The organism is Nocardiopsis quinghaiensis (genome assembly GCF_008638365.1).
GTDB classification, from domain to species: Bacteria; Actinomycetota; Actinomycetes; order Streptosporangiales; family Streptosporangiaceae; genus Nocardiopsis; species Nocardiopsis quinghaiensis.
This window is the reverse complement of record NZ_VWVU01000002.1, coordinates 288,065-344,741: the sequence shown is the minus strand read 5'-3', so window position 1 is coordinate 344,741 and position 56,677 is coordinate 288,065. Positions and strand designations below refer to the sequence as shown.

Here is a 56,677-nt window from a genome sequence, read left to right as displayed (position 1 = left end):
GTTCACACCCAGGTCGCGGAAGGTGATCTTCGGTTTGGTTGTCTCGTCTGTGTTGCTCAGGGCTCAAGCCTCCATCTTGGCGGGCCGCAACGTTGGCGTGGCCGCGGCGGGATGCGGTCGCGATCGGCCCCTCACTGCCGTGCGGGCGCGGCTCACCGCTCGCCTCTCTCACGAGGCGTCGCGGTGGCGCAGCCTGCCGGATCCATGCGGCGCGGGGTTCCCCGCCGCGGAACAGGGGCCGTCCCCGTATTGGACGGGGAGCACATCCGTGGTTCGTCGTTGTCCTCGCGCGGCCGGCCACCGTGGTGGGGGTCCGCGCCTGTGCGGGCGCCGCCTCCGCGACGCCGCTGCGTGGGAGATCCCCGCGTGTGTGGGGAGAGTTCATGTCGGACGCACACGCCGGTCATCACGCAGAGTCTAGCTGGTGACGCGCCTGGTGGACATAGCAGTTCACCGGGCTGTGGACGGCGTGGATCGTACCCGCTCCCAGCGAGTGCAACCGTGCCTGCGGTTCGTTTAGTCCCCGGTTCGGTGCCGGGGTGACCGGGCGATACGCTGACCGGCATGATCCAAGGCCCCTCTGACAGCCCCGGCGTGATCGATCTGCTCGGGCTGCTCGCCTACGCCGAGCTCGGTTCCTTCTTCCGTCTCGCCGCCGACGCGGGGCTGGCCCCCTCCCTGCGCTCCAAGGGCCAGTTGGCCGCCCTCGCCGCCGCCGAGCAGGCGCACTACCAGACGCTGCGGGACCGGCTGGAGGAGCTGGGGGTCGACCCCGAGGAGGCCATGACGCCGTTCGTGGGTCCGCTGGACGCCTGGCACGCCCGGACCGAGCCGCAGAGCTGGTTGGAGAGCCTGGTCAAGACCTACGTCGGTGAGGGTATCGCGGGGGACTTCTACCGCAAGGCCGCCGCGCTGGCCGACGAGGAGACACGGACCCTGGTGGAGGGCGTGCTGGCCGAGACCGGTCGGGCCGAGTTCGTCTCGGAGACGGTGCGCGCCGCCGTGGAGGAGGACCCCAAGCTGGCCGGGCGCCTGTCCCTGTGGGCCCGTCGCCTGGTCGGAGAGGCGCTCAGCCAGGCGCAGTCGGTGGCGGTGGCCCGCCCCGACCTCGCCGCGCTGCTGGCCAAGGACCCCAGGGTCTCCGAGGACGGCACGGGTCTGGGCGACCTCGCCGCGGTCAGCAGGATGTTCGCCTCGCTCACCGACCGCCACTCGGCCCGCCTGGAGGCCATGGGACTGAGCGCCTGACCCCCGGGGAACCGGTTCCAGGCATTGCGCAATCTTGGCCTCAGCTTGGGCTGCCTTGGTCAAGTGCGGGTAATATCCAACACTTTCGTGACGATTCATTGGCTGATGCCCGTAAAATCGATGAGGCTCCCGTCTCCTGACCACCCGAGTAGGTACTTCCATGCCCAGTGGGACCTCCGTGCGCCATCCGCTGGCCGGACTGACCCGTGACTTCCATCGGATCGGCCCCCTCGACGGACCGGTCGAGCCCTGGATGTGCGCTGAGCTGGACCAGCACGCCGCACAGGTGTGCGAGGGCATCACCGCCTCCGGCGGCGAACTCAACGCCCGGACCCTCGGTACCTACCTCCACGGGTTCCTCGACGGCTGCCTCGAACGGGGTTGGGACTCCGAGGCGGTCGAGTACGACTGGGAGACCCTCCGCGTCCTCGCGATCTGCCGCCTGGCCAGGGATCGCGGTTTCGTCCGCTAGGTTGGTGGCATCCGCAGGCCGGCGCGGTCCACGACCCGAGCTCCCCGTGGCCGCCAGCCCTGCCAGTTCTCCGGTGGAAACCACATGCTGGGCGTACGCTGAAACGTACCGGCGACTCCACAGCGGCCGAGATCGGTCCGGCGCACCGTGGTCGAACCAGGGCCCTGCGGAATGCAACGTGGGACTGTCGGCGTTATGGAAGTCCGGAAAACGGACCGGCATGCGCCGTAACTGGCGGAGCGGCTCGTGGAGCCGCAAGAAAGGAAGGCGAATGAGGAGCGGGCGGCATGGGGCGGCGCGCCCACCGGTCGGCGTCCTGATTCAACAGGAACGCGTCGACTTCGCGCTTTTCGCACTGATCTTCGTCGTCGCACTGGCGTCGATGGTCTTCACCGGACCGGGGAACGTCGCCTTCTGGCTGGCCTTCCTTCCGATCATCGCCTCCGTGGTCCTGGCCTTCCGGCGGGTCGAACAACTCGCCCGCCTGGAGCTGCGAGACTCCGAGTTCCTCTAGGAACTCCGGCGGAACGCCCCGGGACGGGCACGGACGCACGGCGCACACGACGAAGGGCGGGACCGTCCGGTCCCGCCCTCACCGGTGTCCGCGGCCGTGGCGCGCGGCCCGGCTACGGGGTGGTCTGCTCACCGCCCCCGCCGCGGCGCGCGGTCTGGGACGTGGCCCCCTCACGCCGCTCCGCGCGCTCACCGGTACGGCTCATGGCCGCCTCACGCCCGGCGCGGTAACTGCTCTCCTCGCTGATCCGGCCGGTCTCACGCTCGGCGACGTCCAGCCAGCGCGCCCAGCGCGCCCGCATCGGCTCGATCATGCCGCCGCCGACGCCGACGACGAGGATGCCGCCGACCGTGGCCAGCACCGCGATCAGGACCGGCATGGTCACGCTCACGGCGACGCCCATCTGGTTCAGGGCGGCGATGACCCCGAGCGCCATGATGAACACGGCCGCCACGTTGGCCAGGACCGGGCCGTAGGACAGTCCGCCCAGGGCGCCGGAGATGACGTTGCGGACCGCCTTGGCGATCATCGCGGCCACCACGACGATCACCAGCGCCACGATGCCGCGCGGGATCCAGGCGATGACATCCTGGAGCAGCGCGCTGATCGGGTTCTGTCCGAAGACGTTGAACGCGAGCGTGAGCACGAACAACAGTCCGACGTAGTAGATGATCTTTCCGCACAGCTCGCTGGCGCTCCAGTTGCTGCGCTCGAAGTACTCGCCCACACCCCCGCGGTGCAGCGCGCGGTCCAGTCCGACGCTGTGCAGGCCCTTGGCGACCGCCTTGCCCACGATCCAGGCGACAAGCCAGCCCAGGACCAGGATCACCAGGAAGCCGATCAGCAGCGGAACGAAGCTGGCCACCGCCTCCCAGGCCGTCGTCAGTCCCTGACCCACGTTCATAACGTCTTCACCCCCAAATCGCTTGCTCCGCCGGGGGTCCGAAAAAGGACCGGGCGGATACCGCGAAGAGAAGCGCGTTACTTCTCATTCCGCCGATACCCGGAGGGCGGCAATTGAATCGCCTGTCCCACACGGGTTGGGGCGATTGCTGTTTCTTTGGGAATTCCTTACGAAATGATGGGTGGATGTTTCCCTCGTTCCGTGACGAAAGGACCCCCGGGCGCCGAACGCGCTCCGGGGGTCCTTTCACGGGAAGGGGTTCAGTCCTGTTCCTCGGCCGCGCGGTGCAGGTCCCAGCCGCTGATCCCGCGCCAGGCCAGGCGGGCCACCAGCTGCTCCGCGGCGCCCTTGGGAACGGAGCCGTGGTTGTTGAGCCAGTACCGGGCGCTGGTCTCGGCCATGCCGACCAGCCCGATGCTCAGCAGGTGCGCCTCCTCGTCGGAGATGCTGGTGTCCTGCCGGATCACCGCGCCGATCAGCTCGGCGCAGCGCTGGAAGGTCTCCTCGCTCTTCTCCCGCACGGCGGGCAGGTTGCGCAGGTCGGACTCGAACACCAGACGGAAGGCCTCGCCGTCGCCCGCGACGAAGTCGAAGTAGGCGCGAAAGCTCGCGATGACGCGCTGGCGGTTGTCGTCGGTGCTCTCCAGGGCCTCCCGCTGCTTCTCGACCAGCACCTCGGAGTGCTCCTCGAGCAGGGCCAGGTACAGCTCCAGTTTGCCTGGGAAGTGCTGGTAGAGCACGGGCTTGCTGACCCCGGCGCGGTCGGCGATCTCGTCCATCGCCGCCGCGTGGTACCCACGCGCGACGAAGACCTCCTGTGCCGCGGCCAGGAGCTGGCGGCGGCGCCTGACCCGGGGCAAGCGGGTGCCCCGGGCGCGGGCGTCTGAAGGAGCTGTCACACCCACACCCTCCGAACTCGGCATGGCAGATGCACGCCATCACCGGACATCTGCGTGGCTAGTGCCGTCGAACGCCTCCGGTCGGCGCGTTCCACGGCTTTCTCCCCCATCTTACTCCGGCGTAGGTTCCTCCCGGGCAGGGCGAGGTACGACCCGGGGTCGCGCGGCCCGACCGGAACACCCACGGAACAGGCGGTCGGGGGCGTGACCGACGGCCACGGGATATGTCCGGAGAAAAGCGGAGAACGGACCGGACACGGTCACCGCCGCTCGTCGTCATCGTCGCCGACGTCGAGCGCCTGCTCCACCACGTCCGCCTCGGCGGCCTGCTCGAAGCTCTCCGGCGACGGGGCGTCCCATCCGCTCCCGGCGTCCTCGTCCCCCGCCGGCGTGCGCTGCTCGGCCGCGTCGGCCTCGGACACCTCGACCACCTCGGTCTCCGGCGCCTCGGAGGCGGGGGGCTCGTTGGCGTCCGGGCGTCGTCTCGCGGAACGGTTCTCCTGTGCCACAGGGGCCTCCCAACGTCGTCGCCGACCGTACAAGCGACCACTACCCACCGCCCGGCACGGTACGCCGGCCCCACCGGGATGAACTCACGGCCGGTGTTGGTTGCCGTGGGGAGGACGTGCGTGAGCGCGTGTGTGCCCCCACACCTCCCGGGGGTGGGAATGGAAAACCCCACCCGTTAGGTTGGGTATGAGTGCAAGCACGCTTCGCGCCCTCCGTCCCCTCGCCCGGTGATCCCTTGGTACGGGCGGTGTGAAGCAACCGAACAGACATGAGGAGTCACCGTGTCGCTGCCGCCGCTGGTGGAACCAGCTGACGAGCTGACCGTGGACGAGGTGCGCCGATACTCGCGCCACCTGATCATCCCCGACGTGGGTATGAGCGGGCAGAAGCGCCTGAAGAACGCCAAGGTCCTGGTCGTCGGCGCGGGCGGCCTGGGCTCTCCGGCGCTGCTCTACCTGGCCGCCGCGGGGGTGGGCACGCTCGGCATCATCGACTTCGACGTCGTGGACGAGTCCAACCTCCAGCGCCAGATCATCCACGGACAGAGCGACGTCGGCCGTCCCAAGGCCGAGTCCGCCCGGGACAGCGTCAAGGAGGTGAACCCCAACACCCGCGTGGTCCTGCACCAGGAGCGACTGGAGTCGGACAACGCGTTGGAGGTCTTCGCCGACTACGACCTGGTCCTGGACGGGACCGACAACTTCGCGACCCGCTACCTGGTCAACGACGCCTGCGTCATCCTGGACAAGCCGTACGTGTGGGGCTCCATCTACCGCTTCGACGGCCAGGTCAGCGTCTTCTGGAACGAGCACGGGCCCCAGTACCGCGACCTGTACCCCGAGCCCCCGCCGCCCGGCATGGTGCCCTCCTGCGCCGAGGGCGGCGTCCTGGGCGTGCTGTGCGCCTCCATCGGCTCGGTCATGGTCAACGAGGCCATCAAGCTGATCACCGGCATCGGTGATCCCCTGGTGGGCCGCCTGCTCGTCTTCGACGCCCTGGAGATGAGCTGGCGCGAGGTCAAGGTCCGCAAGGACCCCGACACCGAGCCGGTCACCGAGCTCATCGACTACGAGGCGTTCTGCGGAGCCGTGTCGGAGGAGGCCACCGATGCCGCCGCCGGTGCCACGATCACCGCGGGCGAGCTCAAGGAACTGCTGGACAACAAGCCCGAGGACGTCTTCCTCGTGGACGTCCGGGAGAAGAACGAGTACGAGATCGTCAACATCCCGGGGGCCACGCTCATCCCCAAGGGCGAGTTCCTCAACGGCAAGGCGTTCGAGCAGCTGCCCCAGGACAAGCGCATCGTCCTGCACTGCAAGTCGGGCGTGCGCTCGGCCGAGGCGCTGGCGGCGGTGCACGCGGCCGGGTTCTCCGACGCCGTCCACGTGGGCGGCGGCGTCCTGGCCTGGGTCAACCAGGTCGACCCGAGCCTGCCCGCCTACTAGGCGGAGGGACGTCGTCTCCGTTCGTGGGGCGGCGCCGGGAGATCCCTCCCGGCGCCGCCCCACGCCGCTGCGCCCTCCCGTGCCTGCCCGGAGCCGTGACTGGGTAGGGGTCCGCCCAGAGGCCGCCGACCGACCGTCGGCGGCAGCCCTGACGCTGGGAGGTGCTCCATGCGATGGAAGGGACGCTGGGCGGACTGGGCGGCGATCCTCGCCGGCCTGGCCCTGGCATTGAGCTGGATCTGGCACGGAATGTACGGCTTCGGCGGGGGCGCGATGCTCGTCCTCGGCCTGGGGGTCATCGTGGCCGCGGTCGTCTCCATCACCCGTCCGGGAGCGCTGTCGGGCGAGGCGGGAATCCTCGGGATCGGTGTCCTGACGTTCGTCCTGCCGTGGGTGCTGGGTTTCACGGACCTCACCGCCGCCGCCTGGACGGCGTGGATCCTCGGCGTGGGCATCGCCGCGCTGGGGGCGTTCGGCCTGACGAGGGCGCGTCAGGCGCGCAAGCGCGACCCGGAGCTCGCCTGGAGCCCACAGGCCTACCAGGTCCACAACTGACCCGACGACCGAGTCCCTCCGGGGCCGCCTCCGCTCACGCGGGGCGGCCCCGTTCCCGTCGGCGGCCCTCCGTCGGCGGCCGACGCTACGCTGCGGGGGTGTTCACGGACGAGGAGGGCGGACCCGACGACTACGCCGAGGGTGTCCTGGCGCTGGTCGAGCGGATTCCGCCCGGACGGGTGATGGCCTACGGCGACATCGCCGAGTACGTCGGCAGGGGAGGGCCCCGCCAGGTCGGCTCGGTCATGTCCTCCTGGGGCGGAGGAGTGCCCTGGTGGCGCGTGGTGCGCGCGGACGGGCGCCCGGCCTCCGGACACGAGGTCCGCGCGCTGTCCCACTACGCGGCGGAGGGCACCCCGATGCGCCCGGGGAGCGACCGTGTGGACATGCGGCGGGCCCGGTGGGACGGGGGAGACGCGAGCTGAGGAAGCCCCTGTGGCACGGATGGCGTGCGGGATGGTCGCCATCCTCTGGTGAACTGGTGGGGTGAACACATCTCCGTACCGTCTCGTGCGGCGCGCCCACCAGGTGCAGCCGCCGCCGGTGCTGGACGACAACCAGCGGCGCGTGGTCGAACACGGGGGCGGCCCCCTCCTGGTGCTGGCCGGGCCCGGCACCGGCAAGACCACCACCATCGTCGAGGCCGTCGTCGACCGCATCGACCACCGCGGCGTGGACCCCTCACGCGTTCTGGTGCTCACCTTCAGCCGCAAGGCCGCCCAGGAACTGCGCGAGCGCATCACCGCACGGCTGCGCCGCACCACCCGCGAACCACTGGCCCTGACCTTCCACAGCTACGCCTACGCCCTGATCCGACGAGAGTTCCAGCGCCTGGGCGACCTGCCGCCGCGCCTGCTCTCGGGACCCGAGCAGCTGATGGAGGTCCGCGAACTCCTCACCGGCGAGGCCCTGGACGGCGCCGGGGACTGGCCCGAGCGCCTGCGTCCCGCCCTGGAGACCCGCGGGTTCGCCGAGGAACTCCGTGACTTCCTCATGCGCGCCCAGGAACGCGGCATGGGCCCGGCCGACCTGGAGCGGCTGGGCCGCGAGCGCGAACGAGACGACTGGGTCGCGGCCGCCGGGTTCCTGGACCGCTACACCGGCCGGTTCGACATCGCGCCCGTGCCCACGCTCAACTACGCCGAACTGGTGCGGGTCGCCGCGAACCTGCTCTCCGACCCCGAGGTCCAGGCACGCGAGCGCGCCGCCCACGAGACCGTGTTCGTCGACGAGTACCAGGACACCGACCCCGCGCAGGAGGAGCTCCTGCGCGCACTGGCCGGGGACGGCCGGGACCTGGTCGCGGTCGGCGACCCGGACCAGTCCATCTACGCCTTCCGGGGTGCCGAGGTCCACAACATCCTGGACTTCCCGCACCGCTTCCCGACCGCGCGGCGCACCGAGGCCCCCGTGGTCGCGCTGCGTACCTGCCGCCGCAGCGGCCCGGCCCTGCTGTCGGCCTCGCGCGCCCTGACCCGGCGCCTGCCCGCGGTCGCCTCCGCCCACGGCCACGTCAACGAGCACCGCGCACTGCTCCCGGCCGAGGGCCTCCCCGAGGGCGAGGTCCGCGTGCTGCTGGCCGACAGCGCCACCCAGGAGGCCGCGGTCATCGCCGACATCCTGCGGCGTGCCCACCTGGTCGACGGCGTCCCGTGGTCGGACATGGCCGTGCTGGTGCGCTCCTCCAGCCGCCAGCTTCCGGTGCTGCGCCGCGCCCTGACCGCCGCCTCGGTCCCCGTCGCGGTCGGTGCCGACGACCTCCCCGTGGCCGCCGAGCCCATCGTCCGGCCCATGCTCGCGCTGATCCGCTACGGCCTGTCCCCGCTGGAGCTGGACGAGGACGCCGCGCGGGAACTGCTCACCAGCCCCTTCGGCGAGGCCGACACGGTACGGCTGCGCAGGCTCGTGCGGGCGCTGCGCCGCCTGGACCTGGACCGCGCCCACGGCACCGCCTCCGGGGAGGAGACCGCCTACCGGCCCGGCTCCCGGCTGCTCGTGGACGCCCTGCTCGATCCGGCCGAGCTCACCCTCGTCGAGCCCGAGGTCGCGGCGCCCGCCACCCGTGTCGCCGAGGCACTGCGCACCGTCCGGGACATGTCCGCCAGGGGGGCCGACGCCGAACAGGTCCTGTGGGAGCTGTGGCGCGGCAGCGGCCTCGCCGACCGGCTCCTGCGCCACAGCCTGGCCGGAGGCCGCCGGGGCGCCGCGGCGGACCGCGACCTGGACGCCGTGGTCGCCCTGTTCGAGAGCGCCGCCCGCTACTGCGACCGGCTGCCCCCCGGCAGCCCCGCCGGGTTCCTGGAGGACCTCGCCGCCCAGGAGATCCCCGGCGACAGCCTCGCCGAGCGTGCGCCCGAGGGCGAGGCGGTGCGCGTCCTCACCGCCCACCGCGCCAAGGGCCTGGAGTGGGGCCTGGTCGTGGTCGCCGGAGCCCAGGAGGGCGACTGGCCCGACCTGCGGCTGCGCGGCTCCCTGCTCGGCGTGGAGGAGCTCGTCGACTCCGACGTGCACTCCGCCGACTCCTCCGGCACCGCCCTGGCCTCCAAGCTCCTGGACGAGGAGCGCCGCCTGTTCTACGTGGCCCTGACCCGCGCCCGCCGCACCCTGGTGGTGACCGCAGTGGGCGGCGAGGACACCGACGAGCGCCCCTCGCGCTTCCTCACCGAGATGGGCGTCGGCGACCCCGAGCCCGTCAGCACGGGCCTGCGCTGGCTGTCCCTGCCCTCGCTCGTCGCCGACCTGCGCTCGGTGGTCACCGACCCCGGAGCCCCCGAGCCGCTGCGTGACGCCGCCGCCCTCCACCTGGCCCGCCTGGCCGAGGAGGGTGTGCGCGGAGCCGACCCCTCGGAGTGGTACGCGCTCACCCCCTTCACCGACGACCGCCCCCTGGCGGACGCGGAGGACACCATCCGTGTCTCGCCCTCGCAGGTGGAGAGCTTCACCAACTGCCAGCTGCGCTGGCTCCTCGAACGCGCCGCCGGGGCCTCCTCGGGGGACTCCGCCTCGGCGCTGGGCACCGTCGTGCACGCCGTCGCCGTCCTGGTCGCCCAGGGCAGCACCCCCGCGGAGATCAGCGGGCGCATGGACGAGATCTGGGCCGACCTGGACTTCGGCGGCCCCTGGCAGTCCAGGGCCCAGCGCGACCGCGCCGACACGATGGTCCGCAAGCTCGTCGACTGGGAGGCGGCCAACGACCGCGAACTGGTCGTCACCGAGGAGGGGTTCCGGGTGGACGTGGGCGGCATCGAGATCACCGGCCGCGTGGACCGCCTCGAACGCGACGCCGAGGGCCGTGCCGTGGTCGTGGACATCAAGACCGGCAGGAACAAGGCCGACGACCTGGCCCGCCACCCACAGCTCGGCGTCTACCAGATGGCGGTCCTCAAGGGCGCCTTCGCCAGGATCGGCCTCACCGAGCCGGGCGGCGCCTCGCTCGTGCAGGTCGGAGAGAAGATCAAGGAGGCGCGGGAGCAACCCCAACCGCCCCTGGGCGAGGACCCCGATCCCGGGTGGGCCGGAACCCTGGTGCGCGAGGTCGCCACCGGTATGGGCGGGTCCCGCTTCACCGCCACACGAAACAAGGGCTGCAGATCGTGCGCCGTCCGCGCCTGCTGCCCGGTCCAGGACGAGGGCAGACATGTCTGAAACCCACCCCCACCAACCCCACTCCCCATCCGAACCGGACCCCCGGCCCCGCCTCCAGCCCCATCCCCGCTTCTCCCCCTCGGAACTCGCCCGCCTCCTCGGCCAGCCCGAACCCACCGCCGAGCAGTCCCAGGTCGTCTCCGCCCCCCTGGAACCCGGCGTGGTCATCGCGGGCGCGGGATCGGGCAAGAGCGAGACCATGGCCTCCCGGGTGGTGTGGCTGGTGGCCAACGGCCACGTGCGCCCCGAGCAGGTCCTCGGCCTGACCTTCACCCGCAAGGCCACCGCCGAGCTGGCCGAGCGCGTGCGCAAGCGCCTGGAGCAGCTGCGCGCCACCGAGCAGCTGCCCGAGGAGCTGTTCGACGGCGAGCCCACCGTGTCCACCTACAACGCCTACGCCGGGCGCATCGTCTCCGACCACGCCCTGCGCGAGGCCGTCGAGCCCACCTCCCGCCTGCTCAGCGAGGGCCAGGCCTGGCAGCTGGCCTCCCGGATCGTCGGTGAGTACGACGGCCCCATGGACCTGGTCACGGTCGGGGCCGACACCGTCACCCGCCGGGTCCTGGGCCTGTCCGGGCAGATCGCCGACCACCTCACCACCACCGAGCAGGTGCGCGGTATCGGCCGGTGGCTGAGGGCGGCCGTCGACGCCCTGCCGCGCAAGCCCGCGGTGCCCACCCGCAACCTGCTCAACGCCCAGCTGCGCCGCGAACAGCTCCTGCCGCTCGTGGAGCGCTACGAGCACGCCAAGCACGTCCGGGAGTCCATGGACTTCGGCGACCAGGTGTCCCTGGCCGCCCGCATCGCCGAGAACCACCCGGAGGTCGGCCTCATCGAGCGGGGCCGGTTCCGCGTGGTCCTGCTGGACGAGTACCAGGACACCAGCCACGCCCAGCTCGTGCTGCTGCGCGCCCTGTTCGGCGAGGGCCACCCGGTCACCGCCGTCGGCGACCCCTGCCAGTCCATCTACGGCTGGCGGGGGGCCGTGGCCGCCAACCTCACCAACTTCCCCAACGACTTCCCGGCCGCACCGGGCCGTGCCGCGCCCGTGCGCCGCCTGGCCACCAGCTTCCGCAACGGCGAACACGTCCTGGAGGTCGCCAAGCACATCTCCGAACCCCTGCGCGCCGAGAGCGCCGAGGTGCCCGTCCTGCACCCCGGCCCGGCCCGGCGCGGCCGGGGTACCGTCCGCACGGGCCTGTTCGTCGGCCAGAGGGACGAGGCCGCGTGGATCGCCGAACAGGTCGAGGGGTACCTTCGCGCCGCCCCCGGCGAGCCGGGCGGCGCCGAGACCGCTCCGGACGGGCTTCCCTGGCCTCCGGGAGAGCACGGCGCCGCCGCGGACGGCGGGATCAGCCCCGGCGACATCGCCGTGCTGTGCCGCAAGCGCTCCCAGTTCCCGGCGCTGCGCGAGGCCCTGGAGGAGCGCGAGATCCCCGTGGAGGTCGTCGGCCTGGGCGGGCTCATGATGGTGCCCGAGGTCCGCGACATCATCGCCACCCTGCGCGTGGTCCACGACGCCTCCGCGGGCAACGAGCTCGCCCGCGTCCTCACCGGTCCGCGCTGGCGGATCGGGCCGCGCGACCTCGCCGCGCTCGGCGCCCGCGCCGCGGAGCTGGCCCGCCACACCCGGCGCGACCTCACCTCGCCCGACCCCGGCGAGGCACCCGAGGACGACGTCCTGCGCCGCACCGTCCTCGACCTGACCGCCGAGAGCGGCAGTCTGGTGGACGCCCTGGACGACCCGGGCCCGGCCGAGAACTACTCCGAGGCCGCCCGCGAGCGGCTCGGCCGCCTCGCCGAGGAGCTGCGGATCCTGCGCAAACTCATCGGCCAGCCGCTGCCCGACCTGGTCACCGAGACCGAGCGGATGCTCGGCCTGGACATCGAGGTGGGCGCCCGCATCGGTCGCGACCCGCTGTCCGCGCGCGCGGACCTGGACGCGTTCGTCGACCACGCGGTCCGTTTCGCGGGCAACAGCGAGGACCCCACACTGGGCAGCTTCCTCAGCTACCTCAGGGCCGCGGCCGAGCGGGAGAGCGGCCTGGCCCCCGGCGAGCGCGTCAGCGGCAGCGACACCGTCAAGCTCATGACCATGCACGCCTCCAAGGGACTGCAGTGGCCCGTGGTGGTCGTGCCCGGTATCAGCGGCGGCAAGTACGCGCCGCTGTTCCCCACGAGCCTGTCCGAGGGCGACATGTGGATCAAGGGCGAGCACCTGCTGCCCTACCGGCTGCGCGGGGACCGGCGGAACCTGCCCGAGCTCCTGGCGGTCGACAAGAAGGGCATCGACGAGTTCAAGGCGGCCGAACAGGAGCGCCACCTGCTGGAGGAGCGGCGCCTGGCCTACGTCGCCGTCACCCGTGCCTCCTTCGCCCTGCTGTGCACCGGCCACTGGTGGGGGCGCGACGCCGCGAGCGAGCGCGGGCCCTCGCGGTTCCTGGAGGAGATCCAGCAGGCCTGCGGCGACGGCGGCCCCAGGAGGGTCGAGCACTGGGAGCCCCGGCCCGACCCCGACGACAACCCCTACGAGGAGGAAGAGGACGACACGGCCGTGTGGCCGCCCGAGGAGGACACCGGTTCCGGCGTGCCGGACGAGGAGGGCGCCGCCCCGGGTGGTACGCGCGACCGCCGTGCCGAGATCCTCGCCGGCGCCGACCTCGTCGAGCGCGCCCGCGCCCGCCTGCTCGCGGGGGAGACCGACCCCGCGGAGGAGAGGGACGCGCCGCCGCCCAAGCTGAGCCGCCGCCTGCGGGGGTGGGAACGCGACACCGAGCTGCTGCTCGCCCACCGCCACGCCGAGGAGGACAGGAGCGGAGAGGGAGTCGTCCAGGTCGAGCTGCCCGGCCACCTGTCGGTGTCGTCCATGGTGTGGCTGGCACGCGACCCCTCCGCACTGGCACGGCAGATCCGGCGTCCGCTGCCCCGTCCGCCCGCGCCGCACACCCGGCGCGGCACCGCCTTCCACGCCTGGCTGGAGCAGCGGTTCGGCCAGCGCGCCGCCCTGCTGGACGAGCTGCCCGGCGCCGCGGACGAGACCGCGGGGGAGGACGAGGACCTCGCCGAGCTCCAGACCCGCTTCGAGGAGAGCGAGTGGGGCTCGCGAGTCCCGGTGGAGGTGGAGGTGCCCTTCGAGACGGTCATCGGCGACCGGCTGATCCGGGGCCGTATGGACGCGGTCTTCCACGACTCCGGAACGGGCCGCTACGACGTGGTGGACTGGAAGACCGGCCGCCCTCCCTCCGGCGACGCCGAGCGCCGCGCCGCGGGCGTGCAGCTGGCCGCCTACCGCCTGGCCTGGGCGGACCTGGCGGGGGCGGAGCTGGAGGAGGTGCGCGCCGCCTTCCACTACGTGCGCGCGGGACTGACCGTGCGCCCCGCGGACCTGCTCGACGCCGAGGGCCTGGCCGCGCTCATCGAGGCCGTCCCCGAACCCGGGTGAGGGCGGGGCGCCGGGACCGGTCCCGGCGCCCCTTCCGTCCCACGCGCCCTGGGCCGGACCGGGCCGACGCCCGGCGGGCCGGGGTCAGACCACGCCGAAGACGAAGCCGCCCGGGGACCGCGTGTCGTCCCCGAACAGGTACTCCCGTGCCGAGAGCACGAACTCCTGGCGGCTGATGAACCCGTCCTCGTCGGTGTCCACCCCCGCGAACCGCTCCTCGGCGTCGGCGGCCCCCGCGCCGAGGGCGCCCGTGTACCGCAGGAACTCCTCCCGGCTGATCCGGTCGTCTCCGTCGGTGTCGAGCAGGTCGAACACCGCCTCGGCCACGCCCTCGGCGGCGTTGAACCGGCTCCGGTCCTCCGCCGCCGCGTGCATGGCCCCGACGAACGCCTCCCGCCCCAGGCGTTCCTCCTCCACGCCCGAGTGGCGCAGCAGCTCCTGCCAGAGCATCTGGTACGACACCCGGACCGCCTGCGCCCGGCGCTCCTGCGGGGCCAGCCCGTATCCGTGGACGTAGCGCTCCACGAGCCGCTGGTAGTCCGTCCAGGTCACGAAGCCGTCGTCGTCGGAGTCGAGCGCGTCGAAGAGCCGCCCGAACCTCTCGGTGATCGGGGCGGCGGGAACGGTGTCCACGGGCATTCCTCTCGTCTGCGGGCGGGCTGGTCCCGCCCCGTGCCCTTCGAGTGTCCCGCAGCCGAAAAGGTTCCCCACCGGCCTTCTCCGTCTGGAACGGAGGCGGCGTCCTCGGCGGTTCGTCCAGGTTCTAGGCTCGATTCCGACAAGGACGTCGAGAAAGGACGGGTCATATGGACGCACGCGCCTATATCGAGGCACACAGGGACGAGTTCGTCTCCTCCCTCAAGGAGTGGCTGGAGATCCCCTCGATCTCCGCCGACCCCGAGCACCACGGTGACGTGCACCGGTCCGCGCGGTGGCTCGCGAACCACCTCACCGCCACCGGGTTCCCCACCGTCGAGGTGTGGGAGACCCCCGGACTCCCCGCCGTGTTCGCCGAGTGGCCCGCCGCCGACCCCGCCGCCCCCACCGTGCTCGTCTACGGTCACCACGACGTCCAGCCCGTCGACCCGGTCGCCGAGTGGGAGACCGACCCGTTCACGCCCACCGAGCGCGGCACCTCCCTGCACGCGCGCGGCGCCTCCGACGACAAGGGGCAGGTGCTCTTCCACGCCCTCGGCGTGAGCGCCGCCATGGCCGCCTCCGGAGCCGACGCGCCGCCGGTCACGGTCAAGCTGCTCGTGGAGGGCGAGGAGGAGTCGGGCTCGGTGCACTTCGCCGAGCTGATGCGGACCAACAGGGACCGCCTGGCCTGTGACGTCGCCGTCATCTCCGACACCACCATGTGGGCGGCCGACACCCCGTCCATGTGCGTGGGCATGCGCGGCGTCACCGACGTCGAGATCAGCCTGTACGGCCCCGAGCGCGACCTGCACAGCGGATCCTTCGGCGGAGCGGTCCCCAACCCGCTCAAGGCCATGGGCGACCTGCTGTCCGGCCTGCACGACGAGGACCACCGCGTCGCCGTCCCGGGGTTCCATGACGGGGTGGTCGAGGCCGGCCAGGCCGAACGCGACCTCATCGCCCAGCTGCCCTTCGACGAGCGCGAGTGGCTGGCCACCGCCGCCTCCACCGCCACATGGGGTGAGAGGGGGTACACCACGCTGGAGCGGATCTGGCTGCGCCCGACCGCCGAGATCAACGGCATGTGGGGCGGCCACACCGGCTCGGGCGGCAAGACCGTCGTCCCCCGCTCCGCGCACGCCAAGGTCAGCTTCCGACTGGTCCCCGGCCAGGAGCCGCTGCACGTGCAGGAGTGCGTCCGCGCCTACGTGGAGGCCAACACCCCCGCGGGGCTGCGCGCCGAGACGGAGTTCAGCGGTCCCGGCGTGCGCGCCTGCGCCTCCGACCTGTCCTCCACCGCGCTGAAGGCGGCCCGCGCGGCCATGGAGCGCGCCTTCGGCACGCAGGTCCTGTTCACCCGCGAGGGCGGCAGCGGACCCGAGGCCGACATCGCCGACATCCTCGAAACCCCGCTGGTGTTCGTCGCCGTCGGACTGGACGAGGACCGCATCCACGCACCCAACGAGAAGGTGGAGCTCCCCCTGCTGCTCAAGGGCGCCGAGAGCGCCGCCTACCTGTGGGAGGAACTCGGTACCGTCGGTCTGGGATGACGCCGGATGCGCACGGCCGCCACCGGTGCTATCCCTGTAGTGCGGACCGTGCCCCGCGGCTCCGCGAACCCCGGAAGGACCCATGGACGCTGACGCGACTCCCTCCCTGTCCCGCTTCTCCGTCGACCCGGCCGCGCACCGGCGCCTGGACGACGCATGGCTGGCCGAGGCGTGGGCGGACCCCGGCACGCGGGTCCTGGTCCTGGAGGGCGGCGATCCCGAGAGCCACGGCTGGCGGGCGCTCATGGCCAAGCAGTCCCGGGCACTGGTCACCACCGGTCCCACCCGCGGACTCGTGTTCACCACCCCCCGCGACGCACCCGGGGGCGAGCGCTACCTGCTCGGCACCGACGGCGAGCGCGTCTACTTCGCGGTGCGCTCCGCACGGGAGCTGACCGCCACGCCGCAGGCCGAGCCCGCGTCCCTGCGCGAGGTGGGCGCCCTGCTCGGTGACCGCGACACCGGTCTGCTGACCCGGGCCGTGGCCCTCGCCAACTGGAACGCCACCCACGGCTTCTGTCCCCGCTGCGGTTCTCCCACCGCGCAGGCCGCCGCCGGGCACGTGCGCGTGTGCGAGAGGGAGGGCAGTGAGCAGTACCCCCGGACGGACCCGGCGGTGATCATGCTGGTGCACCGCGAGCGCGACGGGCGCGAGGAGATGCTGCTCGGCAACAACCCCAGGTGGGACGCCCGCCGCTTCTCCGTGCTGGCCGGGTTCGTCGACGCGGGGGAGTCGCTGGAGCAGGCCGTGGTCCGCGAGGTCGCCGAGGAGGTGGGGATCGTGGTCGAGCGGCCGTGCTACCTGGCGTCCCAGCCCTGGCCGTTCCCGCGCAGCCTCATGGTGGGCTACACCGCGCGCGCCGTGGGTGAGACCGAGTGCACCGACGACGAGATCGCCGTCGCCCGCTGGTTCACCCGCTCCGAGCTGGCCGAGGCCGTGCACTCCGAGGAGGTCGTGCTGCCCGGCCGGGTGTCGATCGCCCGCACCCTCATCGAGCACTGGTACGGCGCCGAACTCCCCGGCGGCTGGTGACGGGACCGACGACCGGACCCCCGGCCCGGCGGCCCGGCCGCGTCCGTCCTCAGCGGGGGCCGGGCGAGGCGTCCAGCTCGTCGGGCAGGGCGGTGAGAGGGCTCGTGCTGCTCTCCACCACGTCCCGCGCCAGTTCGGCCACCTTCCGGCCGCGCGAGCGCGCCGAGGAGCGCAGCCGCTCGAAGGCCTCGCGCGGCTCCATCGTGTGCCGCTCCGCCAGGACCCCGATCGCCTGCTCCACCACCACACGCGAGTACAGGGCGTGCTCCAGTTGCGCGATGGTGTGCCGCAGCCGCTCGGCCTCGGACGCCCCCTCGGGGGCGCGGCCGGGCGCCTGCGCGCGTGGGACCCGGATCCCCGACTCCCGGGACAACAGGTCCGCCAGGACCATCGCGCTCACCAGGTCGGGCACCTCCTCGCCGCCGTCCACCCGCCACCCCGTCGGGGTGCGGCGGATCACGCCGCCGTCCACCGTGTCGGTGACCGCTGTGTCATGAGGCCGCATGTCCTCCCCCAACTCAACACTCCCCGTCGTCATCATTCGAGCCCTCCAAGGCCCGAGCGCCGTCGGAGGTGCGCCGCCGGAGGCGGGCCCCATGACGGGGCGGCGGCCGCACCCCTCCCGGGGCGCGACCGGCGGCCCGCGTCCGTCCTACGACAACTCGGCCAGCTTCTGCTTCACCTGAGCGAGAGACGGGTTGGTCATCGCCGCTCCGTCGCTGAAGACCAGCGTCGGGACCGTCTGGTTCCCTCCGTTGGCCCTCATCACGAGATCCGCGGCCTCCGGGTGCTCCTCGATGTTCACCTCGTGACCGGTGATCCCCTCACGGGAGAGCTGGCTCTTGAGCCGTTTGCAGTACCCGCACCACGGGGTGGTGTACATCGTGAACTGTCCGGTCGCAGCGCTCGTCATCTCGCTCACGCCTTTCTTCCGTCTACGGTCGGTGGGTGCATCCGGTCATCTCAACACCGAGGGGACCGGAGCGCTTCCCGCGACCGTGCGACACACCGTGGGACGCCTCACAGGCCCAACTGGTTCTGGAATGTCTGGTGCGCCGCGTGACCAGCGGTTCGGCGGAGCGCCGCGGCCGATCCGCTCCCCGGCACGGCTGATACTTGAGAGACTGGGCCGCCGACCCATTTGCCCCGACCCGATGCAGGAGCACCATGGACCCCGACCGCGTCCTGGAGGAACTGGACCCGGAGCAGACCCAGGCGGCGCGCGCCCTGCGCGGCCCCGTGTGCATCCTGGCCGGTGCCGGAACAGGGAAGACCCGCGCCATCACCCACCGCATCGCGTACGCGGTCGCCAGCGGGGTGGTGTCCGAACAGCAGGTCCTCGCGGTCACCTTCACCGCACGCGCCGCCGGCGAGATGCGCGGCCGCCTGCGCGGCCTGGGCGCCCCACGCGTGCAGGCCCGCACCTTCCACGCCGCCGCCCTGCGGCAGCTGTCCTTCTTCTGGCCGCAGGTCGTCGGCGGTGAGAAGCCCACCCTCGTCGAGAGCAAGATCCAGGCCGTCTCCCGCGCCGCCCACTCGGTCGGCCTGCAGCCCGACCGCGCCGGCCTGCGCGACCTGGCCAGCGAGATCGAGTGGGCCAAGGTCACCCAGGTGCGCCCCACCGACTACGACAAGGCCGTGGTCAAGGCGGGCCGCCAGCCCCCGATGTCCGCGGGTGAGGTGGCCCGCGTCTTCGAGGCATACGAGGACCTGCGCCGCGAGCACAACCTGCTCGACTTCGAGTCGATGCTCGAACTCACCGCGGGCATGATCAACGAGTACCCGGCCATCGCCCAGCGCGTGCGCGACCAGTACCGGTACTTCGTCGTCGACGAGTTCCAGGACGTCAACCCGCTTCAGCGGCTCCTGCTGGACGCCTGGCTGGGCGACCGCGACGACCTGTGCGTGGTGGGAGACCCCAGCCAGACCATCTACTCCTTCGCGGGCGCCACCCCCGGCTACCTGACCGGGTTCGCCGCGCGCTACCCGCACGCCACCATGGTCGAGCTGGTACGCGACTACCGCTCCACCCCCCAGGTGGTACGGGTGGCCAACCACGTCATCGCCCAGGCGCGCGGCACCACCTCCGCCCGGTACCTGACCCTCCAGGCGCAGCGACCCGAGGGCCCCGACCCGATGTACCAGGAGTACGAGGACGAGCCCGCCGAGGCCACCGGGGTCGCCCGCAAGGTCAGCGTCCTGATGGAGGGCGGCACCCCGGCCAGCGAGATCGCGGTGCTGGTGCGCACCAACGGCCAGTCGGCCGCCTACGAACAGGCCCTGACCGACGAGGGCGTGCCGTTCACCATGCGCGGCACCACACGCTTCTTCGAGCGCCCCGAGATCAAGCAGGCCGTGCACACCCTGCGCGGCGCCCGGCACGGCGCCGCGGGGGAGGAGGCCGACCCCCTGGTGCGCACGGTCCGCCAGCTGCTCGGCCAGCTCGGCCTGACCGAGAGCGCGCCCGAGGGCCGCCAGGCCCGCGAGCGCTGGGAGTCGCTGTCCGCGCTCGCCCAGCTGGCCGAGGACATGGCCGCCAAGCCGCGTCCCGACGGCCACCCGGTGACCATGGCCGACTTCGTGGAAGAGCTCGACATGCGGATGGCCACCGAGCACGCGCCGGGATTCGAGGGCGTCACGATCGCCTCCCTGCACTCGGCCAAGGGCCTGGAGTGGGACGCCGTCTTCCTGGTCGGCCTCACCGAGGGCATGATGCCGATCATCTACGCCGAGACCGACGAGCAGGTGGAGGAGGAGCGCCGCCTGTTCTACGTGGGCGTCACCCGGGCCCGCGAGCGCCTGATGATGTCGTGGTCCCTGGCCCGCTCGCCCGGCGGGAGGAAGACCCGCAGGCCCTCTCGGTTCCTGGACGGGCTGCGGCCCGCCTCCCCCTCCACCTCCTCCCGGCGCGCCGAGCGCCGCAAGGGCGGCGTGGCCCGCTGCCGGGTGTGCGGGACCACCCTCACCGACGCGGCCGAGCGCAAGCTGGGCCGCTGTCTGGACTGCCCGTCCAACTACGACGAGGCGCTGCTGGAGCGGCTGCGCGACTGGCGCCGTGAGAGCGCGCAGGAGCAGAAGGTGCCCGCCTACGTGATCTTCACCGACGCGACCCTCCAGGCCATCGCCGAGCAGGAGCCCACGAGCCTCACCCAGCTCTCGGCCGTGTCCGGTGTCGGCGCGGTGAAGCTCGATCGCTACGGTGATGCGGTACTCGCGCTGGTGTCCGGAGCCGAACCGGCGGAAGTCACGGACGAATCGGCGGAGGAGAACGGGGAGGAAGCAACGGATGAGTGACGGCGTCGACGCGCAGTTGCGGGGACAGTCCCTCGCCGACCTGCTGACGGTGTTGGACCTGGAGCGGATCGAGGACAACATCTTCCGGGGCAGCAGCCCCGCGGAGGGCCCGCAGCGGGTCTTCGGCGGCCAGGTCGCCGGGCAGGCGCTGGTGGCGGCGGGTCGTACCGTCCCGGTCGAGCGCTACGTGCACTCCCTGCACGCGTACTTCATCCGCCCGGGCGACCCGTCGGTGCCGATCGTCTACGAGGTGGACCGGGTCCGCGACGGGCGCTCGTTCACCACCCGGCGTGTGGTGGCCATCCAGCACGGCAAGCCGATCTTCACCCTGTCGGCCTCCTTCCACAAGGAGGAGCCGGGGCTGGACCACCAGATCCCGATGCCCGACGTCCCGCCGCCGGAGGACCTTCCGAGCACGCGCGAACGCCTGCGTGACTCGTTCGGGAGGGTGCCCGGGTTCGTGCGCTGGCACCCCATCGAGCTGCGCCCGGTGGGCCCGATGTCCTACGAGGCCGAGCGCGACCCGCGGCTGCGCACCGAGAACAACCCGGTGTGGCTGAAGGTGGACGGCGAACTGCCCGACGACCGGCTCACCCACGTGTGCCTGATGACCTACGCCTCGGACATGACCCTGCTGGACACCGTGCTGTTGCGGCACGGCCGCTCCTTCGCGGGTATCTCCATGGCCAGCCTCGACCACGCGATGTGGTTCCACCGGTCCTTCCGCGCCGACGAGTGGCTGCTGTACGCGCAGGAGGCCCCGAGCGCCCAGGGCGCGCGCGGGCTGGCGCGGGGCCTGGTGTACACGCGCGACGGAGAGCTCGTGTGCTCGGTGATGCAGGAGGGGCTGATCCGCGTGGTGGACGCCGAGGGTTGGTCCGACGCCCTGCCCGGCCCGCTCTAGGTGTGCTGACCTGAGAGGTTAGGTACACGCGAGGCCCCGGTCACCGACGGTGACCGGGGCCTCGCGTGCGCGGCGGGGCCGGTCACCCGGTCCGGCCGAGGGCGTACGGGGCCGTGGACGCCGGATGGCAACGCTCCCAAGGGCCGTCCCATTCCCGTGAATCCGTGGCCGGATGCGGACGTTTCCGCAGGTCAAAAATAGGTTGCTCTCTTTATGGGGCAGCCATAGTCTGTACACCGTCGCAATGACCGCTCTCGGCGAGGGTGGAAGATTCCCGTCGCCCGACTGTGAAGGAGGTGCCCGATCACATGACCAGCATCACGGAAACCATCGGCTTCATCGCCGGCTCCGCCATGCCGTCGCGTCGACTGTCGCTGACGACTGTTCCGGGTGCCGCCCTGAGCGGTCGCGTGCGCGTCCTCGCCGCTTTCGGCGAGCGCGCCACCACTGGTACCGGCGTCGGTGACGGCGGCACCACCGGTGGGTCCGGGGACCTCGGTCTCCGTCTCCCGCTGTCGGGGTCCCGACTCGGATGGACCGGTCACGGCAGTGGTGTGTCCGCCGAGTCCGGGCTGGCCCTTGAGCGGGGCGAGCCCATGGCGGCGCACGCAGAAGCCACCCAGCGCCTCCACGGCGTACCGGGGGAGTGTCCACGGAGGATTCCGGCCTAGAGCAGGACAGGCCGAGAGTTTCGACCGTGGCCGCGGACCCCGACACAGGGGCCGCGGCTTTCTTTGTATCTCCGTCCGCTTCCTCGTCCCCCAGGGACGAGGGAAGGACGGCGGCATCGCAAGTCCAGGTCCCTCACCGGATCGGATCCGGTGACCCATCACCGACCGCGTTGTACGAAACGATCAAAGATCTTGGAGGGCACCGATGCTTGCGTCGGTCCTGGAAACGCCCTGGCTGTCCGACACCGAGGTTCCCTGCCGCCTGGAGCCCGACCTGTTCTTCGCGGAGGCCCCCGCCGACGTCGAGGCGGCCAAGGCCGTCTGCGGCGCGTGCCCCGTCCGGGAGCAGTGCCTGACCGACGCGCTGGAGCGTCGGGAGCCGTGGGGCGTCTGGGGCGGGCAGCTGCTCGTCTCCGGGCAGGTCGTGGCGCGCAAGCGCCCCAGGGGCCGCCCCCGGAAGAACCCCGCTCCGGTCGCGGCCTGACAGAGCCCGAACAGAAGACCTCCGAAACCGCACAGATCCCAGAGGAACGAAAACCGATGACGATGATGGAACTCATGCGCGTGGTCGAGCAGATGGACGTCGAGACGCGTTACGTGCAGAACAGAAGGCTCACCGCCCGCCAGCTGCGCGCCCGCCAGCGCGAGGAGCGCCGGATGGAACTCGCGCTCATGGAAACCGCGTGGTCACGCCTGTGTTGATGTCGCGCCGCGCGGTGGAGTGACGGGACGCCCGGCGTGCCGAACCGATCCGGGGCCGGACGGAACACCCTCCAGGGGGCAACCGTTCGGCCTCATTTGTGCATCAAAACGGTAACAATAAAGCTCCGGAAACCTTCGTGGTGTCCCGTCCCACAGCCGAAAAACGGCGCTGGTCAGAGCGGAATGTGCTACAGGGTCGGATTTCCCGGTGACGTTCCGGGCAACAGGAATCCAGCAAAACCCGTGACATAACGGGACAAGGTGCACCTGTGCGGGAGCGCCTCGCTCGGATACCGTAAACTTTGTGCCCTCGAACACCAAAGTCGAGGTACGACGCAGTCCTCGTCGCCGACGCACGGTGTCGGCCTACAGGGACGGGGACACCACGGTCGTCCTCGTGCCCGCCACGTTCTCCCAGGCTGAGGAAAAGCGCTGGGTGGGCCGCATGCTGCAACGGCTGGAAGCCCGGGAGGGGCGCCGCCACCCGGGTGACCGCGAGCTCCACGAGCGCGCGCTGGAACTGGCCCGGCGCTACCTGGGCGGCACCGAGCTCCCCGACAGCGTGCGCTGGGTGGACAACCAGAACTCCCGCTGGGGATCGTGCACCCCCGAGACCCGCACGATCCGCATCTCCCGCCGCGTCGCCGGGATGCCCTCATGGGTGGTCGACTACGTCCTCATCCACGAACTCGCGCACCTGTTCATCCCGCACCACGGCCGGGAGTTCTGGGACCTGGTGCGCCGCTACCCCAAGGCCGAGCGCGCCCGCGGGTACCTGGAGGGCTTCAGCGCCGCCTCGCGCGGCGAGGCCTGTGACCCCTCCGCGGAAGAGGACGACGAGGAGCTCGACACGGCCGAGGTCGCCTTCGAGGAGTGAGGGCGCCTCCGCTCCGCCGGCGCCGCGGACATCCTCGCTCCAGGAGTGGCGGACGGATCAGGCCCCGGTGGCTCGGACGGTCCCACGGTGCGCGGCGACCGCCTCGGCGGCGGCGCGGACCAGGGCACGGCACGCGTCGTCGGAGGGCTCGGGCAGGTCGTCGACCGGGAACCAGCCCAGGTCGGCGGACTCGTCGGGGTCGCGTACCAGCACGGCGTCCTGGGGGGCGATCGCCGCGTACTGCACGTCCAGGTGAAGGCTCCCGCCGCCGCAGGGCACGGGGTGCCGGTCCAGCCGGACCGGACGGGGGAGCAGTGTGATCCCCCGGATCCCCGACTCCTCGGTGGCCTCGCGCAGGGCGGCCGCGCCCAGGGTGGCGTCCCCCGGCTCGCAGTGACCGCCGGTCTGCAGCCACATCCGGTGGATCCGGTGCAGGGTGAGCACCGCCCGCGAGCCGTCGGCGGACACGACCGCCGTACTCGCCGTCACGTGGCCGGGCAGGCAGTGACGCCACATCCCGTCCTCGTACGCCTCCAGGTGCTCAAGGTAGGAACGGCGCAGCTCCTCCTGCCGGGCGTCGGGCGCCGTCCACGCACCCAGCACCGCCCGGGCGTCCGCGTGCAGCGACACCTACGCGTCCTCTCCCCGGCCGCTGCCGGGCTCGCCGTCGTTCCCGGGGCCCTGGTCCCCGGAAGCCTCGTCCTTCCCGGGGACGTCCCCGGTCAGAGAGGAGATGTCGAAGTCGGCGTCGCCGAACTCCCCGGATCCGTGGACGAACGCGTCCGGGTCGTCCAGGTCGTCGCCGGTGGGCATCAGGTCGGGATGCTGCCACACCGCGTCCCTGCCCTCCACACCGCGCGCCTCCTCCAGCGCGGACCACAGAACGGAGGCCTCGCGCAGACGGCGCGGGCGCAGCTCCAGGCCGACCAGCGCGGCGAACGTGTGTTCGGCGGGCCCGCCGGTCGCCCGGCGCCGCCGGGTCGCCTCGGCCAGGGCGTCCGCCTGCGGCAGCCGTCCGGCCACCGCCGACGAGACCACGGTGGCCACCCAGCCCTCGATCAGCGCCAGGGCCGTCTCCAGCCGGTTCAGCGCCGCCTTCTGCTGCGGGGTGTCCTCGGGCTGGAGCAGCCCCTCGCCCCCGGCCCCGCCCAGGACCTCCTGGAGTGCCTCGGGGTTGGTGAGGTCGATCTCACCGAGCCGGTCCTCCAGCCCGCTGACGTCGAACGACATCCCGTCCGCGTACTCGTTGACCAGGCGGGACACGTGCGAGCGCAGCCACGGCACGTGCGAGTACAGCCGGTGCACGGCGGCCTCGCGCGCGGCCAGGTACAGCCGCACCTCGTCCTCGGGAACCCCCAGGCCCTCGGTGAACCGCCCCACGCCGGAGGGCAGCAGCGCGGCGTTGCCCTCACCGGCCAGCGGCATCCCGATGTCCGCGGTGCCGACCACCTCTCGGGACAGCTCGCCGACGGCCTGGCCCGCCTGGCGGCCGACCATCATGCTGCCCATCTGCTGGATCATGCCCAGCAGCGGGCCCGCCACGGACCGCATCTCCTCGGGAAGGTTCTGCCCCATGGACTGGACGGTCCTGCTGGTCAGCGGATCGCACAGCTGCACCCACGAGTCCATCGTCCGCTCGATCCACTCCGACCGGCTCCAGGCCTGGGCGGTGTGGACACCCGAAGGCAGGTCGGTAGCCTGGTCGAGCCACAGGTCGGCGAGGCGCAGCGCCTCCTCGACCTTGGCGTAGTCGGACACCGGCACACTCGGATCGCCCTCCTGGGCGACCGTCTGGCGCGCGACGTCCTTGGCCATCCCCCAGTTCACCCCGGACGACGGCGTGGCCTCGCCGCCGGTTCCGGGACCGGGCTGGGCCGACATCATGTCGGCGAACTGGCGCAGCATGTTGGCCATCTGCTGCGGGTCGCCGAACGGGAAGCCGTCCGGCATTCCGGAGCCTCCTCCGCCCGGGCCGCCGCTGCCGGCACCCGAGCCGGAGTCGCCAGAGTGGCGTCCGGACTCGTCATCGGGATCGTTCGGCATGCTGAAACCGAAAGGCTGGTCGCTCACAATCAGACCTCAGGCAGGATTAGGTTTGGTCTCCACTGTCACGTTAGCTGGGAGTCGCCCGGAGTGAATACCGAAAGCAGCCAGGTTCGCCCAGAGCACAGCCCATCCGGCGGCAAGGGCAAGGTGATCGCTGTCACCGGTGCCGCGTCCGGCGTGGGCCGGCTCCTCGTGCAACGCCTGGCCACGCCGGAAGGTTCCGCGGCCCCCCGGGAAGTCGTCGCCATCGACGACGAGCTCGCCGACCTGCGCGGGGTCACATGGCGTATCGCCGACGTGTGCGACCCCGGGCTGGTCTCCCGGCTCGGAGGGGTCGACGTGCTCGTGCACACCGCCGACGACCGCTCCCTGGAGACCCGTCCCGCGCGGCGCCGCGCGTACAACATCCGCGCGGCCCAGACGGTCCTCACCGCCGCGGCCGCCTCCGGGGTCCCACGCGTCATCCTCGTCACCAGCACCATGGTCTACGGCGCGGCTCCGGACAACCCCGTGCCGCTCGCGGAGAACGCCCCGCGTGTGTCCGACAACAGCGAGGGACTCATGGGCGACTTCGCCGAGACCGAGGCCCTCGCCGAGCGCGCCCGCCGCGCCCACCCCAGCCTCACCGTGACCGTCGTGCGCCCGGCGCCGCTTGTGGGGCCCGAACGCGACACCCTGCTCAGCCGTCACTTCTCCGCGCCCCGCCTGCTCACCGTCAAGGGGCACGAGCAGCGCTGGCAGTTCTGCCACGAGGACGACCTGGCCAGCGCCCTGGCCTTCTGCGCCATGCACGGGGTGGACGGCCCCGACGGCGTGGTCGCCGTGGCCAGCGAGGGCTCCCTCCCCCAGAGCGAGGTGGAGAGCGTCGCCGGGATGAAGCACTTCGAGGTCCCCGCCAACCTGGCCTTCGGTGCCGTCCGCCGCCTGCACCAGGCCCGGATCACCCCGGCCGCGGAGGGGGAGCTGAAGTTCCTCGTCTACCCGTGCGTGGTGGACTGCGCGGTGCTGCGCGGCGCCGGGTGGAAGCCCGGCTACGACAACGGGGCCGCCCTGGCGGCACTGCTGGAGTCCAGGAGCGGCAGGCCCGCTCTGGTGGGACGCAGCCTGGGCCGCAAGGAGGTCACCATCACCGCGGCCGGTGCCGCCGGCGCCGCCGCCGCGGCCATCGGCACCGCCGCCGCCATCCGCCACCTGCGCAAGCGCAAGGGCGCCTGACCCGCGGCGCGCGGCCACCGACACGGGGCGACGCCCGATTGGTACGGTCGTGTCGTGGAAGAGATCACTCTCGCGTCCGTACGCGACACCCCCCTCTCGGTGGACGAGGTCCTCGCCGCGGTCTCCGACCCGCGTGCGGGCGGCACCGCCGTGTTCGTCGGCACCGTTCGCGACCACGACCACGGCCGCGACGTCGCCCGGCTCGCCTACTCGGCGCACCCGACGGTGGAGGGGCAGCTGCGAGCCGTCATGGAGAAGGTGCTCGGCGACACCTCCGTTCCGGGCCGCCCGGTGGTGAGGATGGCCGCGGTGCACCGCGTCGGCCGGCTGGAGATCGGCGACACCGCCGTGGTCGTGGCCGCGGCCGCCGAGCACCGGGAGGAGGCGTTCGACGCCTGCCGCCGCCTCATCGACGACCTCAAGGCCCAGGTGCCCATCTGGAAGCAGCAGGACTTCGGGGACGGCGGGAGCGAGTGGGTGGGCTCGCCCTGAGCGGGCGGCGCGGTGCGGGCCGTCCCGGGTGCGGCCGTGGAAGGACGCCGACGGGGCACCACCCGCAATAGGCTGTGCGCATGCTTCGTCGTGTCATGACCCTCGTTGTCGCTCTCGTCCTTCTCGTCGGGCTCGGCGCCGGCAGCCTCCTCCTCCCCGTTCCCTACCTGGTGGCCGCGCCCGGCCTCACCGTGGACACGCTCGGAGAGGTCCGGGAGGAGCCGGTCATCCAGGTCGAGGGCGCGCGGAGCTACGAGCACGACGGCTCCCTGTCCATGGTGACCGTGCAGTACGCGGGCGGGCCCCAGCACCGGCTCGACTTCCTCACCGTCGTCACCGCGTGGCTCTCGCCCACCCAGGCGGTCCTGCCCGAGGAGCTCCTCTTCCCCGCCGGGCGCACGCCCGAGGAGGTCACCGAGCGGCAGACCGTGCAGATGAACGACTCGCAGACCGAAGCCACCGCCGCCGCGTTCAACGAGCTCGGCATGGAGTACGAGGCCGTCCCCGCGGTCGGCGGCACCGTCGAGGGCATGCCCGCGCACGGCGTGGTGGAGGAGGGCGACCTCATCCTGGCCGTGGACGGCGAACCCGTGCCCACCGAGGGCGGCGGTGGCTCCGAGGGCCCCGTGGGCAGCGCCGCGGTCGTGGAGATGGTCGGCGACCGCGAGCCCGGCGACCCGGTCGAGCTCGCCCTGGAGCGGGACGGTGAGGCCGTCGACGTGGAGATCACCGCCGAGGAGGACGAGTCGGGCGGCGCGGCGGTCGGTGTGCTCATCACCGACCGGATGGACTTCCCCGTGGACGTGGAGATCACCGTCGGAGACATCGGCGGACCCAGCGCGGGCATGATGTTCGCGCTCGGGATCATGGACCGGCTCAGCGAGGAGAGCCTCACCGGCGGGGCGGACGTCGCCGGGTCCGGCACCATCGCCGCCGACGGTCGGATCGGCGGGGTCAGCGGCATCCAGCAGAAGATGGTCAGCGCCCGGCGCGACGGGGCCGAGTACTTCCTCGTGGCCGCTGACAGCTGCTCCCAGGTGTCCCAGTCGGCCGCCTACGGGGAGCTGGACGTGGTGCGGGTCGAGACCCTCACCGACGCGGTGGACGCGCTTGAGGCCATCCGCGCCGGCGAGGACGGGCTGCCCCGCTGCGAGTAGGCAGTGCTTGCTTTGGGACTTCCGCTTCGCTTCAGTCCGTGTTCGGGCGCCCTATGGGCGGGAACCTTCGGATCCTCCGGTGTGACGGCTCGTTCCTCGCAGTCCCACCTACGAATCCTCCAGAACCCCGCCGGCGCCCGAACGACACCCCCAGGGGTTGGGCAGGCGTTCAGCGGGCAAGAGGACGGGTTCAGCCCTGCTCCGGCTCCCCCTCGCCCCGCTCCGGCTCCTCCTCGACGTCCAGGGTCAGCGCCAGCGCCGAGGTCAGCGCGGGGACCAGGTCCGCACCGTTGAGCACCTCCGACTCGCTGTCGTGGCTGCGCATGCGCATCGCGCAGTGGCGGGATCCGTCGCGCAGCACCCCCGCGACCATGCGGATCTCCTCGGTCTCCTTCTCGGAGGAGCTCGGGTCCTCGCCGGGGGTCAGTGTCTCGTCCGAGCCCTTCACCACCAGGCGCTCCATCACCAGAGCGCATCCGGCGACGCCCTCGGGCCACATGATGCGACCCAGCGCCTCCTCCAGCGGGACGTCGTCCGGCAAATGCTCCTGCTCGACCGGGGTCAACTCGTCGGGGTCCATCGGGGAGTCGATCCCCAGTAGTTCGGCCAGCGCGGGCTCCGCTTTCAGCAGGTCGGAGGTGGGTACCAGGGCGTACAGCCCCAGCGGCCGGTCCCAGCCCTGCTCTGCGGCGTGGCGTTCGAGGTCCATGACGGCTTCGCGAATGTTCGACACGTTTCCATAGTGACCGATGTGGAAACCCTTCCGTCTCCGTTTCCGGACAGTAGGGTCACCACGTGACCCCGGATGCCACTCTGATACACCAACGATGCAGCCTTGTCATGCGTAAGAGGGTGGTTTCGGGAACCCAGGGACCACCGTTTAAGTTTTTAGTAACAGGGCGCCACACGCGTCACCGAACGCACCTACCAAGCCAACCGAGGGGGAGGCGTGAGCTTCCGATCGCCCGGCGCACCACCTGCGCGTATGCCTCGCCGATCAAGGTTGCTCGCGCCAGTCGCAGCGACCGTGGTCGTCATCATCGCGGGGCTGATGCTCGCCGCGAACTTCTGGACCGACTACAAGTGGTTCGGATCCGTCGGGTTCACCTCGGTCTTCCTGACCGAGCTGTGGACCCGTGTACTGCTGTTCGCCGTCTCCGGCCTCGTCATGGCCGTCATCGTCGGCGCGAGCATCTTCTTCGCCTACCGCTCACGGCCCGGTATCCGGCCGATGAGCCTGGAACAGCAGGGCCTGGACCGCTACCGGCAGTCCATCGACCCGCACCGCAAGCTGTTCTTCTGGATCGCCGTGGGCGCCCTCGCCCTGCTGGCCGGAGTCGCGGCCAGCGGTGACTGGCGCTCCTACCTCCAGTTCATGAACAGCACCGAGTTCGGTGTGGACGACCCCGAGTTCGGCATGGACGTCGCGTTCTTCGCGTTCGTCTACCCGTTCCTGCGCGTCCTGCTCGGCTACCTGTACGCGGCGGTCATCCTGGCGTTCATCGCCGCGGTGGTCGTCCACTACCTGTACGGCGGCGTCCGCCTCCAGAACGACTCCGGTCAGCGCGCCACTCCCGCCGCCCGTGTGCACCTGTCGGTGCTGCTGGGCGTGTTCGTGCTGCTGCGTGCCTGCTCCTACTGGCTGGACCGCTACGGACTGGTCTTCTCCGAGCGCGGCTACACCTTCGGTGCCTCCTACACCGACGTGAACGCGGTCAAGACCGCCCTGCTGATCCTCACGGTCATCTCGGTCATCTGCGCCGTGCTGTTCTTCGCCAACATCTACTTCAAGAACACCATGGTCCCCATGGCCAGCCTCGGACTGCTGGTGCTGTCCGCCATCCTGGTCGGTGCCGCCTACCCCGCGATCGTGCAGAACTTCCAGGTCGACCCGAACGAGCAGCGCCTGGAGAGCCCCTACATCGAGCGCAACATCGAGCACACGCGCGACGCCTACGGCATCTCCGACGCCGAGGTGCAGGCCTACGACGCCACCACCGAGCTCAGCGCGCAGGACCTGGTGGAGGAGTCCCAGGGCACCACGGTGCGCCTGGTCGACCCCTCCGTGGTCTCGCAGACCTTCCAGCAGATGCAGCAGGTCCGCGGTTTCTACCAGTTCCCCGAGGTGCTGGAGGTCGACCGCTACCCGGACACCGACGGCAACCTGATCGACACGATCGTGGCCGTCCGCGAACTGGACGGACCGCCCTCGGACCAGAACAACTGGCTCAACCGGCACCTGATCTACACCCACGGCTACGGCATGGTCGCCGCCGCCGGCACCCAGATCGACGCCGAGGGCCGCCCGGTCTTCACCGAGTACAACATCCCGCCGCGCGGTGAGCTGAGCGACGTCGTCGGCGAGTACGAGCCGCGCATCTACTACGGCCGCGAGGGCGCCGACTACGTCATCGTCCAGGCCGAGGAGGAGTACGACTACCCCCTCGACTCGGAGGAGGACACGGGCGACGTGCCGACTCCCGAGGACGCCGTGGATACCGAGGTCAGCCCGAGTCCGGACGAGGCGCGGGCCCCGTCCGACGCCGACCAGGAGGGCACGGGCCAGGAGGACGCCGAGCAGGCCGAGGAGGAGCCCGCCGCCGAGGGCGGTGAGGGCGCCGAGGGCACGTCCGGCGGCTCCCAGGCCTACAACCGCTACGAGGGCAGCGGCGGCGTCCAGCTGAGCAGCTTCTTCGACCGTGTCCTGTACGCGATCAAGTACCAGGAACCGAACATCCTGCTCAACAGCGCCATCGCCAGCGACTCGCGCATCATCTACGAGCGCGATCCGGTGGAGCGCGTCGAGAAGGTCGCCCCGTTCCTGACCGTGGACAGCCGCCCCTATCCGGCGGTCGTCGACGGCAAGGTCTCGTGGATCGTGGACGCCTACACCACGTCCAACGGCTACCCGTACGCGTCTCCGATCGACTTCACCCAGGCGGTGACCGACACCTTCACGGACGGTTCGATCCAGCAGGTCGGCGCGTTGCCGGGCAACGAGGTCAACTACATCCGCAACTCGGTGAAGGCCACCGTCGACGCCTACGACGGCTCGGTCACCCTGTACGCCTGGGACGAGGAGGACCCGGTCCTGCAGACGTGGATGGACTCGTTCCCGGGCGTCATCACCGACCGGGGCGAGATGAGCGACGATCTCGTCGACCACCTGCGGTACCCGGACGACCTGTTCAAGGTGCAGCGCGAGATCATGCGCGAGTACCACGTGACGAACGCCTCCGCCTTCTACGGCGGTCAGGACTTCTGGTCGGTCCCGAACGACCCGACCGGCGGTACCGAGGCACCCGAGCCGCCCTACCGCCAGACCATCCACTACCCGGACGAGGAGGAGGCCACCTTCTCGCTGACCAGCACGTTCGTGCCGCGCGGCCGTGAGAACCTGGCGGCCTTCATGGCGGTGGACAGCGATCCCCGCTCGGAGGACTACGGCCAGCTCAAGCTGCTGGAACTGCCGCGGAGCACGGTGATCTTCGGTCCTGGACAGGTGCAGAACGCCTTCGACGCGGACGCGAACGTTCGCGAGGTGCTGCTACCGCTGGAGCAGTCCAACGCGGAGGTGACGCGGGGCAACCTGCTCACGCTGCCGTTCGCGGGCGGCCTGCTCTACGTCGAGCCGCTGTACGTGCAGGCCGGTGGCGGCGGAGCCGCCTCCTTCCCGCTGCTGCAGCAGGTCATGGTCGGCTTCGGCGAGGAGGTCGCGATCGGCAGCAGCCTGCCGGATGCGCTCAGCAACCTCTTCGACGGGGAGGCCCAGGCGCCGGAGGAAGGCGCCGAGGAGCCGCCTCCGGAGGAGGAGGCCGAGGCCGGAGCCGGTGACGGCGGTGGTGACGGCGGTGGTGACCAGGAGCTCACCGACGCCCTCAACGAGGCCGTCGAGGCCTGGGAGGAGGCCCAGGAGTCGAACGAGGAGGCCAACGAGCGCCTGCGTGAGGCCCTGGAGGCCCTTGAGGAGCAGATGAACGAGGAGTAGTCCGCCGTTCTCCGCACCGGTGCGGGGCGGGGCCCCCGGGCCCCGCCCCGTTCGTTCTGTCCGGTCCGGACGCGCTCGTCAGCCGGGTGGCCCACGTCTCGCTCCGCTGATTTGGGTTCTCGCCCGGAGCGCGCTAATGTGGAGACACAACAACGCGGGGTGGAGCAGTTCGGTAGCTCGCTGGGCTCATAACCCAGAGGTCGCAGGTTCAAATCCTGTCCCCGCTACCAGACCCGGACCCGGGAGAAATCCCGGGTCCGTTGGTTTTCCGGTTCCCGCCTTTTCGGCGGTATTCGGAAAGGACGCGCCCGAAGGGATGCGCCCACATGGTCGGACCGGGACTCAGGCCCTGGTAGGCTGGTCTCAGGCCGGTGGGGAAACCGACTGGCCGAAGGGGAGTCTCCACGGTTTTCCAAGCGGAAAGCCGATTTGCTCCCGGAGGTGAAAGCCTCTAGAATGGAGACACAACAACGCGGGGTGGAGCAGTTCGGTAGCTCGCTGGGCTCATAACCCAGAGGTCGCAGGTTCAAATCCTGTCCCCGCTACCAGGGAAACGCCGGGTGCGATTGCGCACCCGGCGTTTCTGCGTTCCGGGACGGCCCCGTGCCGGGGTTCGTGTGCCGCCCGGGGAACCGGGCGGCACACACTCAGCGGGTGCGGCCCTCCACCAGTTCCACCACGCGGTCGGTCCGCGCGGCCACCCTGGGGTCGTGGGTCACCACGACCACCGCCGCGTCACGGATCCTGGCCTGCTCCAGCAGCTGCTCCATGATCATGGTGCTGCTGGCGGCGTCCAGAGCGCCCGTGGGCTCGTCGGCGAGGATCAGGGCGGGTTCCCGGCTCAGCGCCCGGGCCAGGGCCACACGTTGCTGCTCACCGCCGGAGAGCTGGTGCGGCTGGGAGTGCAGCCGGTGCTCCAGCCCCACGGCCTCCAGCAGTTCGCGGGCCCGCGCCCTCCGGCGCAGCAGCGGCACGCCGCCGAGCACCATCGGCACGCCGACGTTGGCCAGGGCGGTGCGTCGCTCCAGCAGGTGGAACTGCTGGAACACGAAGCCGACGCCCTCGCCCCGCAGGCGGGACCGCGGCCCCTCGCCCAGGCGGGTGGTGTCCACCCCGTCGAACGTGTAGGTGCCGCCGCTGGGCCGGTCGAGCAGGCCCAGCAGGTTCAACAGGGTGGACTTGCCCGAACCGGACTGGCCGACGATCGCCACGACCTCGCCGCGCTCCACCTGGAACGTGCAGTCGTGCAGCACGTCGATCCGGGTCCCCGACACCGTGAAGTGCCGGGTGACCCCCTCCACGTTCAGCAGGGGGGCGGAACCGGGGCGAGGCGTGATGGCTCCGGGGGCCGCTGTGTCGACGGACACCTATTCCACCTCCTCCACCGCGATCTCCTCCTCGGTGAGGGGTTCCTCCTCGGAGTCCTGCCCCCCGGGGACGTCGAAGCGGGGGTCGAGCGGCACCGGGTCCAGGACCATGTCACCGACGCTCAGCCCCTTGGTGACCTCGATGAGCGAGCCGTCGGACACCCCGAGCTCCACCTCGCGGGTCTCCTCGGTCCCGTCGCCGGCGATCACCACGACCTCACCCGAGTCCACGTTGCCGCGTACGGCGGTCACCGGGACGACCAGGACGTTCTCCGCCCTGCCCGTACTGACGGACAGCTTGCCCCGGACCCCGTCGAAGACCTCCAGGTCCGCGGGCACCCGGCAGGCCAGCTCCGCGCCACCGCCACCGCCGCCGCCGGCTCCGCCCTCCTCCGGGGCCGCGCCACCGTCCTCGACCGCGCCCAGGGACAGGAACGCGCACTCGGAGGCGGGCGGCCCCTGGTCGATCTGGAGCAGGATGTCCCCCGGCTCCTCGTAGAACCGGTAGAGGTCGTTGGGCGGGATGGAGGCGACGGCGCGGAACTCGTCCGGAGCGACCGTGGCCACCACCGAGCCGGGCTCCAGCACGTCGCCGACCAGTACGTCCTCCAGCCCTGACACCGTGCCGCCCGCCGGCGCGTACAGGGTGGTCTCCCTGGTCGCGGGGGCGGAGGGGGCCTCTCCGCCGTCCCCGGTGACGGGTGCCGACCCGTCGGGCACCTTCACGTTCACGATCGGCGCTCCGCTCTCGACCTCGGCGCCCTCACCCACCCACAGGTGGGCGACCGTTCCTCCGTTGCGGGCCTTGACGTCCTCGCCGGGCTCGGCCCGGACGGCGGCGTCCAGCACCAGTTCGGAGCTGACCTCGCCCATCTCCACCTCGACCGGTGCGCCGCCCGTGTCCAGGGCGGACTCCTCCGGGGGCAGGTCCGTCCCGCCGCCCAGACGCGACACCAGCAGGTAGCCGGACCCGAACAGCCCGAGGACCACGACCAGGACCGCGCCGATGATGATCCACTTCTTCACGTGTGTGTCTCCTATTCCCGGAGTCCGGCGACGACGGATGCCCGCAGTGCACGCATCGCGGGGATGATCCCGGCCAGCAGCCCGACCAGGGCGGCGCTGCCCAGGCCGACGAGTACTCCGGAGGCGGGGATGTTCAGGGGGACGTCGTCGGGCAGCGACACGAAGCGCTCCAGTACCGCGCCGCCCGCGGTCACCGCGGCCCAGCATCCGGCGAGGGCGATGATCCCGGCCACCAGCGACACCACCACCGACTCCATGACCACGGCCACGAACAGGGTGGACCGGCTCGCGCCCAGGGCCCGGTAGGTCGCCAGTTCGCGGCGGCGCTCGCGCACGGTGACCAGGCCGACGTTGAGTACGCCGAGCAGGCCGGTGGTGAGGGTGATGACGGCGATGCCGGTCAGGCCCCAGGACATGTAGGTGATGATCTCCTCGACCTCCTCGGCGTAGTCCGCCCGGTGGGACGAGATGCTCTCGGTGTCCTCGATGCCCCAGCGCCACGACGCCGACGCCAGGCGCTCGGTGAAGACCTCGCCCCACGGGTCCTGCGCCGCCGGGTCCCGGGGGTCGATCCGCACCTGGTAGGTGGTCTGGGTGCCCATCATCGCGAACGGGCCACCCTCCTCCTCTCCCTCTCCGCCGGTGCCGGAGGAGGAACCGAAGAGCAGGTCGTCGGAGGCGGGGGAGCGCAGGAGGTAGGCGCTGTACCAGCCGAGGTCCAGCGCGGAGCTCTCCAGGACGCCGACGACGCGCACGTCCATCCACTGGTCGGTGCCGACCTGGACCCGTGTGAGGTCGCCGAGAGTGTCGGCGAGCGGCTGGTTGACGACCATGACCGGCGCCAGCGACTCGGCGTCGGCCTCGGTGAACCAGCGGCCCTCGGCCATGTTCATCCGCCGGATGTCGCCCAGGGCGGTGTCCACGCCGAGGAACTGCACCTCGGGGACCACCGAGCCGCCGGAGCGGACCATCGGTGTCTCGGAGGGCGTGTGGTAGACCGAGATGTCCTGGCCGCCCGCGCGGAGCAGGTCCTCCTCGAAGGCGGCGCGGTCGGTGACCTGGCCGAACACGGTGACCTGGAGGGTGGCCGGGCGGCCCGCGTTGGCCTCGCTGTAGGCGGTGGCGAACCGCTGGCCGAGGTCGCTGGCGGTGACCACCATGACCAGGGCGCCCACGCCGACGACGATGCCCGCGCAGGACAGGATGGTCCGGGCGACGTTGGCCCGTGAACCGGCGAAGGCCAGCACGATCCCGGCTGTGAGGGAACGCAGCATTCGGCCCCTTCCCGTGATGTCTGTGAGGTCCGGCCACCGCGGGGCGGGACCGGGATGCCCGCGGGGGTGGCGGGGTTTCAACAGACTTATCACTGGGAAGGGCGGATCCGGTTCACCCTGGTCGTGAGGAATCTCGGGTCGCTGGTGCCGACCCCGCGCCGGAGGGGCCGGGACGCGGTGCGGGTCAGTTCCGGCGCAGGGGTGTGGGACCGCCGTTGAGCCAGGTCAGTACCTGGTCGTGGACCATGCCGTTGGTGCACACGAGCGGACCGCCGTCCTCGAAGCCCTCACCGCGCAGGTCGGTGGCCCGCCCGCCCGCCTCCTCCAGGATGATCGGCAGCGGCGCGGCGTCCCACAGCGACAGTTCCGGCTCGGCGGAGACGTCCACGACGCCCTCGGCGACCATCACGTGCGACCAGAAGTCGCCGTAGGCGCGGGTGCGCCACACCGAGCGGGTCAGCCCGAGGAAGGAGTCGAGGCGGCCCTGCTCCTCCCAGCCGGTCAGCGAGGAGAAGCTCAGGGAGGCGTTCGACAGCTCCGACACCTTCGAGACGTGGCAGCGCGAGGCCTTCGACAGGCCGCGGCCCTGCCAGGTGCCGCCGCCCTTGGAGGCCCACCAGCGGCGGTGCAGGGCCGGGGCGGACACCACGCCCACGACGGGGCGGTCGCCCTCCAGCAGGGCGATCAGGGTCGCCCACACCGGCACGCCGCGCACGTAGTTCTTGGTGCCGTCGATGGGATCGATGACCCACACCCGGTTGCTGCTGCCGGTCCTGCCGTACTCCTCGCCCACCACGGCGTCACGCGGCCGGGCGCGGGAGAGCACGCCGCGCAGCGTCTCCTCGACCATCCGGTCGGCCTCGGTGACGGGGGTGAGGTCGGGCTTGGTGTCGACCACGAGGTCAAGCGCGCGGAAACGCTTGAGAGCGAGGTCGTCGGCCGCGTCGGCGAGCACGTGGGCAAGCCGCAGATCATCGTCGAAGGACGCCATGACCGGTAACGCTACCCTCCCGGGCACGAACATGGCCAAAGTGGCACACGCGCGTGACCAGAGCGTTAGTTACGCGGGAAAGGCGGAAACGCGGCGGAGGTGCTACTCGCGGGGCCGGATGCGAGGATGGGGACATGGACACCGGGAGCGGGCAGAGCCGTGCCGAGGGAGCCTCGGCACGGGAGCGGTTGATGGACGCCGCCTACGCCGAGGTCGTCTCCGGCGGATGGGCCGGTCGGCGCATGGCGGACATCGCGGCGGTCGCCCAGGTGTCCCGCCAGACCCTGTACAACGTGTTCGGCAGCAAGGAGGGCCTGCTCCAGGCCGTGGTGGTGCGCGAGGTCAACGCGCTGCTCGACAGGGTGGTGCGCCTCCTGGAGGAGGGCGGGGACCCGCCGCACGCGGTGAGCCGGGCGACCCGCCTGGTGCTGCTGTCCGCCCGGGACAACCCGCTGCTGCGCGCGGTGGTCACCGGCGACCACGGGCTCCTCCCGGTCCTCACCACGAGGTCGGAGCCCCTCCTGGAGGTCCTGGGCGAGCGCATCACCGCCCTGCTGGGCAGGCACGACCCGGGCCTGGCGGACTCCGCGGCCGAGGCCGCCGCCGACGTCGCCCTGCGTCTGACGGTGTCGTACTCGCTGCAGCCGATCGACCCGGACGAGGCCGCGCGCCGGGTCGAGACGGTCGTGCACGGGATGCTGCTGGTCGGCCGCTGAGGAGGTGGCGGGCGTGCCGGAGGGGCCGCTGACGGAGCGCGAGCGCCAGGAGGTGCTGCGCTCCCACATGCCGGACGGGCGGATCACCGCGATCCCGGTGCGCCGCTCCGCCCGTCTGGTCCTGCTCGACCAGGTCGCCCGCGCCTTCGAGCCCGGGGTCCGCTACAGCGCGGCCGAGGTCAACACGGTCCTGCGCGGATTCAGCGCGAACGTGTCGGTGCTCCGCCGCGGGCTGCTCGACGAGGGCTTCCTTGAGTGCGACCGCACCCGGTACTGGCGGTGCGGCGGGACCGTCGAGGTGTAGACGCGCCGGGCCTCAGCCTCGGGGCACGGCGAGCAGGTCGACGACCCCCGTGCCGTCCTCGTCGCCGTGCCCCTGGGCCAGGCGGCGCTCCATCATCTCCGCGTACGGGAGCAGGAGCGCGGTGCTCACGCCCTGTTCCTCGGCGGTGCGCAGCAGCGTCCGGTCGCCCCGTACCTGCATGGCGAGGTTGGAGACGACACCGGTGGTGTAGTCGCCGCTCTCCAGCCGTTCGGCGCTGGTGTGGACGCCGACGGTCATCGCGGTGAGCCAGTCGGAGAGCAGGGAGGCGAACTCCCCCAGACACACGTCCTCGTTCCGGACCAGGGCGAAGGCGTGCGCGACCCCGGCGAACATGCGGTTCACCGCGCTGAGCAGGGCCACGTCGTGCAGGTCGGCCAGCCCGGCGTCCCCGCCGACGAACACGGCCCCGGTCACGGCGGACAGGGACTCTCCTCGTGCTCGGTGAAGGCCTCCCGGGAGCCGCCGCCCCGGGTCGAGTACTCGCTGACCGGGCTCGGCAGGTCCCTGAACGAGGCTCTGAGCCCGCTCGGCGCCTGGGGGCGGGCACACGTCACCGGTACCGCCGAACCGGCCCCCGGGGGGTCTCCGGCCGGCTGAGGCCCGCGGGACCCGGCCCCGGCGGTCTCACGTCTCGTCGGTCTCGCCCTCGCGGCTGGCGAGCAGACGGTGCAGCGACGCCACCCGGTCCGGGTCCAGCTCCCCGCGCTCCAGGGCGGCCTGGACGGCGCAGTCGGGGGCCTCGGGCTGGTGGGAGCACGCGGGCGGGCAGTCCTCGGCGGCCCCGGCCAGGTCCGGGAAGCCCCCGACGATGTCCTCCGGGGCGATGTGCGCCAGTCCGAAGCTGCGCACGCCCGGGGTGTCGATCAGCCAGCCGCCCTCGAACGGCAGCGCGGCGGCCGACGTGGAGGTGTGGCGGCCGCGGCCGGTGACCGCGTTGACGTGGCCCACGGCCCGGTCGGTCCCGGGAACGAGCCGGTTGACCAGGGTGGACTTGCCCACACCCGAGGAGCCGACGAACACGGTGGTGCGGCCGTCCAGGCGGGCGCGCAGTCCGGTGGGATCGCTCTCGGGTCCGAGGACCTCGTAGGGCACGCCCAGGGGCTCGTACACGCGCAGCAGCTCGTCCGGGCCGGCCAGGTCGGCCTTGGTCAGGCACAGGAGCGGGTCGAGCCCCGCGTCGTAGGCGGCGACCAGGCAGCGGTCCACGAAGCGGGGCTGCGGGTCGGGGTCGGCCAGGGCGCACACGATCGCCAACTGGTCGGCGTTGGCGACGATCACCCGTTCGACCGGGTCGGTGTCGTCGGCCGTGCGCCGCAGTACGGACTCGCGCTCCCTGACCCGCACGACCCGGGCCAGGGTGTCGGGCCTGCCGGACAGGTCGCCGACCACGTCGACGCGGTCGCCGACGACGATGGACCCACGGCCGAGTTCGCGGGCCTTCATCGCCACGACGGGGACGCCCTCCACCAGGCAGCGGTACCGGCCCCGGTCGACCGCGGTGACCATGCCCTCCACGGCGTTCTCGTGCTTGGGCCGGTTGCGGGTGCGGGGCTTGGACCCGCCCCGGGCGCGCACACGGATGTCGTCCTCGTCCAGGTGGCGCCCTCCGCCCCGCGTGCGGCTCATGCCAGCGCCTCCGCCCACAGGCCCGGGAAGTCGGGCAGGGTCTTGCGCGTGGTGGCGATGTTCTCCACCTCCACACCGGGCACCGCGAGCCCGATCACCGCACCGGACGTGGCCATCCGGTGGTCGTCGTAGGAGTGGAACACCCCGCCGTGCAGCGGTCGCGGACGGATGACCAGGCCGTCGGGCAGTTCTTCGGCGTCGCCGCCCAGCCGGTTGACCTCGGCGGCCAGCGCGGCGATGCGGTCGGTCTCGTGGCGGCGCAGGTGCGCGATGCCGGTCAGCCGTGAGGGGGTCGAGGCCAGTGCGGCCACGGCGGCGATGGTGGGGGTGAGTTCACCCACGTCGCGCAGGTCGGTGTCGAGGCCCAGGATCCGGCCGGTGCCGCGCAGGGTGAGCCCCTCGGGGGAGAGCGACACCTCGCCTCCCATGCGGGTGAACAGCGAGCGCAGCGCGTCGCCGGGCTGGGTGGTGTGCTCCGGCCAGCCCTCGACGGTCACCTCGCCCCCGCTGACCAGGGCCGCGGCGAGGAAGGGCGCCGCGTTGGAGAGGTCGGGCTCCACGGTGATGTCGGCTGCCTTGACCGGTCCGGGCCCGACCCTCCAGGAGTTCTCGGCGGTGGACACGGTCACCCCGGCCGAACGCAGCATCTCCACGGTCATGTCCAGGTGCGGCTGGGAGGGCACGGGCGGGCCGGAGTGGCGCACGTGCACGCCCTCGGTGAAGCGGGCGCCGCTCAGGAGCAGGGCGGACACGAACTGGGAGGAGCCGGACGCGTCCAGTGTCACCTCGCCGCCGCGTACGGCGCCGGTGCCGTGGATGGTGAGGGGCAGGGCTCCGCGGCCGCCGTCGTCGATGTCGGCGCCCAGCGCGCGCAGGGCGTCCAGGAGCTCGCCCACCGGGCGCTCGCGTGCACGCGGGTCGCCGTCGAAGCCGACGGTTCCGGAGGCCAGGGCCGCCAGGGGCGGCACGAACCGCATCACCGTGCCCGCGTTGCCGACGTCGACCGAGGCCGGGCCGCGCAGCGGAGCGGGGGTGACCGCCAGGTCCCCGCCCGAGTCCCCCGCGGGGGAGACCTCCACGCCCAGGGCGCGCAGGGCGCCGACCATCAGCTCGCTGTCCCGGCTGGCCAGGGGGCGGCGCACCAGGCAGGGGGTCTCCGACAGCGCGGCCAGGATCAGCGCGCGGTTGGTCATCGACTTGGACCCCGGCAGGGAGAGCCGCGCGCGCACCGGGCGCTCGGCCGTGGGCGCTGGCCAGTGGCCGCCGGAGGACCGGGCGGGGTCGGCGGGCTGGGCGGGCTGCGAGGACGCGGAGTCAGGCATGACACAAGGTTATCGGGATCGGGGCGGGTGGAGGAGGACGCCCTCGCACCTGTGGACAACCCGTCACGGGACCGGATTCCGGACGAGTCGCGGGCCGCGGGCGCCGGTTCCCCGGCACACCGTGGGCGCCGGTCGTGGAACGGAGGGGGTCCGGGGGCCGCGGGCGAATCGGGACGGACGTATCCTTGTGGAGCCATGGTGTATCTGGATCACGCTGCCACGACCGAGGTCCGCCCCGAGGTGGTCGCCGACGTCGCGGCCGAGCTCGGCGCCCTCGGCAACCCGTCGTCCCTGCACGGCCACGGGCGCGCCGCCCGTCGCGCGGTCGAGGAGGCCCGCGAGCGCGTCGCCGGGGCGCTCGGCTCCACCCCGCACGAGGTGGTCTTCACCGGCGGCGGCACCGAGTCGAACAACATCGCCGTCAAGGGCCTGTACTGGGCGCGCAACGCCGGGAGCGCGGAGCCTCGCAGGACGAGGATCCTCACCAGCGCCGTCGAGCACCACGCCGCCCTCGACCCCGCGCACTGGATGGCCGAGCACCAGGGCGCGACGCACGAGAAGCTCCCCGTGGACGCGCTGGGCCGCGTGAGCCCGTCATCGCTGCGGGAGGCGATCGAGGGCGGCCCCGGCCCGGAGTCGGTCGCGCTCGTGTCGGTCATGTGGGCCAACAACGAGGTGGGCACGGTGCAGCCGGTGGCCGAGCTGGCCGCCGTCGCCGCCGAGTACGGCATCCCCTTCCACACCGACGCCGTGCAGGCCGTGGGTGTGGAACCGGTCGACTTCGCCGCGAGCGGGGTGAGCGCCCTGACGGTCACCGGCCACAAGCTCGGCGGGCCGGTGGGCGCGGGAGCGCTGCTGGTCGGGCGCGGCCTGGCCCCGACGCCGGTCCTGCACGGTGGCGGGCAGGAGCGCGACATCCGTTCGGGCACCCTGTCCGCGCCGCTGCTGCGCGGGCTGGCCACGGCCGTCCACCTGGCGGTCGCCGAGCGCGAGGAGCACGTCAAGCATCTGACGGACCTCCGTGACGAGCTGGAGGAGCGGGTCCGCGCGGTGGTCCCCGACACGGTCGTCAACGGTGACCCCGAGCACAGGCTTCCGGGGATCTCGCACCTGTCCTTCCCCGGCTGCGAGGGCGACGCGCTGCTGATGCTGCTCGACGCCAGGGGCATCTCGTGCTCGACCGGCTCGGCGTGCTCGGCAGGAGTGGCCCAGCCCAGCCACGTGCTGCTGGAGATGGGGGCCGACCCCGACACGGCGCTGAGCAGCCTGCGGCTGTCGCTGGGCCGCACCTCCACCAGGGAGGACGTCGCGGCGCTGGCCGAGGCGATCGGCCCGGCCGTGGAGCGCGCCCGGACCGCGCGTGCCAAGCGCCGCCGCTGACGGGCGCCGCACGGTCCCCGGCGGCTACTCCTCGTTCTCGCGGTGGACGGTGACCGACTCCAGGACCACGTCCTGTACCGGGCGGTCGCTCGCGTCGGTCTCCACGCCGGCGATGCCGCTCAGCACGTCCATGGACTCCTCGTCCGAGACGTGCCCGAAGATCGTGTGCATGCCGTTCAGGTGCGGGGTCGGCTCGACGGTGAGGAAGAACTGCGAGCCGTTGGTGTCCTCGCCGCTGTTGGCCATGGCCAGCACACCCGGTGCGTCGAACTCCCGGCCGGAGCCGAACTCGTCCTCGAAGGTGTAGCCCGGGCCGCCCCGGCCGGTGCCCTGGGGGTCGCCGCCCTGGACCATGAACTCGTCGATCACCCGGTGGAACACGGTGCCGTCGTAGAACCCGGCCTCGCCCGTCACCGGGTTGGGCACGCCCTCGCCCTCGGCCAGGCCCACGAAGTTGGCCACCGTGAGAGGGGCGTCCTCCGGGAACAGCTCCACCTCGATGTCGCCCTCACTGGTGCGCAGGGTGGCGCCCTCGACGCCGCTGACGTCCACGTCGGCCGGGCCGCCGGCCTGATCGGGGCCGCTGGCCTGGTCCGAGCCGCTCCCGCCGCCGTCGGAGTCGTTCTGGGCGTCGGCGCCGTTGGCGCAGGCGGAGACGGCGAGCAGGGCGGTGCCGGCCAGGAGGGCCGTCATGGAGAGGGGCAGACGCTTCATCGGTTCACTTCCGAAAGGAGATTCGCGGCGGGGCGGCACACAGCGTACTCGGACGGGTCGGGTACCACCACCGTCGGGTCGCTTTCCGTCAGGGGATGACCACGGTGTGCTTCGATCGTCGGGTCACCCCGTGTCCGGACCCCCGCCGCGCCTCCTCCCGGCTCAGGGCTCAGGCGGAGTCCCCGGCCGCCTCGCCGTCATCCCGCGCCTCGCGCTCCCGCCGCTTCCGCTCCTGCGCCTCCCGGGCGCGCCGCCGCTGTCCCTCCGCGCGCTCGCGGCAGCGGCGGAGGAACTCCTCGTCCTCCTCGGGGGTGGCGGCGCGGGCCCGGCTCGGGTGGTCGTACTCGGGAAAGGCGGGGGGAGGGCCCGCGGGGGCGGTCACCGCCGGGTCGCGGTGCGGACGGCCCAGGGCGAACCACAGCAGCGCCCCGAGCTTGGGCAGGAGCAGGACGACCACGGTCCACGCGGGTTTGGGCAGGAGCCGCACGGAACCGGGATCCGAGCCGATCACCTCGAACAGGGCGTACACCCAGACGCAGATCGACAACACGGCGAGCAGGAGGAGGAAGTGGGCCACGGGGGACTGTCCAATCGGGGGTCGGGGCACCGTTCTCGGGCATGATGGGAACCGGGTGCCAGGGGGTCGGCCGGGACCGCGCCGGACTCCGGACGGCGTCGTCGGCCCCTCCGGTACGCGTCAATGAACTACCACGGATCGCCGTGCCAGTCCCGTCGCTTGACCGGCGGCCCGACACGGTACAGGGTCGTAGGAACGGCGGCGGGGTCGGTGGAGCTGGCCCGAAGGTGTGCCGGTTCGGTCCCGTCGGGCGACGGAGGAGGTTATGGGAGTGAACACTGCACTGCCGTCCGCGATGTGGCTCCCCTTCGCCGCGCGAGTACTGCGTGCGCGTTCGGACAGGGGGCTCTCGCGCGCCGAACTCGCCAAAACGGTGGGGGTGACCGACGACAAGCTCCGCGAGGTGGAGAACGCTTACTGCAGGCCGGCGCGATCGCTGGTCGAACGGGTGGACACGGCCCTGGGCACGGAGAACCAGCTGGTCGACGCGTGGGCGATCACCCTCCAGGCCGAGGCCTTCCCCAACGAGTTCGGCGACCAGCGCGAACTGGGCGTCCACGCCACCCACCTGTGGGAGCACCAGCCCATGGCGGTCCCGGTGTTCCTGCGCACCCGCGAGTACTCGCGGGCGGTCCTGCGTCCGCGCCACCCCGACCTGTCCCCGGACATGGTCGAGGCGATGGTGGAGGAGGAGATGGCCCACCGGGCGGCGATGACCGGGCCGGACGGGCCCGTGCTGCGGGTGGTCCTCAACGAGTCGGCTCTGCAGCGCCCCCAGGGCGGCGCGGCCGTACTCAACGCCCAGCGCGGCTTCCTCTCCGACCTGGTCGAGGCGGGCATCGTCACCCTGGGCGTGATCCCCGAGCAGACCCCGCACCACCCGGGACTGGGCGGCGCCTTCCGGATGATGGACTTCGCCGACCGCCCCAGCATGGTCTACGCGTTCGCGGCCGAGGGCGGCGACCTGACCGCCGAATCCGAGCAGGTGGGCCGCTGCACCATGGTGCGCGAGGCCATCGAGAACGCCACGGTGGAGCTCGCGCCACGGTCGGAGCTGCTGACCGCGCGCTGGCCCGCGGGTTAGGTCGTGTCCTCGCATCGTTCCGGGCTCGCGTCCGCCAGGCTGCCTCTCGCTACGCCTCCGCGCTCGTGAAGCACGGTCCGGCCTTGGGGAGACGCCCGATGATGGGCTAGGTTTCCCGCCATGGATATCGCGATCACATCCGGATACGTCGTGCCCGTCGACGGGGACCCCATCGACGGCGGCACCGTCCTCGTCACCGACGGCAGGATCACCGCCGTCGGCACGGACGCCGACGTCACGGTCCCCGAGGGCGCCACCGTCGTCGACGCCTCCGGCAAGTGGGTGCTCCCCGGTTTCGTGGAGGCCCACGGCCACATCGGCATCGACGAGGAGGGCATCGGCTGGGCCGGTGACGACACCAACGAGATGACCGACCCCAACGGCGCCCGCATGCGTGCGCTGGACGCCATCAACCCCGCCGACCGCGGCTTCGCCGACGCCCTGTCCGGAGGCGTCACCAGCTCCGTCGTCAAACCCGGATCGGGCAACCCCGTCGGCGGCCAGACCGTGGCCATCAAGTGCTGGGGCCGCAGTATGGAGGACCGGCTGGTCAAGCACCCGGCCAGCGTCAAGAGCGCCCTGGGCGAGAACCCCAAGCGGGTGTACGGCAACAAGGACAAGCTCCCCTCCACCCGCCAGGGCGTGGCCGCGGTCATCCGCGACGCCTTCACCAAGGCCCAGGACTACAAGGCCAAGCGCGACCACGCGTCGGCCGAGGGCACCCCGTTCGACCGGGACAACACCCTGGAGGTGCTGGTCAGAGTCCTGGACGGCGAACTCCCGTGGTGCCAGCACACGCACCGTGCCGACGACATCCACACCGCGATGCGCCTGGCGGACGAGTTCGGCTACCGGCTGATCATCAACCACTGCACCGAGGGCCACCTGCTGGCCGACGAGATCGCCGAGCGCGGTGTCCCCGTCATCACCGGTCCGCTCATGACCAGCCGGTCCAAGGTGGAGGTGAACAACAAGACCCTCGCCAACCCGGGCATCCTCGACAGGGCGGGCGTCAAGGTCGCCCTGACCACCGACCACCCGGTCGTCCCGATCGAGTTCCTGGTCCACCAGGCCACCCTGTGCGTCAAGGAGGGCATGGACCCCGTGGCCGCGATCCGCGCGCTCACGGTCAACCCCGCCGAGATCATGGGCATCTCCGACCGGGTCGGCTCCCTCAAGCCGGGCCTGGACGGCGACGTGGTCGTGTGGTCGGGCGATCCGCTGGACGTGATGAGCCGTGCCCTGCGCGTGTTCGTCGAGGGCCGCGAGGTCTACACCTACGACGAGGAGAGCCGCGAGCGCACCGTGCTCGACGCCTACTACCGGGAGGGGCGGCCCGAGGCCTGACAGCGGTGGTCCCGCCCCCTGCCGACGGTCGAGAGCGCCGGCAGGGGGAGGAAGCATCCGGAGGCGGTTCGCCGGGCAGGAGATCCCGTCATCACACCGGCACCGCTTCCGGCGGGCGGATCAGTCCAGCTCCACCGTCCGGAAGGGGGCCCCACCCGGGAACAGCGGTCCGTCCGTCCCGCGGACCGCCACGGTGACCCTCTCCATGTCGGCCCTCCTCAGGGCCTCCTCCGGACCCGCGGACTCCAGGGGCGTCAGGATGATCGGCGACCCCGCCGCGATCGGGGCCAGCAGTAGCTCCGCGCCCTCGCCGAGCAGGGTCAGCGGGGCGTCGGGCTCGGCGAACAGGCCCACCCGGTCCTCGGCGGTCAGCTTCCACCGCTCCGCCCGGCGGTGCGCGTCGGCGGCCAGGACCGCGCCGGTCCGGGAGCCGTGGCCGCGCAGCGCGGGCGCCTCCGGGTCGATCGGGTACGGCGAGAAGTGGTCCCCGTACCCGCGCACCTCCACCGAGTAGTCGAGCACCATGGGCGGCACCTCGGCCAACGGCAGGCCGAGCGGGTGCAGGGAGGTGCCCACGACCTCGTCCGCGCCGCTGTCCAGGGCGGCCTCCAGACGGCCGGCGTCGGCCACCGCGACCTGCGCCCCCTCGGGCAGGCCCGCGTCCGGCCGGACGAACTCCGCCACGGCGCCCACCGACCAGCACGAGACCAGCCACACCAGTGACTGCCAGTGCACCGGCAGGGCGATCACGACCCGGTCGCCGGGCTGCGCGCCGAGCCCGTCCACCAGCATGTTCGAGGTCTTGGAGACCCAGTTGTCGAAGGTGGCACGGGACAGTTCCACCCGGCCTCCCGAGGCGTCGTAGGAGGTCACGAACGGTCGGGACGGGTCGGCGGACACCAGGGCGCGCCACAGCTGCGCGGGAGTTTCGGACATGACCGCCACTCTAGGTCGTGGAGGCCGCCGTACCGACGGCCCCGTGTCCCGGCGGTGACCCGACCGGGGCCGTAAGGCAACGCAACGGTGACGTCGCACGGGCCCCGCGAACGCCACCGTGCGCTGACCAGCGCACACGCCTTCCGCGGTGGTCCAGGCCAACGGCTCGGAGAGGCCCCCGGGGGCGGCCCCGGGCTCCGCGGTGTGTGCGCCGGGTTTCGGAAACTGCCACAGTTGCCTCATGCGCTTGCCTCCCGGACGATTCCTCGCCCGTGTCACCGCGCTCCCCGCGATCGCCCTCTCGGCCTGGCTCCTGGTGGCCTTCCCCCTCCTGGCCCTGGGTTCCCTCACCCCCTTGGTGGCCGCCGTCCTCGGCGTGCCCGCCGTGGTCGCGGCCTGCGCGCTGGTGTCCCGGTTGGTCCCGGATCCGCCGGAGGAGGACGTGCCCTGGTGGCCCGTCGTCCTCGTCCTGGTGATCGTGGCCGCCTTCGCCGTCGTGCAGGTCGTCTACCACGCCGAGGCCCTGGTCATCCGTCGCGATCCGGCCTCCTACGCCATGTACACCGCATGGATCGCCGAGAACGGATACCTGCCCATCCCGCAGCAGCGGGAACTCATCGCGGGCGACGACCCCGCGCTCAGCTACCAGAGCCTGGCCTACTACGAGCGCGGCGACGTCATCTGGCCCCAGTTCATGGCCGGGGCGCCGCTGGTGGCCTCCATCGGCTACTGGCTGGGCGGGCTCGACGGGATGCTCGTGACCACCCCGTTCCTGGGCGCGCTGGGCGTGCTCACCTTCGCGGGGCTCACCGCCCGTCTGGTCGGCGCCCGCTGGGCGCCCCTGGCCGCCCTCGTCCTGGCCGTGTGCCTGCCCCAGCAGTGGGTCAGCCGCTTCACCTACAGCGAGCCCCTCACCCAGATCCTCCTGCTCGGCGGACTGGTCCTGGCCCACGACGCGCTCGTGCGGCGCACGCGGATCACCGACCGCTGGTCGTCCGCCCACACACTGGCCGCCGCGGCCGGGCTGGCGTTCGGCCTGGGGCTGGTGGTGCGCATCGACGCGATCCGCGACCTGTTGCCCGTGGTCGGGTTCGTCGGCCTGCTGCTCATCGCCCGACGGGGGCAGGCGCTGCCGCTGCTGGGCGGCATGGCCGTCGGCGCGGGCCTCGGCCTGTACGCCGGATACGGGCTGTCCCTGCCCTACCTGGAGTACCTGTCCGACTCCCTCAACCCCCTGCTGCTGATCAGCGCCGCCGTCATCGTGGCCACGGTCGTGGCCACCGCGGCCCTGTGGCGCCACGGGATCCCGCACGTGGAGCGCGTCCGCCGGCTCCCCGAAGCGATGGCCGCGCTCGTGCTGCTCACCATGGTGCTGCTCGCCGTCCGGCCCCTGCTGTGGCCCGACTACGGGCACGGCAGCGACTTCACCGACGGCTGGGTCGCCTACGTCCAGCAGCGTGAGGGCCTGCCCGTCGAGGGCAGCCGCACCTACTACGACATGAGCCTGTACTGGGTGGGCTGGTACGTGGGCCTGGCCACCGTCCTGTTCGCCTCCCTCGGCGTCGCCCTCGTACTGCGCCGCCTCTTCCAGCGGCGCGACCCCCAGTGGCTGCTGCCCGCCATGCTGCTGGTGTGGACGGTGACCACCACCCTGCTGCGCCCCGCCATCACCCCCGACCACCCCTGGGCCAGCAGACGGCTGATCGCGCTGGTCATCCCGGCGTTCATCCTGTTCGCCGTCTGGTTCCTGGCGTGGCTGACCCGCTACTGCGCCGTCGCCTCCAGCGCCGAGCGGCACACCGTCCCGGGCCGCGTGCTTCCGGCCGTGGTCGCCGCCACCGCCGCGGCGGCGCTGGTCGTGCCGACCGCCGCCACCGCGGTCGGCACGGTCAGGGTGGAGGCGGGCGGCACCGTCCCGTGGAACCCGTTCACCATGGAGATCTCCACCGACGGCGTGATGAGTTACCGGCAGGACGTCGGCACGGTCGGGGCCACGCACCGGCTCTGCGCCGCGTTGCCCGAGGACGCCTCGGTGCTCGTGGTCGACTCCGGTATGGCCGGGAACTACATGCCGTTGCTGCGCAACGTCTGCGGCGTACCCGTCGCGGCCGTGGACCGACCGACCCGGGAGAACGTGGACCGAGTCGTCTCCGAGATCCACGCCCGCGACCGCGACGCCGTGCTCGCCGCCTCGGACTGGGAACGGATCGAGCAGCTGACCGGCAGTGTGGCGGGGGCCGAGAGGCCCTTCCACGTCGTCGCCCGGATGGACCCGAGTACCCTCAGGAAACCGCCCACCGGTTCCTGGGCCTTCATCGGAAGCGTGTGGGTGTCCGTCCTCCCCGACGAGGGATGAGCCGGCCCCCTCGCCCTCCGCACCCGACCACACCCCCGTTGAGAAGAACCATGAGCGACACACGCGACGACGTCCCCCAGCGGCACGACCAGGACCCGCCGGTCCGCGTCACCATCGTGCTGCCCTGCTACAACGAGGAGAACCACGTCGTCGACGAGGTCAAACGGATCTGCGCCGCCATGGACGGGTCCGGGTACGGCTACGAGCTGCTCGCCGTGGACGACGCCTCCACGGACGACACCCTGGCCCGGCTGAGGGACGTGGAGGGCCTCTACCCGCACATGCGCGTCATCGCCTTCGGGCACAACGGCGGTTCGGGCACCGTCCGCCGGATCGGCAGCCAGCGGGCGCGTGGCGAGTTCGTCGTGTGGACCGACGCCGACATGAGCTACCCCAACGAGCGCATCCCCGAACTGGTCGCCATGCTCCAGGCCGATCCCGGGACCGACCAGGTCGTGGGCGCGCGCATCCAGGAGATGGGCAGCCACAAGGCGCTGCGGGTGCCCGCCAAGTGGGTCATCCGCAAGTTCGCCGAACGCCTCACCAACACGCGCATCCCCGACCTCAACTCCGGGCTGCGCGTGTTCCGCCGCGACATCGCCCGTCCCTACCTGAAGCTGCTGCCGCCCGGCTTCTCCTGCGTCACCACCATCACCCTGGCCTTCCTGTCCAACCAGCACCCCGTCAGGTACGTGCCCATCGAGTACGCCAAGAGGTCGGGCAGATCCAAGTTCCACTTCGTCAGCGACGCCTACCGGTACATCCTCCAGGTGCTGCGCATGGTGATGTACTTCAACCCGCTCAAGGTGATGATGCCGCCCGCCCTGGCGCTGCTCGGCCTCGGCACGGCCAAGTTCGTCTTCGACCAGGTGCGCAACCCGCTGTACGTCCCCAACAACACCGTCATGATCCTCATGACCGGACTGATCATCGCGGCGATCGGACTGTTGGCCGACCTGATCGTGCGCTCCCGGGAGAGCACGTGAGCGCTCTGCCCCGGGTCGCCCTGGTGGGGCCCGCCCACCCGTACAAGGGCGGTGGCGCCCGGCACACCACCGAACTGGCGCACCGGCTGCGGTCGCTCGGCCACCCGACGACCGTGGAGTCCTGGCGGGCCCAGTACCCGGCCGCCCTCTACCCGGGTCGGCAGACCATCGACGCCCCCGAGGGGGAGCCCTACCCCGGCACCCGCCACGGACTGGCCTGGTACCGGCCGGACGGGTGGTGGCGCACCGGGCGGCGCCTGGCCCGTGAGGCCGACCTGGTGGTGCTCACCCTCTTCTCGCCGGTCCAGGTGCCCGCCTACCTCGGAATCCTCGCGGGGGCGCGCTCCCGGCGGGGAGCGGGGACGCGGGTGGTGGCGCTGTGCCACAACGTGCTGCCCCACGAGCGGCGGGCCGTGGACGTGTCCCTCGTGCGCGCCCTGCTGCGCCGGGTGGACGCGGTGGTCACGCACTCGCCCGAGCAGGCCCTCCTCGCCGAGGGGCTGAGGGGGCCGGGCCGCCGGGACGTGGCGGTCGCCGAGATGCCCCCGCACCTGCCCGGGACCGGGGGAGCCCTCACCCCGCCGCCGGGGGAGCGGCGGCACCTGCTGTTCCTGGGCATCGTCCGCCCCTACAAGGGGGTCGACCTGCTGCTGAGGGCCCTGGCCGACGGTGCGCCCGACGACGTGGAACTCACCGTGGCCGGGGAGTTCTGGGGCGGTACCGGGGAGCTGGAGGCGCTGGCCGGGGAGCTGGGGGTCGCCGACCGGGTACGGCTGCGGGACGGGTACGTGCCCGCCGGTGAACTGCCGGAGCTGTTCGCGTCGGCGGACGCCGTGGTACTGCCGTACCGGACCGCCACCGCCACCCAGAACGTGTGGCTGGCGCACGAGCACGGTCTGCCGGTGGTGGCCACCCGGGCCGGGACCCTCGCCGACCACGTGCGCGAGGGCGTCGACGGGGTGCTGTGCGAGCCGGGCGACGCCGCCGGCCTGGCCCGCGCGCTGAAGGGCTTCTATACGCCCGGCGAGCCCGAGCGGCTGCGCGCCGGGGTCCGCCCGGTGGACGCCGAACCGTACTGGCGGGCGTACACGGGGCGGCTGCTCGGGGCCTGAGGCCGCCCTGCGGGGGAGGCCGCGGGGCGGCCGGTCCGCGGGGGAACGGGGGACCCGGTCGGTTCGGGTCCGGGCCGGGGTGGTCCCACCCCCTGCCGGCGGGCCGGCCGCAGACGTCGCGGATGTGAAGCAGGAGGTCCCGCGCCGGAGGACACCGCCCGGTGAACCTTTTCAGTCACCGCACCCGGGTCGGTCCCGCGCGAGGGTTCACGGCCGGTCCGGCGTCCCGGGTGCGGCGGCGGACACGGTTTCCGAGGGCGGGGAGGCGCGTCCTGCCAGCAGTACCGCCAGCCCCGCCCAGCCCACGTCCGCGACCGTCATCACCAGTCGCGACAGCACCGCCACCACCAGCGCCGCGCCGGCGTCCACCACCGGCGACAGCGCCACGACCAGCACCGCCTCGCGCACCCCCAGGCCCGCCGGGGCGAACACCACCAGCAGACCCAGCGTCCACGCCAGCGCGTACGCGCCCACCGCCGGGCCGACCGACCGCAGCGCGTCTCCGCCCACCGCCCAGGTCAGCACCCACACGTGCAGCCCCAGGGGCACCCACGCCACCAGGGTCCACCCCACGGCGGCGGCCACGGCCCGGCCCCGCACGTCGAGGGGCCCGGCCTCGGCGACCTCGCGGAACCGGGCGAACGGGCGTGCCGCCAGCCGGATGCCCCAGCCCACCACGCGCGGGTGCAGCGCGGCGAGCAGCAGTGGCGCCAGCGCCAGGGCCCACCACCAGCGGCGGGCCGCATCCGCCGACGACAGGGGCAGGGCCGCCGCGGCGACCGCCAGGCTCACCGCGACCGTCACCGCCACCGCGAGCAGGGTCGCCGCCGCACCCCGGGACCTGGGCACCCTCCAGTCGCGGGCCAGCTCCACCTGGGCGACGAACGCCCACACCGATCCCGGCAGGTACTTGCCGAGCTGGCCCACGAACATGACGCGGGCCGCCACCCGGTACGGCAGCGGCGAGCCCATCCCGGCCAGCAGCGCGCGCCAGGCGAGCATCTGGGCGGCCAGCCCCGTCATGCCCGCGAGCACCGCCGCGGGCAGCACCCACAGGGGCAGCGACGCCACGGCCTCACCGGCCCGCTCCCAGTTCGCCCGCAGGGCCAGCCCCGCGCACACGCACACCACCAGGAACAGCGCCAACCGCACCCACCGGTCACCGCGCAGCCGACTCAGCACGTTGTCTCCCTCCGTACGTGCCGACCCTACGCCGCGAGCTCCACCTCCCCGTTCCCGTGCGGAGCCCGTATCCCCGGCGCCTCCGCCGTTTCCGCGCCGACCGGTGGTGCGTCCACAAGTACGAAAAGGGCGGGGCGTAGGGTGCGCTCTATGAGTGGTGCGAACGACCCGGCCCCCGTCTTCTCCCCGACCCCGTCCGCCATGCGCAGGGCGTTGGCCCGTGCCCGGGACGGCAAGACCCTCGACGTCACCGAGACCGAGGTGCTCCTGCACGCCAGGGGCGAGGACCTGGAGGCCCTCCTCGAACATGCCGGAAGGGTGCGCGACGCCGGACTGGAGGCCGCGGGCCGCCCCGGTGTCATCACCTACAGCCGCAAGGTGTTCGTCCCCCTGACCCGCCTGTGCCGCGACCGCTGCCACTACTGCACGTTCGCCACGGTGCCCGGCCGGCTCGAAGCGCCGTTCCTGTCGCCCGACGAGGTTCTGGAGATCGCCCGCCAGGGTGCCGCCATGGGCTGCAAGGAAGCCCTGTTCACCCTCGGCGACCGGCCGGAGGACCGCTGGAAGCAGGCCGGCGAGTGGCTCAACGCCCACGGTTACGACGACACCCTGTCCTACGTCCGGGCCATGGCCATCATGGTGCTGGAGGAGACGGGCCTCCTCCCGCACCTCAACCCGGGTGTGCTGACCTGGACCGACTTCCAGCGGCTCAAACCCGTCTCCCCGTCCATGGGGATGATGCTGGAGACCACCTCCACCCGGCTGTTCACCGAGAAGGGGCAGGCCCACTACGGCAGCCCCGACAAGGACCCGGCGGTGCGGCTGCGCGTGCTGGAGGACGCCGGGCGCTCCAACGTCCCCTTCACCACCGGCATCCTCCTCGGCATCGGCGAGAACACCGCGGAGCGCGCCGAGTCCATCTTCGCGATGCGCGGGGCCGCCCGCCGCTACGGCGGCATCCAGGAGGTCATCGTGCAGAACTTCCGGGCCAAGCCCGAGACCGCGATGATGCACCGGCCCGACACCGAGCGCGAGGAGATGGCCGCCGCCATCGCCGTCACCCGCCTGGTCATGGGGCCCAAGGCGCACGTGCAGGCGCCGCCCAACCTGATCGGCGCCGAGCACGGCGGCGTGGACGAGTACGGACTGATGATCCGCGCGGGCATCGACGACTGGGGCGGTGTCTCCCCGCTGACCCCCGACCACGTCAACCCCGAGCGGCCCTGGCCGCAGATCGACGACCTGGCCGAGCGCACCGCCTCCCACGGCTTCACGCTGCGCGAGCGGCTCACCGTCTACCCCGAGTACGTCAGGGCCGGGGAGCCGTGGCTGGACCCGCGCGTGTCCGGACACGTGGCCGCGCTCGCCGACCCCGAGACCGGCATGGCCCGCGAGGACGCGCCCGTGGTGGGCCGGCCCTGGCAGGAACCCGAGGCGGTGCTGGTCTCCTCCGGCCGCACGGAACTGCACACGGAGATCGACACCGAGGGCCGCACCGACGACCGGCGCGGGGACTTCGACGCCGTCTACGGTGACTGGGAGGAGCTGCGCCCGGGTGTGGACCGGGAGGGGGCCGTGCCGCGCAGGTTCGACCCCGACATCGCCGCCGCGCTGCGCAGCGCCGAGTCCGACCCCGCGGGCCTGTCCGACGACGAGGCGCTCGCGCTGCTGCACGCCGACGGGTCCGAGCTGGAGGCGCTGACCTCCCTGGCCGACCGGGTGCGCCGGGACACGGTGGGCGACGACGTCACCTACGTGGTGACCAGGAACATCAACTTCACCAACGTCTGCTACACCGGGTGCCGGTTCTGCGCGTTCGCCCAGCGACGCACCGACGCCGACGCCTACACGCTCTCCCTGGAACAGGTGGCCGACCGCGCCGAGGAGGCGTGGAAGGCCGGGGCGACCGAGGTGTGCATGCAGGGCGGTATCCACCCGGACCTGCCCGGCACCGCCTACTTCGACATCGCCTCCGCCGTACGCGACCGCGTTCCGGACATGCACGTCCACGCGTTCAGCCCGATGGAGGTGGTCAACGGGGCGTCGCGCACGAACCTGCCGGTCCGCGAGTGGCTGACCCGTGCCCGCGACGCCGGGCTCGGGTCCATCCCCGGCACCGCGGCGGAGATCCTCGACGACGAGGTCCGCTGGATCCTCACCAAGGGCAAGCTGCCCACCAGCGAGTGGATCGACGTGGTCACCTCCGCCCACGACCTGGGCATCCCCACCACGTCCACGATGATGTACGGGCACGTGGACTCGCCGAGGCACTGGGTGTCGCACATCAAGCTGCTGCGCTCCCTGCAGGAGCGGTCGGTGGAGCGCAACGGCCACCGCGGGTTCACAGAGTTCGTGCCGCTGCCGTTCGTGCACACCAACGCGCCCATCTACCTGGCCGGGCTGGCCCGCACCGGACCGACCGTGCGGGAGAACCGGGCGGTGCACGCCCTGGCCCGCCTGCTGCTGCACGGGCACATCGACAACATCCAGTGCTCGTGGGTCAAGCTCGCCGAGGACACCTGCCGCCAGCTGCTCGCGGGCGGGGTGAACGACGTGGGCGGCACCCTGATGGAGGAGACCATCAGCCGGATGGCCGGTTCGGGGCAGGGATCGTTCAAGACCATCAGCGACATCCGCGCCCTGGTAGGGCCGACGGGCCGTCCCGTCCGCCAGCGCACCACCGCCTACGGACCGGTGTCCGAGGAGCGCCGGCGCGTCGCCGAGGCCAGTGACGGAGTGGCGCCCAGCGTCCTGCGGCCCACCCTGCCCGTGGTCTGAGGAGTGTCCCGCGGGACACGGATCTCCGGGACGGAGAAGAGAAGAGGGGCGAAGCGCCGGGGAGGCGCTTCGCCCCTCTTCTCGGGCGGCGGCCCGTCACCGAGGGGAGTGCGTGACGGGCCGCCGGGGAGCCGCGTGTAGCGGGAGAGGGACGGGGGATCCCTCCACGCGGCCTCGGGTCAGCAGGTGCCGACGAGCCTCCAGACCCCCCACTCGCCGGTCGTCCCGGGCTCCTCGCCCCGGGTCCACCACTGGGCGCGGTACTCCGAGCCCCCGTGGGAGACCACGTCGTCGCTGGTGTAGACGGTGTCGGAGGACCACGCCGGGGAGGTGCAGTCGCCGGGCTCGTCGGTCGGCTCGTCGGTGGGCTCGTCGGTCGGCTCGTCCGTGGGGCCGCCGTCGCCCGGGCCGCCGGCGAGGCGGGCCGAGACCGTGTCGGCGAAGGCGTAGCCGTTGGTGGCGTCCCAGTTGATGGACCAGGTCATCACGCCGCCGATGGGACCGTACGGGGTGTCCGGCGAGAAGGACCCGCAGTTGGTCCCCGCCTCCAGGCAGTCCAGGGCCCGGACGACCTGGCCGGGCGCCATGTAGCCGCCTCCGGCGGCCGACTGCACGGCGGGCAGGCCGAGGCCCACCTGGTCCGGGCTCAGCCCCATCTCAAGCTGGATGCAGGCCAGTGCCGCGACGAAGTCGGGGGTGCCCTGGGAGTACACCTGGTCGTCGCATCCCAGCATCGAGCCGGAGTTGTAGTACTGCATGTTCACGATGGTGAGGATGTCGGAGATGTTCGACGCCAGCTTGTAGTACTCCCGGTTGGCGCTCTGGAAGTCGATGGTCTGCGGCGCCATCGTGATGATCGTGCCCGAGCCGGTCCGGCCGGTCAGGTCGTGCAGGGCGTCGGACATGTACTGGGCGTTGATGCCGTGCTCCAGGTCGATGTCGACCCCGTCGAAGCCGTACTCCCGCATCAGCGCGTGGGTGGTGTCGGCGAAGTTGCGCGCCTGGGTCGCGTTGGCGACGTCCACGTGCCCGAGCTCGCCGCCCACGGAGATGATCACCTTGCGGCCCTCGGCCTGGATGGCGGCGATGTCGTCGCGGAACCGCTGGTCGGTGTAGCCGCCCAGCTCCTCGCTGGCGAGGTCGAACGTGATCCCGCCGTCGAGGGTCGGGTGGTTCTCGGCGAAGGCGACGGCCACCAGGTTGTACTCGCCGGGGATCTCGGACAGCGGCATCACGGTGGAGCCGTTGTCGAAGTTGTGCCAGTACCCGGTGAGCCACTGGCCGGTCTGCTGTGCCTGGAGGGACTCGCTGTCGGACACGGTCTCCACCTCGGCGGGGGCGGGGGAGAGCTGGGTGAAACCGGCGAGCAGCCCGGC

At 72.2% G+C, this 56,677-nt stretch carries 51 protein-coding genes, 2 tRNA genes and 1 pseudogene (2 of these 54 cut by a window edge); 32 read left to right on the top strand and 22 right to left on the bottom strand.

Annotated features, from left to right (window positions below):
* Positions 1-6 carry the start of a DEAD/DEAH box helicase gene (locus FYX01_RS08370; RefSeq protein WP_150239247.1) on the bottom strand. It extends 1,527 nt beyond the left edge of the window, so only the first 6 of its 1,533 coding nucleotides appear in the window; its start codon is at positions 4-6; its stop codon lies off the left edge, out of view.
* Positions 7-564: 558 nt separating this feature from the next.
* Between FYX01_RS08370 and FYX01_RS08365 the strand changes: the two genes are divergently transcribed.
* The 3 genes from FYX01_RS08365 to FYX01_RS08355 all read left to right on the top strand — a co-directional run bounded on the left by FYX01_RS08365 (position 565) and on the right by FYX01_RS08355 (position 2,234).
* Complete coding sequence (locus FYX01_RS08365) at positions 565-1,248, top strand: ferritin-like fold-containing protein (protein WP_150239245.1); 684 nt, start codon at positions 565-567, stop codon at positions 1,246-1,248.
* A 160-nt stretch (positions 1,249-1,408) separates the two neighbouring features.
* The gene (locus tag FYX01_RS08360) at positions 1,409-1,720 is read left to right on the top strand and encodes a DUF6401 family natural product biosynthesis protein (RefSeq protein ID WP_150239243.1); all 312 of its coding nucleotides are present in this window, start codon (positions 1,409-1,411) and stop codon (positions 1,718-1,720) included.
* A gap of 271 nt (positions 1,721-1,991) precedes the next feature.
* Entirely contained in the window at positions 1,992-2,234 is a 243-nt protein-coding gene (locus FYX01_RS08355) for a hypothetical protein (RefSeq protein WP_150239241.1), read from the top strand.
* Positions 2,235-2,346: 112 nt separating this feature from the next.
* On the opposite strand, the gene FYX01_RS08350 is transcribed toward FYX01_RS08355, so the two are convergent.
* The 3 genes from FYX01_RS08350 to FYX01_RS08340 all read right to left on the bottom strand — a co-directional run bounded on the left by FYX01_RS08350 (position 2,347) and on the right by FYX01_RS08340 (position 4,546).
* The gene (locus FYX01_RS08350) at positions 2,347-3,138 is read right to left on the bottom strand and encodes a mechanosensitive ion channel family protein (protein ID WP_150239239.1); all 792 of its coding nucleotides are present in this window, start codon (positions 3,136-3,138) and stop codon (positions 2,347-2,349) included.
* Positions 3,139-3,398: 260 nt separating this feature from the next.
* A complete protein-coding gene (locus tag FYX01_RS08345) occupies positions 3,399-4,037 on the bottom strand; it encodes a TetR/AcrR family transcriptional regulator (RefSeq protein ID WP_150239237.1) in 639 nt (212 codons plus the stop codon).
* 260 nt (positions 4,038-4,297) lie between these two features.
* Complete coding sequence (locus tag FYX01_RS08340) at positions 4,298-4,546, bottom strand: hypothetical protein (RefSeq protein ID WP_150239235.1); 249 nt, start codon at positions 4,544-4,546, stop codon at positions 4,298-4,300.
* 282 nt (positions 4,547-4,828) lie between these two features.
* Here FYX01_RS08340 and moeZ point away from each other — a divergent pair, with 282 nt between their 5' ends.
* The 5 genes from moeZ to FYX01_RS08315 all read left to right on the top strand — a co-directional run bounded on the left by moeZ (position 4,829) and on the right by FYX01_RS08315 (position 13,634).
* On the top strand, positions 4,829-5,992 hold the full coding sequence (moeZ, locus tag FYX01_RS08335; protein WP_150239233.1) for an adenylyltransferase/sulfurtransferase MoeZ: 1,164 nt from the start codon (positions 4,829-4,831) through the stop codon (positions 5,990-5,992).
* A gap of 168 nt (positions 5,993-6,160) precedes the next feature.
* Positions 6,161-6,547, top strand: coding sequence for an SPW repeat protein (locus tag FYX01_RS08330; protein WP_150239231.1), 387 nt, complete (start codon positions 6,161-6,163; stop codon positions 6,545-6,547).
* 98 nt (positions 6,548-6,645) lie between these two features.
* Positions 6,646-6,972 (top strand): MGMT family protein, encoded by a 327-nt coding sequence (locus FYX01_RS08325; RefSeq protein WP_150239229.1) that lies wholly within the window; start codon positions 6,646-6,648, stop codon positions 6,970-6,972.
* Positions 6,973-7,057: 85 nt separating this feature from the next.
* Positions 7,058-10,192 carry an ATP-dependent helicase gene (locus FYX01_RS08320; protein WP_190394240.1) on the top strand — a complete coding sequence of 1,045 codons (3,135 nt, stop codon included), beginning with the start codon at positions 7,058-7,060 and terminating at the stop codon, positions 10,190-10,192.
* Positions 10,185-13,634, top strand: coding sequence for an ATP-dependent helicase (locus tag FYX01_RS08315; RefSeq protein ID WP_150239225.1), 3,450 nt, complete (start codon positions 10,185-10,187; stop codon positions 13,632-13,634). The genes FYX01_RS08320 and FYX01_RS08315 overlap by 8 nt, the downstream gene beginning before the upstream one ends.
* A gap of 84 nt (positions 13,635-13,718) precedes the next feature.
* Here the strand turns inward: FYX01_RS08315 and FYX01_RS08310 are convergent, their stop codons facing one another.
* Positions 13,719-14,273: an EF-hand domain-containing protein gene (locus tag FYX01_RS08310; protein WP_150239222.1), complete on the bottom strand. Its 555-nt coding sequence runs from the start codon at positions 14,271-14,273 to the stop codon at positions 13,719-13,721.
* A gap of 167 nt (positions 14,274-14,440) precedes the next feature.
* Here FYX01_RS08310 and FYX01_RS08305 point away from each other — a divergent pair, with 167 nt between their 5' ends.
* Together FYX01_RS08305 and nudC are read left to right on the top strand one after the other, a co-directional pair.
* Positions 14,441-15,823: a dipeptidase gene (locus FYX01_RS08305; RefSeq protein WP_150239220.1), complete on the top strand. Its 1,383-nt coding sequence runs from the start codon at positions 14,441-14,443 to the stop codon at positions 15,821-15,823.
* Between the two features lie 82 nt (positions 15,824-15,905).
* On the top strand, positions 15,906-16,856 hold the full coding sequence (gene nudC / locus FYX01_RS08300; protein ID WP_150239218.1) for an NAD(+) diphosphatase: 951 nt from the start codon (positions 15,906-15,908) through the stop codon (positions 16,854-16,856).
* Between the two features lie 49 nt (positions 16,857-16,905).
* Here nudC and FYX01_RS08295 read toward each other — a convergent pair whose 3' ends face one another.
* Entirely contained in the window at positions 16,906-17,361 is a 456-nt protein-coding gene (locus FYX01_RS08295; RefSeq protein ID WP_223830351.1) for an ANTAR domain-containing protein, read from the bottom strand.
* 147 nt (positions 17,362-17,508) lie between these two features.
* Positions 17,509-17,769, bottom strand: coding sequence for a mycoredoxin (locus FYX01_RS08290; RefSeq protein ID WP_150239429.1), 261 nt, complete (start codon positions 17,767-17,769; stop codon positions 17,509-17,511).
* A 254-nt stretch (positions 17,770-18,023) separates the two neighbouring features.
* Here FYX01_RS08290 and FYX01_RS08285 point away from each other — a divergent pair, with 254 nt between their 5' ends.
* The 6 genes from FYX01_RS08285 to FYX01_RS08265 all read left to right on the top strand — a co-directional run bounded on the left by FYX01_RS08285 (position 18,024) and on the right by FYX01_RS08265 (position 23,304).
* Complete coding sequence (locus tag FYX01_RS08285; protein ID WP_150239216.1) at positions 18,024-20,150, top strand: ATP-dependent DNA helicase UvrD2; 2,127 nt, start codon at positions 18,024-18,026, stop codon at positions 20,148-20,150.
* Positions 20,143-21,054 (top strand): acyl-CoA thioesterase II, encoded by a 912-nt coding sequence (tesB, locus tag FYX01_RS08280; protein ID WP_150239214.1) that lies wholly within the window; start codon positions 20,143-20,145, stop codon positions 21,052-21,054. The genes FYX01_RS08285 and tesB overlap by 8 nt, the downstream gene beginning before the upstream one ends.
* Positions 21,055-21,362: 308 nt before the next feature.
* A complete protein-coding gene (locus FYX01_RS08275; RefSeq protein WP_150239212.1) occupies positions 21,363-21,725 on the top strand; it encodes a hypothetical protein in 363 nt (120 codons plus the stop codon).
* Between the two features lie 205 nt (positions 21,726-21,930).
* Positions 21,931-22,209 (top strand): WhiB family transcriptional regulator, encoded by a 279-nt coding sequence (locus FYX01_RS08270; RefSeq protein ID WP_150239210.1) that lies wholly within the window; start codon positions 21,931-21,933, stop codon positions 22,207-22,209.
* 56 nt (positions 22,210-22,265) lie between these two features.
* A complete protein-coding gene (locus FYX01_RS26065) occupies positions 22,266-22,427 on the top strand; it encodes a hypothetical protein (protein ID WP_190394226.1) in 162 nt (53 codons plus the stop codon).
* A gap of 304 nt (positions 22,428-22,731) precedes the next feature.
* On the top strand, positions 22,732-23,304 hold the full coding sequence (locus tag FYX01_RS08265) for a M48 metallopeptidase family protein (RefSeq protein WP_150239208.1): 573 nt from the start codon (positions 22,732-22,734) through the stop codon (positions 23,302-23,304).
* A gap of 57 nt (positions 23,305-23,361) precedes the next feature.
* Here FYX01_RS08265 and FYX01_RS08260 read toward each other — a convergent pair whose 3' ends face one another.
* Together FYX01_RS08260 and FYX01_RS08255 are read right to left on the bottom strand one after the other, a co-directional pair.
* Complete coding sequence (locus tag FYX01_RS08260; RefSeq protein WP_150239206.1) at positions 23,362-23,934, bottom strand: NUDIX hydrolase; 573 nt, start codon at positions 23,932-23,934, stop codon at positions 23,362-23,364.
* Positions 23,935-25,374: a zinc-dependent metalloprotease gene (locus FYX01_RS08255; protein ID WP_150239204.1), complete on the bottom strand. Its 1,440-nt coding sequence runs from the start codon at positions 25,372-25,374 to the stop codon at positions 23,935-23,937.
* 123 nt (positions 25,375-25,497) lie between these two features.
* Here FYX01_RS08255 and FYX01_RS08250 point away from each other — a divergent pair, with 123 nt between their 5' ends.
* From FYX01_RS08250 to FYX01_RS08240, 3 genes are all read left to right on the top strand, one after another.
* Complete coding sequence (locus FYX01_RS08250; RefSeq protein WP_150239427.1) at positions 25,498-26,565, top strand: NAD-dependent epimerase/dehydratase family protein; 1,068 nt, start codon at positions 25,498-25,500, stop codon at positions 26,563-26,565.
* A gap of 54 nt (positions 26,566-26,619) precedes the next feature.
* On the top strand, positions 26,620-27,057 hold the full coding sequence (locus FYX01_RS08245) for a molybdenum cofactor biosynthesis protein MoaE (RefSeq protein ID WP_150239202.1): 438 nt from the start codon (positions 26,620-26,622) through the stop codon (positions 27,055-27,057).
* A gap of 95 nt (positions 27,058-27,152) precedes the next feature.
* Positions 27,153-28,214, top strand: coding sequence for a YlbL family protein (locus FYX01_RS08240; protein ID WP_150239425.1), 1,062 nt, complete (start codon positions 27,153-27,155; stop codon positions 28,212-28,214).
* Between the two features lie 190 nt (positions 28,215-28,404).
* Here FYX01_RS08240 and FYX01_RS08235 read toward each other — a convergent pair whose 3' ends face one another.
* Positions 28,405-28,947 (bottom strand): PPA1309 family protein, encoded by a 543-nt coding sequence (locus FYX01_RS08235; protein WP_263363733.1) that lies wholly within the window; start codon positions 28,945-28,947, stop codon positions 28,405-28,407.
* Between the two features lie 294 nt (positions 28,948-29,241).
* On the opposite strand from FYX01_RS08235, the gene FYX01_RS08230 reads away from it, so the two are divergent.
* From FYX01_RS08230 to FYX01_RS08220, 3 genes are all read left to right on the top strand, one after another.
* Positions 29,242-32,202 carry a UPF0182 family membrane protein gene (locus tag FYX01_RS08230; RefSeq protein ID WP_150239421.1) on the top strand — a complete coding sequence of 987 codons (2,961 nt, stop codon included), beginning with the start codon at positions 29,242-29,244 and terminating at the stop codon, positions 32,200-32,202.
* 153 nt (positions 32,203-32,355) lie between these two features.
* Positions 32,356-32,432 (top strand) — tRNA-Met (locus FYX01_RS08225).
* 241 nt (positions 32,433-32,673) lie between these two features.
* Positions 32,674-32,750: transfer RNA gene (locus tag FYX01_RS08220), tRNA-Met, on the top strand.
* A 99-nt stretch (positions 32,751-32,849) separates the two neighbouring features.
* Here FYX01_RS08220 and FYX01_RS08215 read toward each other — a convergent pair.
* The 4 genes from FYX01_RS08215 to hisN all read right to left on the bottom strand — a co-directional run bounded on the left by FYX01_RS08215 (position 32,850) and on the right by hisN (position 36,860).
* A complete protein-coding gene (locus FYX01_RS08215) occupies positions 32,850-33,569 on the bottom strand; it encodes an ABC transporter ATP-binding protein (RefSeq protein ID WP_150239200.1) in 720 nt (239 codons plus the stop codon).
* On the bottom strand, positions 33,570-34,595 hold the full coding sequence (locus FYX01_RS08210) for a permuted SH3 domain-containing protein (protein ID WP_150239198.1): 1,026 nt from the start codon (positions 34,593-34,595) through the stop codon (positions 33,570-33,572).
* A gap of 11 nt (positions 34,596-34,606) precedes the next feature.
* Positions 34,607-35,869: an ABC transporter permease gene (locus tag FYX01_RS08205; protein WP_150239196.1), complete on the bottom strand. Its 1,263-nt coding sequence runs from the start codon at positions 35,867-35,869 to the stop codon at positions 34,607-34,609.
* Positions 35,870-36,053: 184 nt separating this feature from the next.
* Positions 36,054-36,860, bottom strand: a complete 807-nt coding sequence (gene hisN, locus FYX01_RS08200; RefSeq protein ID WP_150239194.1) for a histidinol-phosphatase — start codon at positions 36,858-36,860, stop codon at positions 36,054-36,056.
* A gap of 134 nt (positions 36,861-36,994) precedes the next feature.
* Between hisN and FYX01_RS08195 the strand changes: the two genes are divergently transcribed.
* Together FYX01_RS08195 and FYX01_RS08190 are read left to right on the top strand one after the other, a co-directional pair.
* Positions 36,995-37,576 (top strand): TetR/AcrR family transcriptional regulator, encoded by a 582-nt coding sequence (locus FYX01_RS08195; protein ID WP_150239192.1) that lies wholly within the window; start codon positions 36,995-36,997, stop codon positions 37,574-37,576.
* 13 nt (positions 37,577-37,589) lie between these two features.
* Positions 37,590-37,880, top strand: coding sequence for a DUF2087 domain-containing protein (locus tag FYX01_RS08190; RefSeq protein ID WP_150239190.1), 291 nt, complete (start codon positions 37,590-37,592; stop codon positions 37,878-37,880).
* Between the two features lie 12 nt (positions 37,881-37,892).
* Here FYX01_RS08190 and FYX01_RS08185 read toward each other — a convergent pair whose 3' ends face one another.
* Positions 37,893-38,315 carry an imine reductase family protein gene (locus tag FYX01_RS08185; protein WP_223830350.1) on the bottom strand — a complete coding sequence of 141 codons (423 nt, stop codon included), beginning with the start codon at positions 38,313-38,315 and terminating at the stop codon, positions 37,893-37,895.
* Between the two features lie 42 nt (positions 38,316-38,357).
* Here FYX01_RS08185 and FYX01_RS08180 point away from each other — a divergent pair.
* Positions 38,358-38,498: pseudogene (locus FYX01_RS08180) on the top strand (winged helix-turn-helix transcriptional regulator); the annotation flags it as partial.
* A gap of 27 nt (positions 38,499-38,525) precedes the next feature.
* Here FYX01_RS08180 and rsgA read toward each other — a convergent pair.
* Both rsgA and aroA read right to left on the bottom strand, forming a co-directional pair.
* Positions 38,526-39,527 carry a ribosome small subunit-dependent GTPase A gene (gene rsgA, locus FYX01_RS08175; RefSeq protein WP_150239188.1) on the bottom strand — a complete coding sequence of 334 codons (1,002 nt, stop codon included), beginning with the start codon at positions 39,525-39,527 and terminating at the stop codon, positions 38,526-38,528.
* Positions 39,524-40,849 (bottom strand): 3-phosphoshikimate 1-carboxyvinyltransferase, encoded by a 1,326-nt coding sequence (gene aroA, locus FYX01_RS08170; protein ID WP_150239186.1) that lies wholly within the window; start codon positions 40,847-40,849, stop codon positions 39,524-39,526. The genes rsgA and aroA overlap by 4 nt, the downstream gene beginning before the upstream one ends.
* 195 nt (positions 40,850-41,044) lie before the next feature.
* On the opposite strand from aroA, the gene FYX01_RS08165 reads away from it, so the two are divergent.
* Positions 41,045-42,229, top strand: coding sequence for a cysteine desulfurase family protein (locus FYX01_RS08165; protein WP_150239184.1), 1,185 nt, complete (start codon positions 41,045-41,047; stop codon positions 42,227-42,229).
* A 24-nt stretch (positions 42,230-42,253) separates the two neighbouring features.
* Here the strand turns inward: FYX01_RS08165 and FYX01_RS08160 are convergent, their stop codons facing one another.
* Positions 42,254-42,943, bottom strand: a complete 690-nt coding sequence (locus FYX01_RS08160) for a peptidylprolyl isomerase (protein ID WP_150239183.1) — start codon at positions 42,941-42,943, stop codon at positions 42,254-42,256.
* A 169-nt stretch (positions 42,944-43,112) separates the two neighbouring features.
* Positions 43,113-43,520: a PLDc N-terminal domain-containing protein gene (locus FYX01_RS08155; protein WP_150239181.1), complete on the bottom strand. Its 408-nt coding sequence runs from the start codon at positions 43,518-43,520 to the stop codon at positions 43,113-43,115.
* A gap of 265 nt (positions 43,521-43,785) precedes the next feature.
* Between FYX01_RS08155 and FYX01_RS08150 the strand changes: the two genes are divergently transcribed.
* Together FYX01_RS08150 and FYX01_RS08145 are read left to right on the top strand one after the other, a co-directional pair.
* Positions 43,786-44,604 (top strand): helix-turn-helix domain-containing protein, encoded by an 819-nt coding sequence (locus FYX01_RS08150; protein ID WP_190394225.1) that lies wholly within the window; start codon positions 43,786-43,788, stop codon positions 44,602-44,604.
* Positions 44,605-44,724: 120 nt separating this feature from the next.
* On the top strand, positions 44,725-45,951 hold the full coding sequence (locus FYX01_RS08145; protein ID WP_150239177.1) for an amidohydrolase: 1,227 nt from the start codon (positions 44,725-44,727) through the stop codon (positions 45,949-45,951).
* A 120-nt stretch (positions 45,952-46,071) separates the two neighbouring features.
* On the opposite strand, the gene FYX01_RS08140 is transcribed toward FYX01_RS08145, so the two are convergent.
* A complete protein-coding gene (locus FYX01_RS08140; RefSeq protein WP_150239175.1) occupies positions 46,072-46,887 on the bottom strand; it encodes a TIGR03089 family protein in 816 nt (271 codons plus the stop codon).
* Positions 46,888-47,128: 241 nt separating this feature from the next.
* On the opposite strand from FYX01_RS08140, the gene FYX01_RS08135 reads away from it, so the two are divergent.
* The 3 genes from FYX01_RS08135 to FYX01_RS08125 are packed head-to-tail and all read left to right on the top strand — an operon-like array spanning position 47,129 to position 51,341.
* The gene (locus tag FYX01_RS08135; RefSeq protein ID WP_150239173.1) at positions 47,129-49,243 is read left to right on the top strand and encodes a hypothetical protein; all 2,115 of its coding nucleotides are present in this window, start codon (positions 47,129-47,131) and stop codon (positions 49,241-49,243) included.
* A gap of 50 nt (positions 49,244-49,293) precedes the next feature.
* The gene (locus FYX01_RS08130; protein WP_150239171.1) at positions 49,294-50,229 is read left to right on the top strand and encodes a glycosyltransferase family 2 protein; all 936 of its coding nucleotides are present in this window, start codon (positions 49,294-49,296) and stop codon (positions 50,227-50,229) included.
* Positions 50,226-51,341: a glycosyltransferase family 4 protein gene (locus FYX01_RS08125; RefSeq protein WP_150239169.1), complete on the top strand. Its 1,116-nt coding sequence runs from the start codon at positions 50,226-50,228 to the stop codon at positions 51,339-51,341. Before FYX01_RS08130 ends, FYX01_RS08125 begins: the two co-directional genes overlap by 4 nt.
* A 207-nt stretch (positions 51,342-51,548) precedes the next feature.
* On the opposite strand, the gene FYX01_RS08120 is transcribed toward FYX01_RS08125, so the two are convergent.
* Positions 51,549-52,523, bottom strand: a complete 975-nt coding sequence (locus FYX01_RS08120) for a lysylphosphatidylglycerol synthase domain-containing protein (protein WP_150239167.1) — start codon at positions 52,521-52,523, stop codon at positions 51,549-51,551.
* A gap of 150 nt (positions 52,524-52,673) precedes the next feature.
* Here FYX01_RS08120 and FYX01_RS08115 point away from each other — a divergent pair, with 150 nt between their 5' ends.
* Positions 52,674-55,301: a bifunctional FO biosynthesis protein CofGH gene (locus tag FYX01_RS08115; RefSeq protein ID WP_150239165.1), complete on the top strand. Its 2,628-nt coding sequence runs from the start codon at positions 52,674-52,676 to the stop codon at positions 55,299-55,301.
* Positions 55,302-55,480: 179 nt separating this feature from the next.
* Here FYX01_RS08115 and FYX01_RS08110 read toward each other — a convergent pair whose 3' ends face one another.
* Positions 55,481-56,677: the 3' portion of a glycosyl hydrolase family 18 protein gene (locus tag FYX01_RS08110; protein ID WP_150239163.1), read on the bottom strand. 75 nt of this gene lie beyond the right edge of the window; the window shows 1,197 of its 1,272 coding nt (coding positions 76-1,272); its start codon lies off the right edge, out of view; its stop codon occupies positions 55,481-55,483.

Coding starts and splice junctions, on each gene's coding strand:
- FYX01_RS08360 (WP_150239243.1), top strand. CDS start 1,409: ATGCCCAGTGGGACCTCCGTGCGCCATCCGCTGGCCGGACTGACCCGT.
- FYX01_RS08270 (WP_150239210.1), top strand. CDS start 21,931: ATGCTTGCGTCGGTCCTGGAAACGCCCTGGCTGTCCGACACCGAGGTT.
- FYX01_RS08295 (WP_223830351.1), bottom strand. CDS start 17,361: ATGCGGCCTCATGACACAGCGGTCACCGACACGGTGGACGGCGGCGTG.
- FYX01_RS08350 (WP_150239239.1), bottom strand. CDS start 3,138: ATGAACGTGGGTCAGGGACTGACGACGGCCTGGGAGGCGGTGGCCAGC.
- FYX01_RS08130 (WP_150239171.1), top strand. CDS start 49,294: ATGAGCGACACACGCGACGACGTCCCCCAGCGGCACGACCAGGACCCG.
- FYX01_RS08285 (WP_150239216.1), top strand. CDS start 18,024: ATGGACCCCGACCGCGTCCTGGAGGAACTGGACCCGGAGCAGACCCAG.
- hisN (WP_150239194.1), bottom strand. CDS start 36,860: ATGGCGTCCTTCGACGATGATCTGCGGCTTGCCCACGTGCTCGCCGAC.
- tesB (WP_150239214.1), top strand. CDS start 20,143: ATGAGTGACGGCGTCGACGCGCAGTTGCGGGGACAGTCCCTCGCCGAC.
- FYX01_RS08240 (WP_150239425.1), top strand. CDS start 27,153: ATGACCCTCGTTGTCGCTCTCGTCCTTCTCGTCGGGCTCGGCGCCGGC.
- FYX01_RS08275 (WP_150239212.1), top strand. CDS start 21,363: ATGACCAGCATCACGGAAACCATCGGCTTCATCGCCGGCTCCGCCATG.
- FYX01_RS08160 (WP_150239183.1), bottom strand. CDS start 42,943: ATGAAGCGTCTGCCCCTCTCCATGACGGCCCTCCTGGCCGGCACCGCC.
- FYX01_RS08195 (WP_150239192.1), top strand. CDS start 36,995: ATGGACACCGGGAGCGGGCAGAGCCGTGCCGAGGGAGCCTCGGCACGG.
- nudC (WP_150239218.1), top strand. CDS start 15,906: ATGGACGCTGACGCGACTCCCTCCCTGTCCCGCTTCTCCGTCGACCCG.
- aroA (WP_150239186.1), bottom strand. CDS start 40,849: ATGCCTGACTCCGCGTCCTCGCAGCCCGCCCAGCCCGCCGACCCCGCC.
- rsgA (WP_150239188.1), bottom strand. CDS start 39,527: ATGAGCCGCACGCGGGGCGGAGGGCGCCACCTGGACGAGGACGACATC.
- FYX01_RS08305 (WP_150239220.1), top strand. CDS start 14,441: ATGGACGCACGCGCCTATATCGAGGCACACAGGGACGAGTTCGTCTCC.
- FYX01_RS08290 (WP_150239429.1), bottom strand. CDS start 17,769: ATGACGAGCGCTGCGACCGGACAGTTCACGATGTACACCACCCCGTGG.
- FYX01_RS08135 (WP_150239173.1), top strand. CDS start 47,129: ATGCGCTTGCCTCCCGGACGATTCCTCGCCCGTGTCACCGCGCTCCCC.
- FYX01_RS08150 (WP_190394225.1), top strand. CDS start 43,786: ATGGGAGTGAACACTGCACTGCCGTCCGCGATGTGGCTCCCCTTCGCC.
- FYX01_RS08355 (WP_150239241.1), top strand. CDS start 1,992: ATGAGGAGCGGGCGGCATGGGGCGGCGCGCCCACCGGTCGGCGTCCTG.
- FYX01_RS08115 (WP_150239165.1), top strand. CDS start 52,674: ATGAGTGGTGCGAACGACCCGGCCCCCGTCTTCTCCCCGACCCCGTCC.
- FYX01_RS08205 (WP_150239196.1), bottom strand. CDS start 35,869: ATGCTGCGTTCCCTCACAGCCGGGATCGTGCTGGCCTTCGCCGGTTCA.
- FYX01_RS26065 (WP_190394226.1), top strand. CDS start 22,266: ATGACGATGATGGAACTCATGCGCGTGGTCGAGCAGATGGACGTCGAG.
- FYX01_RS08140 (WP_150239175.1), bottom strand. CDS start 46,887: ATGTCCGAAACTCCCGCGCAGCTGTGGCGCGCCCTGGTGTCCGCCGAC.
- FYX01_RS08315 (WP_150239225.1), top strand. CDS start 10,185: ATGTCTGAAACCCACCCCCACCAACCCCACTCCCCATCCGAACCGGAC.
- FYX01_RS08165 (WP_150239184.1), top strand. CDS start 41,045: ATGGTGTATCTGGATCACGCTGCCACGACCGAGGTCCGCCCCGAGGTG.
- FYX01_RS08310 (WP_150239222.1), bottom strand. CDS start 14,273: ATGCCCGTGGACACCGTTCCCGCCGCCCCGATCACCGAGAGGTTCGGG.
- FYX01_RS08145 (WP_150239177.1), top strand. CDS start 44,725: ATGGATATCGCGATCACATCCGGATACGTCGTGCCCGTCGACGGGGAC.
- FYX01_RS08330 (WP_150239231.1), top strand. CDS start 6,161: ATGCGATGGAAGGGACGCTGGGCGGACTGGGCGGCGATCCTCGCCGGC.
- FYX01_RS08365 (WP_150239245.1), top strand. CDS start 565: ATGATCCAAGGCCCCTCTGACAGCCCCGGCGTGATCGATCTGCTCGGG.